General features: G+C 71.5%; 48 protein-coding genes, 3 tRNA genes and 1 pseudogene (2 of these 52 only partly in view). 30 read left to right on the top strand and 22 right to left on the bottom strand.

The genetic code is table 11. The annotated features are described in order from the left end of the window. Window positions 1-333, top strand: partial view of a phosphoglycerate dehydrogenase gene (gene serA, locus I2W78_RS27350; RefSeq protein ID WP_196462904.1) — the 3' portion only. It extends 1,260 nt beyond the left edge of the window; 333 of the gene's 1,593 nt are visible here — the last part of the coding sequence; its start codon lies beyond the left edge, outside the window; its stop codon occupies window positions 331-333. A gap of 28 nt (window positions 334-361) precedes the next feature. Here serA and I2W78_RS27345 read toward each other — a convergent pair whose 3' ends face one another. From I2W78_RS27345 to I2W78_RS27335, 3 genes are read right to left on the bottom strand one after another with little or no spacing between them, the layout of a single operon-like run. Beyond that, window positions 362-658 carry a hypothetical protein gene (locus I2W78_RS27345; protein WP_196462903.1) on the bottom strand — a complete coding sequence of 99 codons (297 nt, stop codon included), beginning with the start codon at window positions 656-658 and terminating at the stop codon, window positions 362-364. Window positions 659-674: 16 nt separating this feature from the next. Beyond that, complete coding sequence (locus tag I2W78_RS27340; RefSeq protein ID WP_196462902.1) at window positions 675-2,222, bottom strand: AlkA N-terminal domain-containing protein; 1,548 nt, start codon at window positions 2,220-2,222, stop codon at window positions 675-677. After that, window positions 2,215-3,180 carry a LysR family transcriptional regulator gene (locus tag I2W78_RS27335; RefSeq protein WP_196462901.1) on the bottom strand — a complete coding sequence of 322 codons (966 nt, stop codon included), beginning with the start codon at window positions 3,178-3,180 and terminating at the stop codon, window positions 2,215-2,217. The genes I2W78_RS27340 and I2W78_RS27335 overlap by 8 nt, the downstream gene beginning before the upstream one ends. A gap of 106 nt (window positions 3,181-3,286) precedes the next feature. Here I2W78_RS27335 and I2W78_RS27330 point away from each other — a divergent pair, with 106 nt between their 5' ends. Further along, complete coding sequence (locus I2W78_RS27330; protein WP_196462900.1) at window positions 3,287-4,525, top strand: cytochrome P450; 1,239 nt, start codon at window positions 3,287-3,289, stop codon at window positions 4,523-4,525. 19 nt (window positions 4,526-4,544) lie between these two features. Here the strand turns inward: I2W78_RS27330 and I2W78_RS27325 are convergent, their stop codons facing one another. Together I2W78_RS27325 and I2W78_RS27320 are read right to left on the bottom strand one after the other, a co-directional pair. Then, window positions 4,545-5,339, bottom strand: coding sequence for a thioesterase family protein (locus tag I2W78_RS27325; RefSeq protein ID WP_196462899.1), 795 nt, complete (start codon window positions 5,337-5,339; stop codon window positions 4,545-4,547). 136 nt (window positions 5,340-5,475) lie between these two features. Continuing rightward, window positions 5,476-6,510: a helix-turn-helix domain-containing protein gene (locus I2W78_RS27320; RefSeq protein ID WP_196462898.1), complete on the bottom strand. Its 1,035-nt coding sequence runs from the start codon at window positions 6,508-6,510 to the stop codon at window positions 5,476-5,478. A gap of 310 nt (window positions 6,511-6,820) precedes the next feature. On the opposite strand from I2W78_RS27320, the gene I2W78_RS27315 reads away from it, so the two are divergent. From I2W78_RS27315 to I2W78_RS27295, 5 genes and pseudogenes are all read left to right on the top strand, one after another. Then, the gene (locus I2W78_RS27315) at window positions 6,821-8,050 is read left to right on the top strand and encodes an MFS transporter (protein ID WP_196462897.1); all 1,230 of its coding nucleotides are present in this window, start codon (window positions 6,821-6,823) and stop codon (window positions 8,048-8,050) included. A gap of 143 nt (window positions 8,051-8,193) precedes the next feature. Beyond that, window positions 8,194-10,041: an asparagine synthase (glutamine-hydrolyzing) gene (asnB, locus tag I2W78_RS27310; protein WP_196462896.1), complete on the top strand. Its 1,848-nt coding sequence runs from the start codon at window positions 8,194-8,196 to the stop codon at window positions 10,039-10,041. A 150-nt stretch (window positions 10,042-10,191) separates the two neighbouring features. Next, complete coding sequence (locus tag I2W78_RS27305; protein ID WP_196462895.1) at window positions 10,192-10,371, top strand: hypothetical protein; 180 nt, start codon at window positions 10,192-10,194, stop codon at window positions 10,369-10,371. After that, window positions 10,358-11,770 (top strand): amidase, encoded by a 1,413-nt coding sequence (locus I2W78_RS27300; RefSeq protein WP_196462894.1) that lies wholly within the window; start codon window positions 10,358-10,360, stop codon window positions 11,768-11,770. The genes I2W78_RS27305 and I2W78_RS27300 overlap by 14 nt, the downstream gene beginning before the upstream one ends. Before the next feature lie 170 nt (window positions 11,771-11,940). Further along, a pseudogene (locus I2W78_RS27295) lies at window positions 11,941-12,558 on the top strand (class I SAM-dependent methyltransferase). 179 nt (window positions 12,559-12,737) lie between these two features. On the opposite strand, the gene I2W78_RS27290 reads toward I2W78_RS27295, so the two are convergent. From I2W78_RS27290 to I2W78_RS27280, 3 genes are all read right to left on the bottom strand, one after another. Next, window positions 12,738-12,814: transfer RNA gene (locus I2W78_RS27290), tRNA-Ile, on the bottom strand. A 168-nt stretch (window positions 12,815-12,982) separates the two neighbouring features. Beyond that, window positions 12,983-13,055: transfer RNA gene (locus I2W78_RS27285), tRNA-Asn, on the bottom strand. A 5-nt stretch (window positions 13,056-13,060) separates the two neighbouring features. Continuing rightward, a tRNA-Asn gene (locus I2W78_RS27280) sits at window positions 13,061-13,133 on the bottom strand. 158 nt (window positions 13,134-13,291) lie between these two features. Here I2W78_RS27280 and I2W78_RS27275 point away from each other — a divergent pair. From I2W78_RS27275 to I2W78_RS27260, 4 genes are all read left to right on the top strand, one after another. Then, window positions 13,292-13,597: a YtxH domain-containing protein gene (locus I2W78_RS27275; protein WP_196462893.1), complete on the top strand. Its 306-nt coding sequence runs from the start codon at window positions 13,292-13,294 to the stop codon at window positions 13,595-13,597. A 120-nt stretch (window positions 13,598-13,717) separates the two neighbouring features. After that, window positions 13,718-15,172 carry a xylulokinase gene (locus I2W78_RS27270; RefSeq protein ID WP_196462892.1) on the top strand — a complete coding sequence of 485 codons (1,455 nt, stop codon included), beginning with the start codon at window positions 13,718-13,720 and terminating at the stop codon, window positions 15,170-15,172. Between the two features lie 106 nt (window positions 15,173-15,278). After that, a complete protein-coding gene (locus I2W78_RS27265; protein ID WP_196462891.1) occupies window positions 15,279-17,012 on the top strand; it encodes an ABC transporter ATP-binding protein in 1,734 nt (577 codons plus the stop codon). After that, window positions 17,012-18,940, top strand: a complete 1,929-nt coding sequence (locus I2W78_RS27260; protein ID WP_196462890.1) for an ABC transporter ATP-binding protein — start codon at window positions 17,012-17,014, stop codon at window positions 18,938-18,940. Before I2W78_RS27265 ends, I2W78_RS27260 begins: the two co-directional genes overlap by 1 nt. Window positions 18,941-18,998: 58 nt before the next feature. Here I2W78_RS27260 and I2W78_RS27255 read toward each other — a convergent pair whose 3' ends face one another. The 7 genes from I2W78_RS27255 to I2W78_RS27225 all read right to left on the bottom strand — a co-directional run bounded on the left by I2W78_RS27255 (window position 18,999) and on the right by I2W78_RS27225 (window position 30,977). Then, window positions 18,999-20,312, bottom strand: a complete 1,314-nt coding sequence (locus I2W78_RS27255; RefSeq protein ID WP_196462889.1) for an RNA polymerase sigma factor — start codon at window positions 20,310-20,312, stop codon at window positions 18,999-19,001. A 104-nt stretch (window positions 20,313-20,416) separates the two neighbouring features. After that, window positions 20,417-21,184, bottom strand: a complete 768-nt coding sequence (locus tag I2W78_RS27250; RefSeq protein ID WP_307783806.1) for a barstar family protein — start codon at window positions 21,182-21,184, stop codon at window positions 20,417-20,419. A gap of 134 nt (window positions 21,185-21,318) precedes the next feature. Continuing rightward, entirely contained in the window at window positions 21,319-25,176 is a 3,858-nt protein-coding gene (locus I2W78_RS27245) for a polymorphic toxin-type HINT domain-containing protein (RefSeq protein ID WP_196462888.1), read from the bottom strand. Between the two features lie 247 nt (window positions 25,177-25,423). Then, complete coding sequence (gene dnaG, locus I2W78_RS27240; RefSeq protein WP_196462887.1) at window positions 25,424-27,322, bottom strand: DNA primase; 1,899 nt, start codon at window positions 27,320-27,322, stop codon at window positions 25,424-25,426. Window positions 27,323-27,340: 18 nt separating this feature from the next. Next, window positions 27,341-28,606 (bottom strand): NAD(P)/FAD-dependent oxidoreductase, encoded by a 1,266-nt coding sequence (locus tag I2W78_RS27235; RefSeq protein ID WP_196462886.1) that lies wholly within the window; start codon window positions 28,604-28,606, stop codon window positions 27,341-27,343. A 158-nt stretch (window positions 28,607-28,764) separates the two neighbouring features. Beyond that, on the bottom strand, window positions 28,765-30,063 hold the full coding sequence (locus I2W78_RS27230; RefSeq protein ID WP_196462885.1) for a deoxyguanosinetriphosphate triphosphohydrolase: 1,299 nt from the start codon (window positions 30,061-30,063) through the stop codon (window positions 28,765-28,767). 131 nt (window positions 30,064-30,194) lie between these two features. Further along, window positions 30,195-30,977 carry a sirohydrochlorin chelatase gene (locus I2W78_RS27225; RefSeq protein WP_196462884.1) on the bottom strand — a complete coding sequence of 261 codons (783 nt, stop codon included), beginning with the start codon at window positions 30,975-30,977 and terminating at the stop codon, window positions 30,195-30,197. 223 nt (window positions 30,978-31,200) lie between these two features. Here I2W78_RS27225 and I2W78_RS27220 point away from each other — a divergent pair, with 223 nt between their 5' ends. From I2W78_RS27220 to I2W78_RS27210, 3 genes are all read left to right on the top strand, one after another. Then, complete coding sequence (locus tag I2W78_RS27220) at window positions 31,201-31,884, top strand: SanA/YdcF family protein (protein ID WP_196462883.1); 684 nt, start codon at window positions 31,201-31,203, stop codon at window positions 31,882-31,884. A gap of 220 nt (window positions 31,885-32,104) precedes the next feature. Further along, complete coding sequence (locus I2W78_RS27215; RefSeq protein ID WP_196462882.1) at window positions 32,105-32,410, top strand: hypothetical protein; 306 nt, start codon at window positions 32,105-32,107, stop codon at window positions 32,408-32,410. A 160-nt stretch (window positions 32,411-32,570) separates the two neighbouring features. After that, the gene (locus I2W78_RS27210; protein ID WP_196462881.1) at window positions 32,571-35,144 is read left to right on the top strand and encodes a molybdopterin oxidoreductase family protein; all 2,574 of its coding nucleotides are present in this window, start codon (window positions 32,571-32,573) and stop codon (window positions 35,142-35,144) included. A gap of 18 nt (window positions 35,145-35,162) precedes the next feature. On the opposite strand, the gene I2W78_RS27205 is transcribed toward I2W78_RS27210, so the two are convergent. After that, complete coding sequence (locus I2W78_RS27205; RefSeq protein ID WP_196464741.1) at window positions 35,163-35,576, bottom strand: gamma-glutamylcyclotransferase family protein; 414 nt, start codon at window positions 35,574-35,576, stop codon at window positions 35,163-35,165. A gap of 124 nt (window positions 35,577-35,700) precedes the next feature. Between I2W78_RS27205 and I2W78_RS27200 the strand changes: the two genes are divergently transcribed. Next, window positions 35,701-37,341, top strand: coding sequence for a M4 family metallopeptidase (locus tag I2W78_RS27200; protein ID WP_196462880.1), 1,641 nt, complete (start codon window positions 35,701-35,703; stop codon window positions 37,339-37,341). A 119-nt stretch (window positions 37,342-37,460) separates the two neighbouring features. Here I2W78_RS27200 and I2W78_RS27195 read toward each other — a convergent pair whose 3' ends face one another. Beyond that, entirely contained in the window at window positions 37,461-38,060 is a 600-nt protein-coding gene (locus I2W78_RS27195) for an NADPH-dependent FMN reductase (RefSeq protein WP_196462879.1), read from the bottom strand. A 326-nt stretch (window positions 38,061-38,386) separates the two neighbouring features. On the opposite strand from I2W78_RS27195, the gene I2W78_RS27190 reads away from it, so the two are divergent. Both I2W78_RS27190 and I2W78_RS27185 read left to right on the top strand, forming a co-directional pair. Beyond that, window positions 38,387-38,905, top strand: a complete 519-nt coding sequence (locus I2W78_RS27190; RefSeq protein WP_196462878.1) for a hypothetical protein — start codon at window positions 38,387-38,389, stop codon at window positions 38,903-38,905. 115 nt (window positions 38,906-39,020) lie between these two features. Then, complete coding sequence (locus I2W78_RS27185; RefSeq protein ID WP_196462877.1) at window positions 39,021-39,650, top strand: class F sortase; 630 nt, start codon at window positions 39,021-39,023, stop codon at window positions 39,648-39,650. Between the two features lies 1 nt (window position 39,651). Here the strand turns inward: I2W78_RS27185 and I2W78_RS27180 are convergent, their stop codons facing one another. Beyond that, complete coding sequence (locus I2W78_RS27180; RefSeq protein WP_196462876.1) at window positions 39,652-40,053, bottom strand: winged helix-turn-helix transcriptional regulator; 402 nt, start codon at window positions 40,051-40,053, stop codon at window positions 39,652-39,654. A gap of 107 nt (window positions 40,054-40,160) precedes the next feature. Here I2W78_RS27180 and I2W78_RS27175 point away from each other — a divergent pair, with 107 nt between their 5' ends. Further along, complete coding sequence (locus I2W78_RS27175; RefSeq protein WP_196462875.1) at window positions 40,161-41,051, top strand: NAD(P)-dependent oxidoreductase; 891 nt, start codon at window positions 40,161-40,163, stop codon at window positions 41,049-41,051. 34 nt (window positions 41,052-41,085) lie between these two features. Here I2W78_RS27175 and I2W78_RS27170 read toward each other — a convergent pair whose 3' ends face one another. After that, window positions 41,086-41,868, bottom strand: a complete 783-nt coding sequence (locus I2W78_RS27170; RefSeq protein ID WP_196462874.1) for a sulfite exporter TauE/SafE family protein — start codon at window positions 41,866-41,868, stop codon at window positions 41,086-41,088. A 212-nt stretch (window positions 41,869-42,080) separates the two neighbouring features. Here I2W78_RS27170 and I2W78_RS27165 point away from each other — a divergent pair, with 212 nt between their 5' ends. From I2W78_RS27165 to nirD, 3 genes are read left to right on the top strand one after another with little or no spacing between them, the layout of a single operon-like run. Beyond that, window positions 42,081-43,301: an NAD(P)/FAD-dependent oxidoreductase gene (locus I2W78_RS27165; protein ID WP_196462873.1), complete on the top strand. Its 1,221-nt coding sequence runs from the start codon at window positions 42,081-42,083 to the stop codon at window positions 43,299-43,301. Next, window positions 43,302-45,899: a nitrite reductase large subunit NirB gene (gene nirB / locus I2W78_RS27160; RefSeq protein WP_196462872.1), complete on the top strand. Its 2,598-nt coding sequence runs from the start codon at window positions 43,302-43,304 to the stop codon at window positions 45,897-45,899. Continuing rightward, window positions 45,896-46,246 carry a nitrite reductase small subunit NirD gene (gene nirD, locus I2W78_RS27155; protein WP_196462871.1) on the top strand — a complete coding sequence of 117 codons (351 nt, stop codon included), beginning with the start codon at window positions 45,896-45,898 and terminating at the stop codon, window positions 46,244-46,246. Before nirB ends, nirD begins: the two co-directional genes overlap by 4 nt. A 53-nt stretch (window positions 46,247-46,299) precedes the next feature. On the opposite strand, the gene I2W78_RS27150 is transcribed toward nirD, so the two are convergent. Continuing rightward, window positions 46,300-47,979: a SulP family inorganic anion transporter gene (locus I2W78_RS27150; RefSeq protein WP_196462870.1), complete on the bottom strand. Its 1,680-nt coding sequence runs from the start codon at window positions 47,977-47,979 to the stop codon at window positions 46,300-46,302. After that, window positions 47,976-48,599, bottom strand: coding sequence for a carbonic anhydrase (locus I2W78_RS27145; RefSeq protein WP_196462869.1), 624 nt, complete (start codon window positions 48,597-48,599; stop codon window positions 47,976-47,978). Before I2W78_RS27145 ends, I2W78_RS27150 begins: the two co-directional genes overlap by 4 nt. Before the next feature lie 196 nt (window positions 48,600-48,795). On the opposite strand from I2W78_RS27145, the gene I2W78_RS27140 reads away from it, so the two are divergent. The 5 genes from I2W78_RS27140 (at window position 48,796) to I2W78_RS27120 (ending at window position 53,827) form a co-directional block, all read left to right on the top strand. Beyond that, window positions 48,796-49,479 carry a response regulator transcription factor gene (locus I2W78_RS27140; protein ID WP_196462868.1) on the top strand — a complete coding sequence of 228 codons (684 nt, stop codon included), beginning with the start codon at window positions 48,796-48,798 and terminating at the stop codon, window positions 49,477-49,479. Next, a complete protein-coding gene (locus I2W78_RS27135) occupies window positions 49,476-50,987 on the top strand; it encodes a sensor histidine kinase (RefSeq protein WP_196462867.1) in 1,512 nt (503 codons plus the stop codon). The genes I2W78_RS27140 and I2W78_RS27135 overlap by 4 nt, the downstream gene beginning before the upstream one ends. A gap of 88 nt (window positions 50,988-51,075) precedes the next feature. After that, complete coding sequence (locus I2W78_RS27130; protein ID WP_196462866.1) at window positions 51,076-52,236, top strand: alkaline phosphatase PhoX; 1,161 nt, start codon at window positions 51,076-51,078, stop codon at window positions 52,234-52,236. Between the two features lie 195 nt (window positions 52,237-52,431). Further along, on the top strand, window positions 52,432-53,376 hold the full coding sequence (locus I2W78_RS27125; protein WP_196462865.1) for an SMP-30/gluconolactonase/LRE family protein: 945 nt from the start codon (window positions 52,432-52,434) through the stop codon (window positions 53,374-53,376). Between the two features lie 34 nt (window positions 53,377-53,410). Next, window positions 53,411-53,827: a TIGR03668 family PPOX class F420-dependent oxidoreductase gene (locus I2W78_RS27120; RefSeq protein ID WP_196462864.1), complete on the top strand. Its 417-nt coding sequence runs from the start codon at window positions 53,411-53,413 to the stop codon at window positions 53,825-53,827. Between the two features lie 5 nt (window positions 53,828-53,832). On the opposite strand, the gene I2W78_RS27115 is transcribed toward I2W78_RS27120, so the two are convergent. Then, on the bottom strand, window positions 53,833-54,756 hold the full coding sequence (locus tag I2W78_RS27115; RefSeq protein WP_196462863.1) for a hypothetical protein: 924 nt from the start codon (window positions 54,754-54,756) through the stop codon (window positions 53,833-53,835). Between the two features lie 102 nt (window positions 54,757-54,858). Between I2W78_RS27115 and I2W78_RS27110 the strand changes: the two genes are divergently transcribed. The 4 genes from I2W78_RS27110 to I2W78_RS27095 form a co-directional block, all read left to right on the top strand. Further along, window positions 54,859-55,080: a DUF1737 domain-containing protein gene (locus I2W78_RS27110; protein WP_196462862.1), complete on the top strand. Its 222-nt coding sequence runs from the start codon at window positions 54,859-54,861 to the stop codon at window positions 55,078-55,080. A gap of 33 nt (window positions 55,081-55,113) precedes the next feature. Beyond that, a complete protein-coding gene (locus tag I2W78_RS27105) occupies window positions 55,114-55,779 on the top strand; it encodes a hypothetical protein (RefSeq protein WP_196462861.1) in 666 nt (221 codons plus the stop codon). Window positions 55,780-55,843: 64 nt separating this feature from the next. Further along, window positions 55,844-56,386 (top strand): VOC family protein, encoded by a 543-nt coding sequence (locus tag I2W78_RS27100; protein ID WP_196462860.1) that lies wholly within the window; start codon window positions 55,844-55,846, stop codon window positions 56,384-56,386. Continuing rightward, window positions 56,379-56,947: the 5' portion of a MerR family transcriptional regulator gene (locus tag I2W78_RS27095; protein WP_196464740.1), read on the top strand. It continues 235 nt past the right edge of the window; only the first 569 of its 804 coding nucleotides appear in the window; the start codon lies at window positions 56,379-56,381; its stop codon lies off the right edge, out of view. Before I2W78_RS27100 ends, I2W78_RS27095 begins: the two co-directional genes overlap by 8 nt.

The raw sequence follows: 56,947 nt of genomic DNA, 5'->3' as shown, positions 1-56,947 counted from the left end.
GACGGCACGGCCGTCGGTGTCTCCGGCACCACGGCCGGTTCCGGGCACGTGCAGAAGCTCGCCGGGGTCGGGGAGTACGAGATCGACCTGGACATCACCGACCACATGCTGTTCCTCCAGTACAAGGACATGCCCGGCATGGTCGGCACCATCGGCCGGATCCTGGGGGAGGCGGGCGTCAACATCGCCGCCATGCAGGTCGCCCGCGACACCGAGGGCGGCGAGGCCGCGGTCGCCCTGACAGTGGACAACGTCGTCCCCGCCGCCGTGGTCGGGTCCATCAGCGAGGCCATCGGGGCCAGTTCGGCCCACTTCGTGGACCTCACGGTCTGAGTCGACCTCACGGTCTGAGCGGTGCGGCTCAGACCACCCCGGTGCACCCCGCGTTGAGCCGGACGGCGTACCAGTGCCGGGTCAGGGCGCGCAGCGTCGCGGCGGACTCCCGCAGCGGGCCGTGATGGATGCTGTGCGGTGCGGCCGCGGCGAGCAGTTCGCAGACCTCGGCGAGATCGGCGAAGGCCTCCTCGAAGGGCGCCGCGACGGCCGGTGCGGCGGTGTCGAGATGCTCCGGGTCGTCCTTGGCGCGCAGTTCCTCCAGGATCTGGCGGGCCTCCTCGGCGATGTGCCGGGCGCGGTCGAGGAGTGTGTCGTCGCTCATGAAGTGCCTCCAGGGCTCACGGGTGGACTCGGGTGAGCGCGGGCTCGGTGGAACGGGCGCCCGGACGAGGCACTGTCGCTTCCCGGCCCGCTACGACGTCGCCGGTCGGCATCCTGCTGATCGGCGCGTCGCCGGCGGCCCACAGATGCTGCACGGCGTAACCGCGCCACGGCTGCCACGCGGCGGCGTGCCCGGTCAGCGCCGCCGGCGAGGCCGGCAGCCCCAGTTCGGCGGCGGCGGCACCGACGCGGGGATCGGCGACGGGGAAGGCGTCCGGGTCTCCCAGCGCGCGCAGGGCGATCGTCTCCACCGTGCGCGGGTCCACACCAGGCAGGGTCCGCAGCCCGGCGCGGGCCTGCTGCCAGTCGGTGCCGGTGCCCAGGTCTATGTCCCTGTGGGCCAGCGCGGTGGCCATGGTGAGGACCCGGTCCCGGTGCTCGAGCGGCAGGGCCAGGCCGGTCGCGCCGATCCCGGCGAGCAGGACGGGGGTGGGGAACAGGTGCGTGAGGCCGCCCCCGGGGTCGGTGACCGCTTCGCCGTGCGCGGCTACCAGGCGCGCGGTGTGCCGGCGGGCCGCGGCGAGGGAGAGGCGCTGGCCGAGGACCGCCCGGATCGCGAACTCCTTGCCGTCGACGGTCTGCGGGATGCGGCGTCCGGGGTTCTTGCGGACCAGGGGAGCCAGGGCCGGGTCCTGGCCCAGCAGGTCGTCGGTCGCCGCCGGGTCGGCGTCCAGGTCCAGCAGCCGACGGCACCGGTTGATCGCGGTGGTCAGGTCGCGCAGGTCGGACAGGGTCAGGGTGCACTGGACGTACGCGGCCCCGGTGGGCCGCAGTTCGGCGATGCCGTGTCCGTGCGGCAGCCGCAAGGTGCGCCGGTAGGCCCCCGAGCGCCATTCCTCCACGCCCGGCACCGAGGCGGCGACCAGGTGGCCGAAGAGATTGTCCGGGCACAGGGGCGCGCGGAAGGGCAGCCGCAGCGTCACCGCGCCGGCGGGATCCGTCGGGCGGCCGCGGTGGCGCAGTTCGGTGGGGGACAGGCCGAACACCGCGCGGACGGTGTCGTTGAACGTGCGGATGGACGAGAATCCGGCCGCGAACGCCACGTCCGCCATGGGTAACGTGCTGGTCTCGATGAGCAGCCGGGCGGCCTGCGCCCGTTGGGCACGGGCCAGTGCGCCGGGCCCGGCGCCGACCTCGGCCTGCAGCTGCCGTTCGATCTGGCGCGTGGAGTAGCCGAGTCGTGCCGCGAGTCCGGGCACTCCTTCCCGGTCGACGACCCCGTCCTTGATCAGCCGCATCGCCCGGGCCGCGAGGTCCGCCCGCTCGTTCCACTCCGGGGAGCCCGGTGTCGCGTCGGGGCGGCAGCGCTTGCAGGCCCGGAACCCGGCCTGCTGGGCCGCCGCCGCACTCGGATAGAAGGTCATGTTCTTCGGTTTGGGCGGCACCACCGGGCAGCTGGGACGGCAGTAGATCCCGGTGGTCAGCACTGCGGTGAAGAACCAGCCGTCGAACCGGGCGTCCTTGGACTGCACGGCCCGGACGCATCGCTCCACGTCTTCATGCATGGGCCCAGCCTGCCCGGGTGACCGGGGTAGGCGCTGGCAACTTCGCGACACGACCCTGTGCCGCACGGGTGCCGGTGACGGCCGTACGGCAGTACGCCGCGAACGCGGCGGCCCGCCGCGTGAGGTGGGATCCGTGCGTGTGCGCCAGCCCGACGGAGAGCGGTGCGACCCGGTCGGCGATGCGGCAGGCCCGCAGCCCGCGCCCCTCGTAGCTGACGTCCAGCGCGGGGCGCTGGATGAGCAGCGAGTATCCCGCGCCGCGCGCCACCAGGCTCCGGACGAGCTCGAAGCTCTCGGTGCGATGCCGGACGACGGGGGTGACCCCGGCGTCGGCCAGGACCTCGCTGAAGTACCGGCTGCTGGGCGGCACGTCCAGCATGACCATCTCCTGGTCGCCGAGGTCGGCCAGCCGGACGGCCTCCTTGCCGGCCAGCGGGTGCTCGGAGGCCAGCAGGACGTGCGGCTCGGTGGAGTAGAGGCGGTCGAAGTCGATACCGGGCTCGATGTCGACACCGTAGATCAGGGCCAGTTCGCAGTCGCCGTTGCGCAGCAGTCGCTGCAGGTCGGTCAGGGATCCCTCGACGAAGTCCAGGGTGATGTCGGGGTAGGCGCCGGGGAACTCCTCCAGCAGCCGTGGCAGCAGGAACGGGGCCAGGGTGGCGAAGCAGCCGATCACCAGTCGGCCGGCCGGGGCCTGGCCCACCTCCCGCAGGTCCGCCCTCAGCTCCTCGCTGCGGGCCAGCAGGGCCCGGGCCTCGGGCAGGAGCCGGCGCCCGGCGGCGGTCAGGGTCAGTCCCTTGGCCTTGGCGCGGATCACCAGCTGCACGCCGAGTTGGTGCTCCAGCTCCCCGATGCCCGCGGACACCGCGGACTGCGACACGTACAACCGCTGCGCCGCCCCGGTCATCGTCCCGACCTCGGCGGCCGTCACGAAATAGTCCAGCTGACGCAGGCTCATCCGCTCAGGCATGAGAAAAACCTGGATTCCTGTCCATATCTTTCACGTTTTCAAGGGAGTTGGTGCTGGGCGAGACTGAAGACCTTCGATCCCGGGAGGTTTCGCCATGTCGAACGCGAGGTCGTGCCCGATCAACCACGATTTCAATCCCCTCGGGGATGCGTACGTCGCCGACCCCTATCCGATTCATTCCGCCGTGCGGGAGGAGACGCCCGCCTTCTACGCGCCGGCGATCGACATGTGGGTGATAACCCGCTTCGACGACGTCCAGAGCGCCCTGATGGACCCGAAAGCGTTTTCCGCCGCGGTCGGGCAGCGTCCGGTATTCCCGCTCAGCGACGAGGCGCAGTCCATCATCAAAGCGGGATTCCATGCCTATCCGGTGATGTCCGACTGTGATCCGCCCCGGCACACCCGAATACGCCGGCACAACCAGAAGGGTTTCTCGGCCCGGCGGATCTCGGTTCTGGAGCCGAAGGTGTGGGCCAAGGCGACCGAACTGGTCGACGCGATCGCGCCCGGTGTGGTCGACCTGGTCTCGGCCCTGACCTATCCCCTGCCCGCCTACATGATCTTCACGTTCATCGGCTTCCCCGATGAGGACATGGACATGCTGAAGTCGTGGTGCGGCAACCGTATCGCCTTCAGCTGGGGCCGGCCGACCGCCGACGAACAGCGCGACATCGCCACCAACATGGTCAACTACTGGTCCTACGTGGAGGAGTTCGTCGCCAAGCGGGCGGCCGAGCCGGTCGACGACTTCACCAGCGACCTGATCCGGATCCACCAGCAGGACCCTCGGAGCCTGTCCATCCCGGACATCACGAACGTGGCGTACGGACTGAGTTTCGCCGGGCACGAGACCACCACCAGCTTCACCGGCAACGCCGTGCGCAGGCTGCTGGCCAACCGCTCGCAGTGGGACGACCTGTGCGCCGACCGCTCGCTCATCCCGCAGGCGGTGGAGGAGGTGCTGCGCTTCGACAGCAGCATTCCGGCCTGGCGGCGGATCACCACGAGGGCGGTGACCGTGGGCGGCGTGGAGATCCCGGCGGAGGCCAAGGTGCTCCTGCTGCTGGGGGCCGCGAACCGGGACCCGAAGCACTTCGAGGAACCGGAGACCTTCGACATCCACCGCGGTGACGTCCGCAAGCACCTGGCCTTCGGGCAGGGCATCCACTACTGCATCGGTGCCGCCCTCGCCCGTATGGAGGCGCGTATCGCCCTCGACCTGCTGGCCCAGCGGGCCCCGCGGATGCGGATGGTGGAGGAGCAGGACTTCGACTTCCCGGCCAACGTGTCCTTCCGCGGCCCCCGCAAGCTCCTGGTCCACTGGCCGGAGTGACGCGGGCGGGAACGTCCGGTCAGCGTTCACTGACCAGCAGCGACTGCACCACACGGCCGCAGTCGCCGGACAGGTCGTCCAACTGTCCCACGGCCAGCCCCGATCCGCCGGGGCTGGCCGTCGTCGCGGAACGCAGGCACAGCCACGAGCCGACGGGTGGGCGGTGCAGGGCGAGGGTCACGTCGGTGTTGATGACGAGCCGGCTGTGGTGGTCCAGTTCGAAGCCGACGGCCCAGTTGCTGTCCGCCACGGTCAACGCGCGGGTCAGGGGCGTGTCCTCCTGCCCGGCGACCAGCGGGATGCGCTGGCGGGCCCACGCGGTGCCGGGCCCCGTCGTGTCGAAACCCGCCCCGGGTTCGAAGCGCCACTCCATGGCCGCGATGTGGCCGTCCAGATGGGCCCCGGCCATGGTGTGGGGAGGCTGGGCGGCGGGCAGTCGCGGCGCCTTCGGTGCGGGGCGCAGGGTGGGCGTGTCGGGCGGGCTGACGGCCATCCGCCAGGCTCGCGCCAGCAGCACGGTCTCGCCGCCCGAGCCGAGCTCCCCTTCGAGCAGTTCCACCCGGCGGCTCGACCGCACGGTCCGTACGCTGACCTGCAGATCGGCGACGGGCACGGGGCGCGGCAGTTCCACCGTCACCCGGGCGAAGTGGAAGCCCTCGCGCGGCTCGTGCCGCTCCATGGCCCGGCCGAGCAGGGCGGACGGCGGGCCGCCGTGCTGCCACTTGGGGCTCCAGGGGCCGGCCGTGGCCGAGGTGCTCTGGAACCGGCCCTGTCCCAGATCGCGGTAGAAGGCTTCGGGCAAGGTGGCGTTCACAGGGGTGGTGCTCCCTTCGGAGGGGGTTCCTGGTCCTGGTCCTGGTCCTGGTCCGGACGTCGTACGTCACTCAGCCGCGCATGACTGAGCCGCACATCGCCCAGTCGTACGTCACTCAACCGTGCGTCGACCAGCCTCAGCACGCCGCGGAGTCCGCGCCCGTGACGGCGGGCCGGCGTCCCGGCGTGACGGGTGCGCCGACGAGCCCGATGCCCCGGCCGTCCTCGCTGCGCCCGCGATACCAGCGCCGGTAGGAGTCCGGCGGCACTCCCACGGTCCGGCCGAAGTGCCGGCGCAGCGTCGCCGCCGTGCCCATGCCGGTCTGGGCGGCGATCTGCTCGACGCTGAGGTGCGTGGTCTCCAGCAGGCGCTGGGCCAGCCGCACGCGCTGGGTCAGCAGCCATTGCAACGGTGCCATGCCGGTACTGGCGCGGAAGTGCCGGGTCAGGGTGCGGCGGCTGACGTTGGCCTGCTGCGCCATGTCCTCCACGGTCACCTGGCTGTCCAGCCGCTCGGTGACCCAGGACAGCAGCTCGACCAGCACCCGGTCCTCGCCGCCGGACTCCTGCGGGGCGGGCGCGTGGGCCGGCTCGCCCCCGCCGTGGGAGGGCATGACCAGGCGGTGTGCCAGGGCCTTGGCGACGGCGGGGCCGTGGTCGAGTTCCACCACGTGGAGGAACAGATCGAGACTGGCCGCCCCGCCGGCGGACGTGAGGATGTCCCCCTCGTCGACGTAGAGGGCGTCGACGTCGACCTTCACCTGGGGAAACTGGGCGGCGAGCGCGGCGGCGTGGGCCCAGTGGGTGGTGGCGCGCCGCCCGTCCAGCAGGCCGGCGGCCGCCACCACGAACGCTCCCGTGTACGCGGCGACGATACGGGCGCCCGCCTGGTGCGCATCGCGGATCGCGCTCACCAGCTCACCGGGCGGGGCCTGCCGTACGTCCGGCCAGCCCGGCACGACGACCGTGTGCGCCTCGGTCAACTGGTCCAGGGTGCAGAGCCGGTCGATGCGGCAGGCCTCGCAACTGCTCGTGTTCTCCGAGACGCAGGCAATGAAGTCGTACCAGGGGTCGGCCAAATAGGTCCGATTGACGCCGAAAATCTCACGTGCCGCCGAGACGTCAAGACTTGGGATTACTGAAGTGAAAGCCATGGCCACAGATATCGGCATGAGCCATACCGTCACCGCGCGGCCTCGGCCGGTCAACGGACTCTTGCCGAAGTCTCAGACGACTACTCCCACAGCATCGCCCAGGCCCCCGAACTTGCCCAAATTGCGAATGAGACCAACCCATCCGCCGGAGCGAAATGGCACGCCAATACTTGCGGCCTGACCAGCACAGACCCCCGACAAACGGAATTGGCAGTTCTGCGACATGACCCTTGTTTCGCAGGGGTGATGTCGCAGAACTGCCAGCCTCCGCTCCGCGTGGCCTGTTGAACTGATCGCACAACGACAGGCCCTGCACAGGACGGAATTCATGGCCTCGACAACTGCCGCCACCACGCACCCCGGCGGAACCGGCTCTCCGACCCGATCACCGCTCATCGGTTGGCTGGCCGTGATCTCGGTGATGCTGGGAATCTTCTCGATCGTCACGACCGAGATCCTGCCGATCGGTCTGCTCACCTCGATCGGATCCAGTTTCACCATCTCCGACGGGATGGCGGGGCTGATGATGACCATGCCCGGCTTCCTCGCGGCGGTCTCCGCGCCACTGGTCACCGTCGCGACCGCGCGCATCGACCGACGTCTGATGCTGTGCGTCTTCATGCTCCTGCTGGCCCTGGCGAACTTCCTGGCCGCCGTGGCACCCGACTACTGGCTCGTGCTGATCTCGCGGGTCATGGTGGGCATCACCATCGGCGGCTTCTGGTCGATCGGCGCCGGACTCGCCGAACGCCTGGTGCCGGCGGAATCGGTCGGCCGGGCCACCGCCGTCATCTTCTCCGCCGTCCCCCTGGGCTCCGTGCTCGGTGTCCCGGCCGGCACCTTCATCGGCGATGTGGCGGGCTGGCGCATGGCCTTCGTCGTCATGGGGGCGCTGACCGTCGCGGTGCTCGCCATGCTGATGCTGGTCGTACCGCCGCTCCCGCCGGTACAGGCCACGCGCATGAGTGTGCTGCGCGGCATGTTCCGCAGCGTGCACACCCGTTTCGCGTTGCTGCTGACCTTCCTGATCGTGCTGGCCCACTTCGGGACCTACACGTACGTCACCCCCTTCCTGGAGCAGGTCACCCACGCGAGCTCGGCGATGGTCACCGTCTTCCTGCTGGTCTACGGCGCCGCCGGCATCGTCGGCAACTTCCTGGGCGGCGCGGTGGTGGGCCGTCACCCCCGGGCCACGTTCGGTCTCGCCGCGGGCCTGATCGCGGCGGCCACGCTGCTGCTGCCGGTACTGGGCCGCTGGGAGATCGGCGCCGTGGCCCTGCTGGTCGTCTGGGGCGTCGCCTACGGAGCCGTCCCCGTCTCGTCCCAGACCTGGTTCACCAAGGCGACCCCGCACGCCCCCGAGGCGGCCTCCGTGCTGTTCACCGCCTCCTTCCAGGCGACCATCTCGCTCGGCGCGCTGGTCGGCGGGCTCATCGTGGACCGCACCTCCCCGTCCATGGTCATGACGCTCGGCGGACTCACCGCCGCCCTGATGGTCCTGGCCGCGTGGGCCCACTTCGCGCGGCGCCTCACCTGGCCGGACCAGACCCCGGCCTGACCACCACGTCCCCGACCCCTGCTGTCGACACCCCCCTGCGCCGGACGACCGCGCGGTCTCGCCGCGCGCACAGCCCGGCGCGCCCCTTGCTCGGCCGGCCCTTCCGGTTCCGAGTCGTCACCCCCTAGGAGAGGACAACGCACATGTGCGGAATCGCCGGCTGGGTGGATTTCGATCGCGATCTCACACAAGAGCGCCCCACGTTGGAGGCGATGACCCGGACGATGGCCTGCCGCGGCCCGGACGCGGCGGGCGTCTGGCTGGACAGCCACGCGGCCATCGGCCATCGCAGGCTCTCCGTCATCGACCTGGAGGGCGGCCGCCAGCCGATGATCGCCGAGGAGGACGGCCGCACCCTGGCCGTGCTGACCTTCAGCGGCGAGATCTACAACTACCGGGAGCTGCGTTCCGAACTCGTCTCCCGCGGGCACCGCTTCCGCACCGAGAGCGACACCGAGGTCGTCCTGCGCGCCTACCTGGAGTGGGGCGCGGACATGGTCGACCGGCTGAACGGCATGTTCGCGTTCGGCATCTGGGACGCCCTGCGCGAGGAACTCGTCCTGGTCCGCGACCGCATGGGCGTCAAGCCCCTCTACTATTACCCCACCCCGCACGGTGTCCTGTTCGGCTCGGAGCCCAAGGCGATCCTGGCCAACAGGGAGATCCCGCGCCGTGTGAACGCCGACGGCCTTCGCGAGCTGCTCGACATGGTCAAGACCCCCGAACACGCCATCTTCACCGGCATGTTCGAGATCCGCCCCGGCCATCTCGTCCGGGTGGGCCGGCAGGGGCTGAGCAAGCACCAGTACTGGGCGCTGCGGGCCGAGGAGCACACCGACTCCCTGGAGCAGACGATCGGCACCGTCCGCGAGCTCCTGGAGGACATCGTCTCCCGGCAGCTCATCTCCGACGTGCCGCTGTGCAGCCTGCTGTCCGGCGGGCTGGACTCCTCGGCCGTCACCTCGCTCGCCGCCCGGGCCCTGAAGAAGGCGGGCGCGGGCCCCGTACGCTCCTTCTCCGTCGACTTCGTCGGGGCCGCCGAGAACTTCGTTCCCGACCCGCTGCGCAGCACCCCTGACGCACCCTTCGTACGGGATCTCGCCGAACTCGTCCAGGCGGACCACAAGGAGATCCTCCTCGACAGCGACGACCTGAGCGACCCGGCGGTACGCGCCGCCGTCCTGGCCGCCACCGACCTCCCCCCGGTCTGGTACGGCGACCTGTGGCCCTCTCTCTACCTGCTGTTCCGCGCCGTACGTGAGCGCTCCACGGTCGCCCTCTCCGGGGAGTCGGCGGACGAACTCTTCGGCGGCTACAGCTGGTTCCACGACCCCGAGGTGCTCACCGCCGAGACCTTCCCCTGGCTCACCAGCACGCCGGGCCCCTTCTACGACGGCACCCCCCTGTTCGCCAAGGGGCTGCTCGGACGTCTCGACATACCCGGCCGCCGACGCGAGGCCTACCACGAGGCGATCGCCGAGGTGCCCGTCCTGCCCGGGGAGAGCGGTCTGGAGAAGCGGATGAGGGAGCTCAGCTATCTCAACCTCACGCGCTTCGTCAACACGCTCCTGGACCGCAAGGACCGGATGAGCATGGCGGTCGGTCTGGAGGTCCGGGTGCCCTTCTGCGACCACCGGCTCGTCGAGTACGTCTTCAACGCCCCGTGGTCCATGAAGAAGTTCGACGGCCGCGAGAAGAGTCTGCTGCGCGCCGCCACGCGGGACGTCCTGCCGCAGTCCATCGTGGAGCGGGTGAAGGCCCCGTATCCGAGCACCCAGGACTCCGGATACGAGAAGAAGCTGCGCGACCGGCTCGCCGAGGTCGTCTCCGGCGACGCCCCCATCCTGCCGCTGCTCGACCTTGAGGCGGTCCAGGACCGCCTCAACCGGCCCGTCAGCGCGGAGAGTACGCAGATCACCCGGATCGACCTGGAGGTCCCGCTCTCCCTGAACGCCTGGCTCGAGTCCTACGACGTCACCCTGGACCTCTGACCGGCACAGACACACGCGCACCACGCCCTTGAGACCGCCCGGCGACCTTGCGACGACATCCCCCGAGTCAGCAGGGTCGCCGGGCTCACCGCCGCCCCGCCGCCCACCCACCGGTCCCACGGAACGCCCGGCCCCAAGAGGAGACGGCCCGTGTCCCAACCGCCGACGAACCCCCGGCTCCGCCAGGCGGCCGAACTGGCCGACCACATCCAGGAATCCATCGCCACCCTGCGCGAACTCGACCTCACCGGCATAGCGCCCGCGGCGGTCTTCCGGGCCGCCGACCCGGTCGCGGCCGCACCCCGGGGATCCGCCGATGCGACCCCATGAGCTCACCCTGTCCGCCGCGGCCGATGCCGTCGCGGCGAAGGAGCTCTCACCGGTCGAGCTCACCGAGTCGGCCCTGCGCCGGGCCGAGGAGACCGAGGGGCAGCTCAACGCCTTCGCGACCGTCGTGGCCGAACGGGCCAGGACGGCGGCCAAGCAGGCCGAGCAGGACATCCAGGCGGGCCGGTACCGCGGCCCCCTCCACGGGATCCCCTTCGCGCTGAAGGACATCATCGACACGGCCGGTGTCCCCACCATGGCGGGCTCACGCGTCTGGGCCGATCGCGTTCCCGACGCCGACAGCACCGTGTCGGCCCGCCTGGAAGCGGCCGGCGCCGTGCTCGTCGGCAAGACCCACACCCATGAGTTCGCCTACGGCCTCATCACGCCCCAGACCACCAACCCCTGGCACCCCCACCGCATCGCCGGCGGCTCCAGCGGCGGCTCGGCGGTGGCCGTAGCCGCCGGGTCGGCCACGTTCTCCGTCGGCACCGACACCGCCGGCTCCGTCAGAGTCCCCTCGGCACTCAACGGCGTCGTGGGCCTCAAACCCACCTACGGCCTCATATCCCGCCATGGCGTGGCGCCGCTGTCCTGGTCCCTGGACCATGTCGGCCCGCTCACCCGCAGCGTCCAGGACGCCGCCCTGGTGCTGGCCGCCCTCACCGGTCCGGACCCGCGGGATCCGGCCTGCCTGATCTCACCCCACCCGCACGCCGGATGCGGGCCGTCCACGGACCTGCGCGGTCTGCGCGTCGGCGTCCCGCGCTCCTATTTCTTCGATCACGTAACCCCCGAAGTCGCGGACCGGGTCCACACCGCCGTCGACCACCTCGCCCGGCTCGGCGCGACCACCCTCGACGTGGAGATCCCCCTGACCGCCTACCTGCTCCCCACCCTGTGGGGCCTGATGGCACCCGAAGCCGCGTCCGTCCACGAGGCCCACCTTCAGCACCACGCGGACCTCTTCGGCGACGACGTACGAACCCTGCTCGAAGCCGGGCGTCTCCTCCCCGCCGTCGACCATCTGCGCGCACAGCGCTCGCGCACCCTCATCCGGCGGGCCTGGCGGGAGCTCTTCGAAACGGTCGACGTGATCGCCACCCCGACCGTCGCCTGCACCGCCGCCGAACGCGGCCAGTGCGAGGTGCGCTGGCCGGACGGCACCACGGAGACCGTCACCGAGACCTACGTCCGCCTCACGTCACCGGCCAACATCACCGGACTACCTGCGCTGACGATCCCCGTCGGCTTCGACGACAACGGCCTGCCCATCGCCCTGCAACTGATCGCCGACCACCTCGCCGAACCCGACCTCCTGCGCGCCGGCCTGGCCTACGAAAGCACGAGGCTGCCAGAAGAGACGTTTCCACAGGTCAGAACGTTTCCTGCGCAGCGGTGACTTCCTCAAGAGCCCGGGCTGGGCGATCGACGAGGAGCTGTGGGCCATCGACGGCGCGGACTGCTCCCCGTGCGACAACAAAGTCCCCGACAGCCACTGACCTCGCTACAGTCGCCCCTGCCCTCACAGCTCCCCGAGGGCAGGGGCTCCCTCGTGCCTACAACCAGAGGATGTGGGATACCTACGCCGAGTCCGCCTTCAAGAGCGATGCGGAGCCGTCGTTCTGCTGAACCCAGTACACCGGACACGGCCCCGGCCCCGAACTCCTGGGCGACCCGCGCACTGTGCTGGAGATCGGCTGCGGCACCGGCCGTGCCCTCGCCTACCTGGCCCAGCGGGGCGTCAACGCGCGCGGCCTGGACCTGTCTCCGGTCATGGTCAAGAAGACCACGGAGAAGTGGGGTGGCACCGGCGCCGGCTTAGAGTGCGGGGAAGTCCTGGAATGGCTGACGGCCTGCGAGGACACTTACGACGCGGTGTACTCCATCTTCGGCGCAGCCTGGTTCACCGACCCGAACCGGCTCTTCCCCCTCGTCCGCGCCCGGCTCAATCCCGGCGGCGTCTTGGTGTTCTCGCACCCGCCGGCCATCCCCGGCGCCTACGGGCCGCAGGGCATGTACAAGGGCGGCTTCGCGGGCAAGGCCATGTTCACCTACCGGTACTGCTACCGGCCTGCCGTCTGGGAGCGGCTGCTGACCCGAGCGGGTTTCGCCACCGCCAAGGCGGAGGGGCTTGACGCGCCGAAGCCGGGCCACATCGGCACACTGATCGTCTCCGCCCGCGCCTGAGAGACCGCGGCCCCGGCCGGCGCCCCCGACGCCGGCCGGGGCCCGCTTCATGTCTTGATCGTATGCACTTCGGTTGAGCTTCGGCTGAGCTAAGGATCTCCGGAGACGACAAAACCCCCTCCGCTCGGAGGGGGCGGAGACGCCACCGCAGGTGAAAACGTTCCTGCACCGAAGCTGCTTGGTGGGGCGGGTGGGACTCGAACCCACGGCCGACGGATTATGAGTCCGCTGCTCTAACCGGCTGAGCTACCGCCCCATAGCGGCGTGTCGCGCACATTTGTGCGCGCCGTCTGCCGCAGCATAGCCGCTCATACGATCTCCTGCTCCGGCTGGTCGGCCACGCACGACCTTGAGGACTCCCCCGCGCCCCCGGCGGTTCCACCGGACATGAAAAAGGACCCCTGCGGGGTCCTCGTTCAGGCTGCTCCCCCGACTGGACTCGAACCAGTAACCTGCCGGTTAACAGCCGGCTGCTCTGCCAATTGAGCTACGGAGGACCGAGCTCCCCCGACTGGACTCGAACCAGTAACCTGCCGGTTAACAGCCGGCTGCTCTGCCAATTGAGCTACGGAGGAATGCCTCGTTGCATCGAACGCACCTACCTGGGTATTCGCCAGAGGGCGCGCGCTCGCTGCGACACATACATTAGCGCAAGCAGGGGGGTGCTCCGCCAATCGGTACTCCCCGGCCCCAGGCCGCGCCAGAGGACCTACGCAAGGGAAGGGTGGCCGCCATGCGTTACCGGCTCACGTTCATCGTCGGACTCGCCGTGGGTTACGTGCTGGGCACACGAGCCGGACGCGAGCGTTACGAGCAGCTGAGGAAGGCCGCGCGTCAGGTCGCGCAGAACCCCGCCGTCCGCAACACCGCCGAGACGGCCGCCCTGCAGGGCCGCCAGTTCGCCGGCAAGGCGTACCACACGGTGAGTACGAAGGTCGGCGACCACATGCCCGACTCGGTCGCCCACCGCGTCCGCTCCCTGCGCGACCGCAACATCAACGGCACCCCCGAGGACGACTGGGGCACCAGCAACACGTAGCGATATGCGGCTCCGCCGCGTGGCCGCGACCAGCCCCCACGACCCGCACCCGAAAACCCACACGCACCCCCACTGCGCCCACGGCCCAAGCAAGCGCAGCGCTACGGCAGAATTTGAGGCATGGGGATAGTCGCCGGGCTGGACAGTTCGCCCGATTTCACTCGTATCGTCGTCTGCGACGCGGACACGGGAGCCGTACTCAGGCAGGGCTATGCCCCGCACCCGGTGGAGACTCCCGAGGGCGGCGGTCGTCCCAGCGACCTCGATCCGCAGGCCTGGCTGCTGTCCCTGGGCGAGGCGGCCGGCGGTGGGCTGCTGGAAGGTGTGCAGGCCATCGGGGTGTCCGCGCAAGCGAACGCCGTCGTGCCGCTGGACGCGCAGGGCGGCACCGTGCGGCCCGCGCTGGTCGGCGCGGACAAGCGGGCGCAGGTCGCGGCGGCGGATCTGATCGACGCGCTGGGCGGGCGTGAGGCTTGGGCGCAGGCCGTGGGCTGTGTGCCGCAGGCCGCCCAGCCGGTGACCAAGTTGCGCTGGCTGGCCAAGAACGAGCCCGAGAACGCGGCGCGGATCGCCGTGCTGATGCAGGCACACGACTGGCTGGTGTGGCAGTTGCTGGGCCGGCCGGTGCGGCGCACCACCGATCGGGGCGGGGCCTCGGGGACCGGGTACTGGTCCGCCGCCACCGGCGCCTACCGGCCCGACCTGGTCGAGCTGGCGCTCGGTCACCAGGTCATGCTGCCCGAGGTGATCGGGCCGTCCGACGCGGCCGGTACGACGCCGGAGGGGCTGTTGATCTCCGCCGGGACCGGCGAGACCATGGCCGCCGCGTTCGGGCTGGGCCTGGGCTTCGGGGACGCGGTCGTCTCCCTGGGCGCTTCCGGGTCAGTGATGGCCGTGCACCCCGAGGCGCTGCAGGACGGCACCGGGATGATCACCTCCCTCGCCGACGCCACCGGCATGCACCTGCCGGTCGTCACCACCCTGAACGCGGTGCGCACCCTGCGCGGCACCGCCGAGCTGCTCGGGCTGCCCGACCTGGAGAGCCTGTCCGACCTGGCGATGAAGTCGACGCCGGGCTCGCACGGCCTCGTGCTGCTGCCGTATCTGGAGGGTGAGCGGACGCCCGCGCTGCCGCACACCGCGGGGACGTTGACGGGGCTGCGGCGGGAGTCGATGAAGGCGGAGCATCTGGCGCGGGCGGCTTTCGAGGGCATGCTCTGCGGGCTCGCGGACGCGCTCGACGTGCTGCGCGGGCGGGGGGTCGAGGTGCGGCGGGTCTTCCTGCTGGGTGCGGCGGCCGAGCTGCCGGCCGTGCAGGCGTCGGCGCCCTCACTGTTCGGGGCGCAGGTCGTCGTACCGCAGCCCGCGGACTACGCGGCGATCGGGGCGGCCCGGCAGGCGGCCTGGGCGCTCGGGGTGTCCCAGGGGAGCCTCGATCCGCGTACTCCGCCGGTCTGGCAGGGGGCGGTCGCGCAGGTGCTCGAACCCGGTGAGGAGCTGGCGGTGGGGCAGGCGGTGCGGCAGCAGTTCGTGTCGGTGCGGGAGCAGACCCATCCGGGGGCGTTTCGGTCGTAGCGCCCGATCCGTTGGGTTAATCGGTTGAGGTAACGCGGGTGGAGTGTTCGACGATAGGGGCCAGGGGCAACCATTCGGCCCCTACCGCCGACTCCGAGAGACAAGCGTGCTCATACGACTTCTGCGGACCTATCTCAGGCCCTACAAAAGACCCATCGCCTTCCTGGTGCTGCTGCAGTTCCTGCAGACCTGCGCCACCCTCTACCTGCCCACGCTGAACGCCGACATCATCGACAACGGTGTCATCAACGGTGACACCGATTACATCCTGTCCTTCGGTGCCCTGATGATCGGCATCTCGCTGGCGCAGGTGGTGTGCAACATCGGCGCCGTCTACTACGGCGCCCGCACCGCCGGGGCGCTCGGCCGGGACGTGCGGGCCGCCGTCTTCGACCGGGTGCAGTCGTTCTCCGCACGCGAGGTCGGCCACTTCGGCGCGCCGTCGCTGATCACGCGGACCACGAACGACGTCCAGCAGATCCAGATGCTGGCCCTGATGACGTTCACGCTGATGGCGTCGGCGCCGATCATGTGCGTCGGCGGGATCGTGCTGGCGCTCGGCCTGGACGTGCCGCTGTCCGGGGTGCTGGTCGCCGTGGTGCCCGTGCTGGGCCTGAGTGTGACCTTGATCGTACGGCGGCTGCGGCCGCTGTTCCGGTCCATGCAGGAGCGCCTGGACACGGTGAACCGGGTGCTGCGCGAGCAGATCACCGGCAACCGGGTGATCCGGGCCTTCGTGCGGGACGAGTACGAGCAGCACCGCTTCCGGCAGGCGAACACCGACCTGACCGAGGTGTCGTTGGGCACCGGCAAGCTGCTCGCGCTGATGTTCCCCATCGTGATGACGGTGGTGAACCTGTCGTCGATCGCGGTGGTGTGGTTCGGCGCGCACCGGATCGACAGCGGTGGGATGCAGATCGGCGATCTGACGGCGTATCTCGCCTATCTGATGCAGATCGTGATGGCCGTGATGATGGCCACCTTCATGTTCATGATGGTGCCGCGCGCGGAGGTGTGCGCCGAGCGGATCCAGGAGGTGCTTGAGACGTCGTCGAGCGTGGTCCCGCCGGTCGACCCCGTCCGGGAGCTGCGCCGGCACGGGCATCTGGAGATCCGTGCGGCCGGGTTCCGCTACCCGGGTGCCGAGGAGCCGGTGCTGAAGGGGATCGATCTTCTCGCGCGGCCGGGTGAGACGACCGCCGTGATCGGCTCGACCGGCAGCGGCAAGTCCACGCTGCTGGGGCTGGTGCCACGGCTGTTCGACGCGACGGACGGGGAGGTGCTGGTCGACGGGGTGGACGTCGGGACGATCGATCCGCAGGTGCTGGCCAGGACCGTCGGACTGGTGCCGCAGAAGCCGTACCTCTTCGCGGGCACGGTCGCCACCAACCTGCGGTACGGCAACCCGGACGCGAGCGACGAGGAGCTGTGGCACGCGCTGGAGGTGGCGCAGGCCAAGCCCTTCGTGGAGCGGCTGGAGGGCGGGCTGGACGCGCCGATCGCGCAGGGAGGCACCAATGTCTCCGGCGGTCAGCGGCAGCGGCTCGCGATCGCGCGGACGCTGGTGCAGCGGCCCGAGATCTACCTCTTCGACGACTCCTTCTCCGCCCTCGACTACGCCACGGACGCCGCCCTGCGCGCCGCGCTCGCCCGCGAGACCGCCGAGGCGACCGTCGTGATCGTCGCCCAGCGGGTGGCGACCATCCGGGACGCCGACCGGATCGTCGTCCTCGACGAGGGCCGGGTGGTCGGCACCGGCCGGCACCAGGAGCTGATGGCGGACAACGAGACCTACCGGGAGATCGTGCTCTCCCAGCTGACGGAAGCGGAGGCTGCCTGATGGCCGGTCCCATGGGGCGGATGATGGCCGGGACCGGCCCCGAACACCGCTCGCTGGACTTCAAGGTGTCGGGCCGTCGGCTCGTCGCGCAGTTCCGGCCGGAGCAGCTGACCATCTACGCGCTGCTGTTGTGCGTGCTCGTCAGCGTGGGCCTGTCGGTGATCGGGCCGAAGATCCTCGGCGAGGCGACCGACCTGGTGTTCGCCGGCATCATCGGGCGGGAGATGCCGACCGGGCAGAGCAAGGAGCAGGTCCTCGACGCCATGCGCGAGCGCGGCGACGGTGACATCGCCGACATGCTCCGCAGTACGGACTTCACGCCCGGCCACGGCATCGACTTCGGCGCGGTGGGGAACGTACTGCTGCTCGCGCTCGTCGTGTTCGTCGTCGCCGGGCTGCTGATGGCGGTGGCGACGCGGCTGGTGAACCGGGCCGTCAACCGGACCATGTACCGGATGCGCGAGGACGTGCAGACGAAGCTGTCGCGGCTGCCGCTGTCGTACTTCGACAAGCGGCAGCGCGGTGAGGTGCTGAGCCGGGCGACGAACGACATCGACAACATCGGCCAGACGCTCCAGCAGTCCATGGGCCAGCTGATCAACTCACTGCTGACCATCATCGGTGTGCTGGCGATGATGTTCTGGGTGTCCTGGATCCTGGCGCTGGTGGCGCTGGTGACGGTGCCGCTGTCGCTGTACGTGGCGACGTTCGTGGGGAAGCGGTCGCAGCCGCACTTCGTGCAGCAGTGGCGGACGACCGGCAAGCTCAACGCGCACATCGAGGAGATGTACACCGGGCACACGCTGGTGAAGGTGTTCGGGCGGCAGGAGGAGTCGGCGCGGCAGTTCGCCGAGCAGAACGAGGCGCTGTACGAGGCGGGGTTCAGGGCGCAGTTCAACAGCGGGATCATGCAGCCGCTGATGATGTTCGTGTCGAACCTGAACTACGTGCTCGTCGCGGTGGTCGGTGGGCTGCGGGTGGCGTCCGGGTCGCTGTCGATCGGTGACGTACAGGCCTTCATCCAGTACTCGCGGCAGTTCTCGATGCCGCTGACGCAGATCGCCTCGATGGCCAACCTGGTGCAGTCCGGGGTCGCCTCCGCCGAGCGGATCTTCGAACTCCTCGACGCGGAGGAGCAGTCGGCGGATCCGGTGCCGGGGCTGCGGCCCGAGGAGCTGCGCGGGCGGGTGGCGCTGGAGGGGGTGTCCTTCCGGTACGACCCGGAGAAGCCGCTGATCGAGGACCTGTCGCTGACGGTGCAGCCGGGGCAGACGGTCGCCATCGTCGGGCCGACCGGCGCCGGGAAGACCACGCTGGTCAATCTGCTGATGCGGTTCTACGACGTGTCCGGCGGGCGGATCACGCTCGACGGGGTGGACATCGCGAAGATGTCCCGCGACGAACTGCGCTCCGGGATCGGGATGGTGCTGCAGGACACCTGGCTGTTCGGCGGGACGATCGCCGAGAACATCGCGTACGGGGCCGCGCGGGAGGTCACCCGCGGGGAGATCGAGGAGGCGGCGCGGGCGGCGCACGCGGACCGGTTCATCCGTACGCTGCCCGACGGCTACGACACCGTGATCGACGACGAGGGGGCCGGCGTCAGCGCCGGTGAGAAGCAGCTCATCACCATCGCGCGGGCGTTCCTGTCCGACCCGGTGATCCTGGTGCTGGACGAGGCGACGTCGTCGGTGGACACCCGCACCGAGGTGCTGATCCAGAAGGCGATGGCCAAACTCCAGCACGGCCGGACGTCGTTCGTCATCGCTCACCGGCTGTCGACCATCCGGGACGCGGACACGATTCTGGTGATGGAGAACGGGGCGATCGTGGAACAGGGCGCGCACAGCGAGCTGTTGGCGGCCGACGGGGCGTATGCACGGCTGTACAAGGCGCAGTTCGCGCAGGCGGTGGCCGAGGTGGACTGAGGGGTGTCCCGGCGTCGGGGTGCCGCTGCGGCGCGCGACCGCAGCGGCACCCGGCGCCTCAGTCCAAGTAACCCCTGAGCTGGTCCGCGAACGCGTGGTCACGCAGCTTGTTGAGGGTCTTGCTCTCGATCTGCCGTATCCGCTCCCGCGTCACCCCGAAGATGCGGCCGATCTCCTCCAGGGTGCGGGGACGGCCGTCGACCAGCCCGTACCGCAGCTGTACGACCTTCCGCTCGCGCTCCCCCAGCGTCGACAGCACGGCCTCCAGATGCTCCCTGAGCAGCAGGAACGCGGCCGACTCGACGGGCGAGGCGGCGTCGCCGTCCTCTATCAGGTCGCCCAGCGCGACGTCGTCCTCCTCGCCGACCGGGGCGTGCAGGGAGACCGGCTCCTGGGCGAGCCGCAGCACCTCGCCGATGCGCTCGGGCGGGAGTTCGAGGTGAGCGGCGACCTCCTCGGCGGTCGGCTCGTAGCCGCGTTCCTGGAGCATCCGGCGCTGGACGCGGACGACCCGGTTGATGAGCTCGACGACGTGGACCGGGACGCGGATGGTGCGGGCCTGGTCGGCGAGGGCGCGGGACATGGCCTGGCGGATCCACCAGGTGGCGTAGGTGGAGAACTTGTAGCCGCGGGCGTAGTCGAACTTCTCGACCGCGCGGATGAGGCCGAGGTTGCCCTCCTGGACCAGGTCGAGCATGGTCAGGCCGCGCCCGACGTACCGCTTGGCGACGGAGACGACGAGGCGGAGGTTGGCCTCGATCAGCCGGCGTTTGGCCACCCGGCCCATGACGACCAACCGGTCGAGGTCCAGGGCGAGTTGGCTGTCCAGGTCGGGGGTGTTGCTCAGCTTCTCCTCGGCGAACAGGCCGGCCTCGACGCGGCGGGCCAGTTCCACCTCCTCGGCGGCGCTGAGCAGCGGGATGCGGCCGATCTCACGCAGGTACTGGCGGAACAGGTCCGACGAGGGGCCGCCGGTGTCGACGCGGCCGGGGACGGGCGGTTCGACGGGCTCGGGAGCCTCGACGGCGTCCGCCGGCGGTTCGGCCGTGGGTTCGGCCGGGGGTTCGGCCGGGGGCTCCGTCTCAGGGTGGAGCGCGACCCGGCTCTGCGGCGGCACGGCCACCAGTACGCCGGTCTCCGCGTCCGGCGCGGTGCTGTCGGGGCCGACGGCGGTGGTGACGTCGGTCTGGATGAGGGTCTGGGTCTGCACGGGGGCGACCTCCAGGGTGATCGCTGCTGAGGCGTACGGCAGCGCTGCTCGGGGGGCGGAGTCGGCGGCCTCGCCGCTGTCCGTCCCGTACGCGATGAGGGGAACCGCGGGGGTGGGAGACCCGTGGGGGACGGATCGGCCGCGCTCCGAGGACTCAGGCACCGGAACCCAGTGTGGGGTAAGACACATCTCCGCCACGAGGGGCGTGCGGTGACTTTTTGCGATCGGCCCGTGACGGGACGGTTACTCGGCTCGTTCCGCCGGAGTCAGTCAGCGACGACCGCGACGCCGCCCGCGTCGAGCACGTCGAGCACCTGGGCGAAGAAGTCCGCCCCCAGCGCGTCCCGGGACGCCGAGTGGTCGCGCCACACCAGGGTGAACGGCGCGGTCCCTTCCGCCCGCGCGGTGCGGAGGCAGTCGAAAAGGGCGTCCAGGTTGGAGCCGAAATACCCCTGGGGCCCGTTGACCGCCTCTCCCAGAGCACAGTAGAAGGCGGCCCTGCCGGTGATGCCGACGCCGTCCACAACCACCGTTTCAGCGGCTTCGTAGCGGGTCGCCCGCTTGCCGGTCGTGAACCACGAGGTCTGCACGACGTGCAGCCAGCTCTCGTGCCACTCGGCGGGGAGGCGGGCCCATTCACCGCGCTCCGCCGGGCTGTCGTCCGCCCATTCCCGCCAGATCTCGCCGGCCCGGGGGTACTCCTCGGTGAACCCGAAGAAGTCGTACGGCACATCCGGGTGCCGCCCGCCGGTCACGTCCGGCGGCTCACCGTAGGCGGCCTTGACCCTGCCGAGGTAGTACTTCCCGATCCTTTCCCCCCGGTGATCGACCACCTGCAGTTCGGCTTCCTCCGCTTTCCCGCGGTCCGGACTGACGTGGTGCACCCCGGCGAAGGTGACCAGGTGCGGAGGCTCGTCGTCGGGCGCGACGAAGAAGTCAAGAATTCTCTCGGCCGTCAGCAGTACGGTCCCAGACCCTGTGTCGACCAGACGGAACGGAATCCCCGCGGAGTCGCCGAAACTCGTCCCGTTCACGCCTTTTCCGATCTTTTCGAGAGCCCGGCCAGGTGCGGATGCCCCCGAGCGGGGCGAGCCGAACGCGGTACCCGTGTCGCTGAACCACCGACGATACTCCGGTGCGTTCGACTCGCCGCCGCCGGGCCTCGTTCCTACTTCTTCCAACCCCAGTCAGGGAAGTGCGGGGCCGTGAAGCGCTGGATCTTCTGGTAATGGGTCGCTGTCCAGCCGATCATCTCGACCCCGTTCGGCAGGGTCTTGACCAGAATCCGCTGATCGTTGCCCGCGCCGGGCACCGCGTACTCCTTGGCCCCTGCCCACTTCGGCCACTCCCGCCCCGAGTAGACGTCGTGCGACACGAGCCGGCCCTGCTTGTAGAGGTCGTAGGCCGCGGCGATCTCGTTGGTCATGCCCTTGGGCAGCTTGTCCGACAGCCGGCCGTTGGGGCACCTGTCGTTGTGCGCCAGGACCGGTGTGCCGCCCGCCATCACGTAGTACGTGTGCAGCTCGGCGACCGTCAGGTTGTGCACCCGCTGGTCCGGCACCGCCCGGGAGCTCACCGCGGTGACCGCCACCTCGGTGCCCTCGGCCGTCCTCAGTCGGGTCCCAGGGGCGAGATCTCCCGCCTCGCGCCACGTCCGGTCGGCGCCCGCCGCCCAGAACTTGTGCTTGTCCGTGGCGGTGACCGCCGCCGTCGCCCCGGGCCCGGTCGCGGGGACCGACACCGTCACGAGGTTCTTGGCCCCGCGACTGGTGATCGTGTTCTCGACCGGCTCGGCCTGTGTGCGCCCGGTCTCGGGGTCGGTGGCGACCACCAGGTCGCCGACGCGGACGTCCTCGATGGCCTTGGTGGCGCCCCCGGCGAGCAGCACCCGGGTGCCCGGGACGAAACTGCTCTTCCCGCAGGGCAACCGCTTGAGGAACTTGAGCTTCAGGGCGCTGAGGGCGAGGTCGTCCAGGCAGGTGACGGACTTGCCGGACAGGCACTTCTCGATCTCCTCGGCGCCCACGAACCAGGCGATGAGGCGGTCGAGGTAGGTGCTCTGGATGCAGCCCATGCCGCCGGCGCCGTCACCGCCGCAGACGAGCAGCACGTCACCGGACTTCCAGTCCTCGTTGCCCATGACGTACGTGCTGCGGTATTCGACCAGCCGCTTCTCCAGCGACCTGCGCAGCTCGTCGTCCGACAGCGGCTTGCTGGTCTCCTGAGCCTCCTGCTGGATCTGCGCCTTCAGCTCCGCCACGAGCTTGTCGGCCGCGATCCGCATGGCGTCCGTGGCGGCAGCGGCGGCCGCGGTGGCGTCCTTGCCGGCGGCTTCCGCCGAGACGCCGGCCTGGTAGGCGGAGACACCCGCCTGGTAGGCGTAGTTCCCGGCGACGGCGGCGGAGTGCTCGGCCCGTTCGGCGGAGCGTGCGGCGGACTGAGCGGCGCTCTGGGCCGAGGCCGCCGCGTTGCGGGCGGTGCGGGCCGACGCGGCGGCTTCCTCCGCGGACCGGGCCGCCTGGTCGGCGGAGGAGTCGGCTTGCTGGGCGTAGTCGTTCGCCCGTTCAGCGGCCTCTTGGGCCCTGTCCCGCCAGTCGAGGGCCTTGGCGGCGTCCTTGCGGGCCTCGGCAGCCAGCTTCTGCGCCAGTGCCGCGTCCTTCTGGGCCAGCGACGCCGACTTGTAGGCCGCCTGCAGGAGTGTGTTGACCTCGGCGATGTGAGCGGCCGCGTTGGCGTCCCGCTGCCGCGCCTTGTACAGGCCGAGCTCCAGGAAGGTGCGCAGTCCGTCCGGCGGGCCGGACAGTGCCGCCTGCGCGGCCGCCTTGACTTCGGGGCCGCCGTTGGCCAAGGCCTGGGTGACGGCGACGCGCTCGTCGTCCTCACGCGCCTGGTACTGCCCGGTCTCCAGGAACTCGGCGACGTCCTCGGCGGTTCCGTCGAGAGCCTCGCTCGCGGCGGCCTTCACCCCCGGACCGCCCGCGGCCGCGATCCTGGCCACGGCGACCCGGTCGTCGTCCTCCTTGCCCGGGTAGGCGCGGGTCCGCAGGAACTCCCGCACCTGCTCGACGGGCTGGTCCAGCGCCTGAAGCGCGGCCTGCCGCTGCGCGGGGATCTCGGTGGTGGCGGCGATGTGGGCGACACTGACCCGGTCGTCCTGCTCCATGGCCACCGCGAGCCGCGTGCGTACGAACTCGGCGACCTCGGCGTCGTCGCCGGACAGAGCCGTCTCCGCGGCGTCGCTCACCCAGGTGCCGCCGCCCAGCAGATTCAGGGCCGCCTGCCGGCCCTTGGCCGCGGTGACCGCCGGGTCCGAAGCGGCCGCCGCCTCCGCGAGCAGCGTCCTGGTCCGGGCGTCCAGCTCGTGCAGCCGGCCGATCTCGTACTTCTCCTCGGCCCGCTTCTTCTCGTAGACGGCGTTGGCCTCTTCGGCCGCGAGGACGGCCTCCTCCTGCTGCTGGGCCAGCCGCTCCGCGTCGGCCTTGCGGGCCAGCTCGATCACGCCCGACGCCCGCTCGGCCGCCGACAGGGCGTCGTTCGCCGACTCGGTCGCCGCGTTGGCCGCGTCGGTGGCCGCCTTGGCGGCGTCGACGGCCTTGCCCGCCTCGTCGGCGGCCTTGTCGGCCGCCGTGGCGGCCGCCTCGGCGTGCGCCGCCGCCTCGTTGGCCGCGTCCCGGGACTGCCGGGCCGCGGTCGCGGCCTGGTTGGCGTTGGCCTGGGCGCTGCCGGCCGCCCGGGTCGCCTGGTCCGCCAGCCGCTTGGCCCGTGCCGCCGCCTCGGCGGCCTTCGTGCTCTGCGCGCCGGCCTCCCCGGCCCACCGGTCGGCGTCCGCTGCGGCGGCTGCCGCCGCGGCGGCGTTCAGGCCCGCGCTGGCCGCGGCTCCCGCCGCCTTCGCCGCGTTGTCGGCCGCGATACCCGCCTGGTCGGCCGCGTCCGCGGCCTTCTTGGCGCCCTTGGCCGCGTCGCGTGCCTTCTGCGCCGCCTGCCTGGCCTGCGATGCCTGAGCCGCGTCACCCGCGGCGGCCGCTGCCGCGGACCGGGCCACGGAGGCGGCCCCGCCGGCCTGGCTCGCGGCGTAGGCCGCCTGAGCCGCGGCCGTCGCCGCCACCCGCGCCGTCTCGTTCGCCGCGGCGGCCGCCGCCACGGCCGTACGGGCGGCCTGGGCCGCACGGTCGGCGGCCGCCGCCGCACGGGAGGCCGCGGCCGCGGCCCTGCCCGCCGACTCCTTCGCCGCCTGCGCTTCCTGCGCCGCGACCAGCGCCGCCTCCTTGGCGGCCTTCGTCGCCGCCTCGGCCTTGGCCGCCTCTTCCTTCGCCTTCTCCGTCAGCTGGGAGGCCCGCTTCTGCGCCGTGTCGGCCAGCACCGCGAGCTGAGAGACCGTCAGCGTCTCCTGGTCCCGCGCGGCGGCGACCGCCCAGCCGTGGTCCAGGAACTCCTCGACGTCCTCGTTCGTGCCGTCCAGCGCCTGTCCGGCCAGCAGCTTGACGTTCTTGCCGCCGGTGCCGAGCAGGCGGGCGACCTGCACCCGGTTGTCGTCCGCGCGAGCCGCGTACTGGCCGTCGCGGAGGAACGCCTCCCAGTCGTCGGCTGTGCCGTTCAGCGCCGTGTTGCCCGCCGCTTTCACGCCCGGACCGCCGGTGGCCATCACCGTGGCCACCTCGACCCGCAGATCCTCCTCGTAGGCGGGTACGAAGCCGTCGTTCAGGAACGCCTTCAGCTCCGTGGCACCCCCGCTCATCGCGGTGTTGGCGGCCGCCCGCACGCCGGGTCCGCCCAACGCCATGACCTGGGCGACCTGCACCCGCAGGTCGTCCTCCCAGACGTTCGGCAAATCCGTGGTCATGAAGGTCTGGATGTCCTCGTCGGACCCCAGCAGAGCGGCCGCGGCGGCCTCCTTCACACCGGGGCCGCCGTACTTCCACGCCTCCACGACGTCCGCCCTGTCGAACGGCGGTTCGTCCTCGGCGGCCGCCGCCGCGGGACGCGGGTCGGCGCCCATGACCATCAACAGTGCTATAAGGGTGGCCATGAAGCCGCGCCACAGGGGCGCGGCTCTCCATCTGGCACTCACCGTCTGTCTCCTCATGTACCGAGTGAACGGATTGACGATGCCTGCCCGACTTTCACAGTCAACTCGCAGGCCGCGTCATGAAATCCCACTCTCCAGATCTTGTCCACTGACGAGAACGCCAGTGAATGGCAGATCCACGCACTTCGGAGAAGAAACATCGTGCAGGGGAAGGCAGGGCGTAATCCGCGTGAATGCGGCGCGCCTGTCACAAGGCTGCCGCGCCGTGCTCCCGCAACGCCTGGCCGTACTGCTGGAGGACCCAGAGTTCGTTCTGTACGGCGGCCAGTTGGGCCGGATCCCCGTTCGTGCCCAGGCGGGTCAGGGTGCTCTGGATGTCCTGGATGCGGCGGTCGACGGCGCGGCGGCGGACCCAGACCAGTTGCTCTCCCGCGTACGCCTCGTCGACCGTGCGGCGCATGATCGCCTCGACGGCGAGTTCGGTGACCATCGCGCGGACCGTGTCGTCCGGAGCCGCCTCGCGGACGCGGATCAGGTACTGCTGCGGGTCCTGTACGCCGTACTCGGTGCCGCCCGCGTCCAGGACGGCCTGGCGTACGGCGGCGTAGGGCGGGGCCGTGAACTCGTCGATGCCGTACGCGTCGAAGGCCGGGGAGACCAACTCGGGGCGCTGGAGGGCGAGTTTGAGCAGTTCCCGTTCGGTGGCGTAGACGGGGTTGCGCAGGTTCAGCGCCGGGCCGGAGTGGACGGGCGCGGCCGGAGCGTCGTACGTCTGCTGCGGGCGGGTCGGCGCCGGGCCCTTGCCGCCCCGCTCGCGCGCCCAACGGGCCAGCTGTGCCACCCGCTTGACCACGAACTGCGTGTCCAGGATGCCGAGCATGCCGGCGAGCTGGACGGCGACCTCGTGCTGGGCGCCGCTGTTCTTGATGCGGGCGACCACCGGGGCCGCCTCGTCCAGCGCGGCCGCGCGGCCGGCCGGGGTGTCCAGGTCGTAGCGGCTCACGATCTGGCGCAACGCGAACTCGAAGAGCGGCGTGCGGGGTTCGACGAGGTCGGCGACCGCCTCGTCGCCCTTCGCCAGGCGCAGGTCGCAGGGGTCCATGCCGTCCGGCGCGATCGCGATGTACGTCTCGGCGGCGAACTTCTGGTCGTCCTCGAAGGCCCGCAGTGCCGCCTTCTGGCCGGCCGCGTCGCCGTCGAAGGTGAAGATCACGCGGGCCGAGCCGTTGTCCATGAGGAGTCGGCGCAGGATCTTGATGTGGTCGCCGCCGAAGGCCGTGCCGCAGGTCGCGATGGCCGTGGTCACTCCCGCGAGGTGGCAGGCCATGACGTCCGTGTAGCCCTCGACGACGACCGCGCGGCTCGCCTTGGCGATGTCCTTCTTGGCGAGGTCGATGCCGTACAGGACCTGCGACTTCTTGTAGATGGCCGTCTCGGGGGTGTTGAGGTACTTCGGTCCGTTGTCCGCGTCGTACAGCTTGCGGGCGCCGAAGCCGACCACCTCGCCGCCGATGTCGCGGATCGGCCACATCAGCCGGCCCCGGAAGCGGTCGATGGGGCCGCGGCGGCCCTCCTGGGAGAGGCCGGAGAGCAGGAGTTCCTTGTCGGTGAAGCCCTTGCCGCGGAGGTAGCGCGTGAGGTGGTCCCAGCCTTGCGGGCTGTAGCCGACGCCGAAGTGGACGGCGGCCGACTGGTCGAAGCCGCGTTCGGCCAGGAAGACCCGGCCGGTCTCGGCCTCGGGGCTGGTGGCGAGCTGCTCGGCGTACCACTCGGCGGCGATCTTGTGGGCCTCGACCAGGCGGATGCGTTCGCCGCGCTGGTGGGCGGGGTTGTAGCCGCCCTCCTCGTAGCGCAGGGTGATACCGGCCTGGGCGGCGAGCCGCTCGACCGCCTCCGAGAAGGAGAGGTGGTCGACCTTCATCACGAACGTGATGGTGTCGCCGCCCTCCTGGCAGCCGAAGCAGTGGAAGAGTCCCTTGCTCGGGCTGACCTGGAAGGACGGCGACTTCTCGTCGTGGAACGGGCACAGCCCCTTGAGGTTGCCGCCGCCCGCGTTCCGCAGCTGGAGGTACTCGGACACCACGGCGTCGATCGGGACCGCGTCCCGTACCGCCTTCACGTCCTCGTCGTTGATCCGTCCTGCCACGCGTGAATTCTACGGGGACTACGGGATGAGGTTTTCGAGCGGTACGTGCGGGTCCGCAAGCGCCTCCGTGTCCACCTGCGTCCGCGAGCGGACCAGGTTCTGGATCGGCTCTGTGACATCCCACACGTTCACGTTCATCCCGGCCAGCACCCGGCCCTCCGTCAGCCAGAACGCGATGAACTCCCGCTTCCCGGCGTCCCCGCGCAGCACCACCTGGTCGTACGACCCCGGCGGCGCCCAGCCGGAGTACTCCATCCCCAGGTCGTACTGGTCGGAGAAGAAGTAGGGCACGCGGTCGTACGTCATCTCCGAGCCCAGCATCGCCTTCGCCGCCGCCGGGCCGCCGTTCAGCGCGTTCGCCCAGTGTTCGACGCGGATCCGGGTGTCGAAGAGGGCGTGCGGGAAGGCGGCCACGTCACCGGTGGCGTAGATGTCGGGGTCGGAGGTGCGCAGATGCTCGTCGACCATGATCCCGCCGCCGTGCGCCCGGTCCGCGATTTCCAGGCCCGCCGCCTCCGCGAGCGCCATCCGGGGGGCGGCGCCGATCGCGGCGAGGACGTCGTGGGCGGGGTGCTCCTCGCCGTCGTCCGTACGGGCGGCCAGCACCACGCCGTCCTGGCCGACGATCTCCGTCAGCCGGACCCCGAAGCGGAAGCGGACACCGTGCTCGCGGTGCAGATCGGCGAAGAAGGCGCCCAGCTCGGGGCCGAGCACCCCGTGCAGCGGGGTCGGCTCCGGCTCGACGACGGTGACCTCCGCGCCGTACTCCCGCGCCGCCGCCGCGACCTCCAGGCCGATCCAGCCCGCGCCGGCGATCACCATGTGGCCGTTGTCCCGGCCCAGCGAGTGCAGCACGCCGCGCAGCCGATCGGAGTGCGCGAGACGGCGCAGGTGGTGGACGCCGGCCAGGTCGGTGCCGGGGATGTCCAGACGGCGGGGCTCGGCACCGGTGGCCAGCAGCAGTTTGTCGTACCGGACGACGGTGCCGTCCTCGCCGAAGCGGACCGTCTTCGCCGTACGGTCGATCGCGTCGACGGTCTGGCCGAGGTGCAGCTCGATGTCGTTCCGCGCGTACCAGGCGGGTTCGTGCACGAAGAGGCTGTCGCGCTCCTCCTTGCCGAGCAGGTACCCCTTCGACAGGGCCGGGCGCTCGTAGGGGTGGTCGCGTTCGTCGCAGATCAGTATCACCCGGCCGCTGAAGCCCTCCGCCCGCAGCGTCTCGGCCGCCTTGGCGCCGGCGAGCCCTCCTCCGACGATCACGAACGTCTGATCCGCGTCGACCACTTGATGCCTCCTCGTTAACGTGCCGCCCCGTGCGAGTTCAACGTCCCGCCATATGCGAGCGTCCCGCACGGAGCGTGATGCGGGAAGAGGGAGTGCCCCGATCAGGCCACGCAGGGTCACCTTCGGACCCTTATGGGGTCACCCGCGTCGCGCCAGTCTCACAGGTGACCTGTCAGCCTCACGTGAAGCGACCGTGCCGAGGCGTCCGTCAGGGACGCGATCTGGTCGACGATCACCCGTTTGCGGGCCCGGTCGTCGGGGGCCCTGTCGAACAGCGCGCGGAACTGCGGGTCCAGTCCGTCCGGGGCGCGGGCGGTGAGCGCCTCGGCCAGTTCGGCGACGACGACCCGCTGGTCGGCGCGGAGCCGGGCCTGTTCGGCGCGCTGCATGACGTACCGGTCGGCGACCGCCTTCAGCACCGCGCACTCCATGCGGGTCTCGCGCGGTACGACGAGTTCCGCGCCGTATCTGGTGAGCCGGCCGCCGCCGTACGCCTCCCTGGTGGCGCCCTCGGCGGCCAGGCAGAAGCGGCCGATGAGCTGGCTGGTGGCGTCCTTGAGGCGGGCCTGGGCGACGGCCGTGCCGTCGTAGCCGTGCGGCCACCACTCCTCGTCGAGGAGCCGGTCGAGGGCGGCGGCGAGTTCGCCGGGGTCGGTGTCGGCGGGGACGTACCGGCCGATGGCGACCTCGAACACCGCCTGTCGTTCCGGCTCCGCGTGCAGGCAGTTGGGGTCGATGTGGCCGGCGTGCAGGCCGTCCTCGACGTCGTGCACCGAGTACGCCACGTCGTCGGACCAGTCCATGACCTGGGCCTCGAAGCAGGTGCGGGTGCCGGGGGCGTCCTTGCGGGCCCAGTCGAACACCGGGCGGTCGTCCTCGTAGACGCCGAACTTCACGGAGTCCGGGGCGGTGGGGTGGGCGCCGCGTGGCCAGGGGTACTTGGTGGCGGCGTCGAGGGCGGCGCGGGTGAGGTTGAGACCGACGGAGCCCTCGGGGGTGAAGCGTTTGGGCTCGATGCGGGTGAGGAGGCGCAGGGACTGGGCGTTGCCCTCGAAACCGCCGCAGTCCTCGGCGAATTCGTTGAGGGCCTGTTCGCCGTTGTGACCGAAGGGTGGGTGGCCGAGGTCGTGCGAGAGGCAGGCGGCTTCGACCAGGTCGGGGTCGCAGCCGAGGGCCGCGCCGAGTTCGCGGCCGACCTGGGCGCATTCGAGGGAGTGGGTGAGGCGGGTGCGGGGGCTGGGGTCCCAGGCCGCGCCGGTTCCTCCGGGGGTGACGACCTGGGTTTTGCCGGAGAGTCTTCTCAGGGCGGCGGAGTGGAGGATGCGGGCTCGGTCGCGTTGGAAGGCTGTGCGGCCGGGGCGTTTGTCGGGCTCGGGGGCCCAGCGTTCGACTGACGTCGGGTCGTAGCCGGGGGGTGGGATGTGGTTCTCGTGCGGCTGCTGTGCGGTGCCTTCCATGGCTCGACAGTACGTGGAGGGGGTGACATTCGCGTATGCGTCTGGTCGGCCATGTTGTGGGGCGGGTGCGGGTTGTCTGGGGCTGGTCGCGCCCACGCGGCGGAGCCGCACATCGATACAGCCCCGCGCCCCTAGGAAGCTACAGCCAGCGCCGGTTTCAAGGGTGCCCGCGTCTCCGTCTCGTCGTAGCGGTGCAGGAGCAGTCGCGCCATCAAGGGGTGCGCGCCCAGTGGGGCCGCCGCTATGCCCGGGGTCGCCTCGGCGCACTCCCTCGCGAAGCGGCCCGGGGCGGTGAAGTACGAGGCCAGGGCGATGTTCCGGACGCCCTGGGACCTGAGTGTGCGGATCGCCTCCGGGACCGTGGGGGACGCGGCCGACGCGTAGGCCGGGAGGACCGGGACGCGCAGGCGGGTGGCGAGCAGGGTTGCCGTGCGGCCGGTGTCCGTTGCCGCGTCGGGGTCTCGGGAGCCGGCCGCGGCGAGGATCACGGCGGTCGAGCGGCGTGCGGACTCCGTCGTGGGGGTGCGCCAGCCCGCCTCGGCCAGGCGGGTGTACAGGGTCTCCACGAGGAGGGGGTGCGGGCCGAGCGGGGCGGCGACGCGCGTGCGGGCCCGGGCGGTGGCGGCCATCTCGGGGATGTCCTGCTTGATGTGGTAGCCGCGGCTGAGCAGGAGCGGTACGAGGATCGCCTCGTCGTCGCCGAGGGCGGCGAGGGTGTCGGGCAGCAGGGGCTCGTTCAGCTCGATGTGGCCGAGGTGTACGCGCAGGCCGGGGCGCAGCTCGCGGATCCGGTCGAGGAGGGTGTGGACCGTGGCGAGGGTGCGGGGGTCGCGGCTGCCATGGGCCACCAGGACCAGCGCCGGGGAGCCGGGGCGGTGGTCGGACTCGTCGTGAAGCGGGAGCAACGCCGTCATGAACCCATCGTTGCGCCGCGACGTTGCCGACCGGTTGCGCGGGCGTCACGGGTGTTTTCGTCGGGTTCACCGTGCGGGGCCCGGGGTGTGTGAGGTGGGGTGACCTGGGGTTTCGGTGGCCGACGTGATGGTGGTCACGGAACTCGGGGGCCGTGCGGAGCGTCTCTTTGTGGTGAAACCGATGTGTCGCCGACGTGTCGGAGTCGATCGGGAGGGCGACGTCATGAAGATCCGCCGGCCGCGGCTGCCGCGCACCCGGACCGGGCAGCGGCGGCTGGTGCAGGCGCTGCTCGCGGGGTGCGTGCTCGCGCTGTTGCCGTCGACGTGGATGCACGTCAGCACGGACGACCGGCTGCGCACGGCCGCCGACGCGCCCCGTACCGACGTCGCGGTGGTCTTCGGTGCGGGTCTGTGGAACGGCGAGCCGTCGCCGTATCTCGCCCACCGTCTCGACGCGGCGGCCGAGCTGTATCGCGCGGGGCGGGTGAGGGTGGTGCTCGTCACCGGTGACAACAGCCGCGAGGACTACGACGAGCCGGACGCCATGCGGGCCTATCTCACCCGGAACGGCGTCCCGGACGCCCGGATCGTCAGCGACTACGCGGGCTTCGACACCTGGGACTCCTGTGTGCGGGCCCGGAAGGTCTTCGGGGTCGACGAGGCCGTGCTGATCAGCCAGGGCTTCCACATCCGGCGCGCGGTCGCGTTGTGCGAGGCGGCGGGGGTGACGTCGTACGGGGTCGGCGTGGACGAGCGGCACGACGGGACCTGGTACTACGGGGGTGTCCGGGAGATCCTCGCGGCGGGAAAGGGCGCGCTGGACGTCGTCTTCAAGCCCGATCCGCGGTTCCTCGGGCCCCGGGAGCCGGGCGTGGAGCGGGCCCTGGCGGCGGGCGGGGAGCAGTGACGAGGTCGGCTGAATCTTGACCGGAAACGGTCGTTGAGCTGCGGCTTTTGGGCCGATGTGAGGTCAGGTCGGTTTGCCGGGAGTTGCTCACTCGGGGGCGTGACAAGCGACTTGAGTACGTTCCGTAGCCGGTCGATTACGGATAGTGTCGTCGCTCGTAAGGCCAACTCCCCGCGTGGCAGGGGCAGTTGCTGCCCCTGCCCGGCAGAGAGGACAACCGATGACCCGGCTTCGTACCGCTCTCGTGACCGCTGTGACCACGGCGCTGTTCCTGGCGCCGGCCGCCGTCACGGCCGCCTCGGCGGCTCCCTTCGACGAGGACGACCCCACGCCGCTCGTGGGCTGCGCCACCCTGACCGGCTCCGGCGCCGGCTGGGCCGCGATCTACAACGAGTGCGGTCACGGCATCTACGCCTCGGTCGAAGTGGACGGCTTCGACCCGTCCTGTGTCTACATCGACCCGTACACGACCGAGTACATCGGGCTGGAAGAGGGCGACGTCCCCTACTACGCCTACGAGTGCTGATCCGGCGGTGACCGGGGCCGGGCGGGGGCTTCGCCGCCTCCGGCCGGCCATCGGGGCCGGGTGTCTCACGGCGGTCCGGCCCCGGCGGGGAGATCACCGTCGCGTCCGTGTAACAAAGAGCCGTCCCGGCACGTAACACGGCCGACGCACGCTGAAATGCATGGAAACCTCCGCGACGCCCACGCACTGCCCGTACTGCGCCCTGCAGTGCGGGATGAATCTCACGCCCGCCCCGGACGGGACGGTCGAGGTGACCGAGCGCGTGGACTTTCCCGTGAACCGGGGCGCGCTGTGCGGCAAGGGCCGGACGGCGCCGGCGGTGCTGTCGTCGCGGGTGCGGCTGTCCTCGCCGCTGGTGCGGGAGGGCGGCGAGCTGGTACCCGCGAGCTGGGACGAGGCCCTGGACCGGATCGCCGAGGGGTTGTCCTCGATCCGGTCGGCGCACGGGCCCGACGCGCTGGGCGTGTTCGGCGGGGGCGGGCTGACCAACGAGAAGGCGTACACGCTCGGCAAGTTCGCGCGGATCGCGCTGGGCACCTCCCAGATCGACTACAACGGGCGGTTCTGCATGTCGTCGGCCGCGGCGGCCGGGACCAAGGCCTTCGGGCTGGACCGGGGGCTGCCCTTCCCGCTGGAGGACATCCCGAAGACGGGGTGCGTGATCCTGGTCGGCTCGAACCTCGCGGAGACCATGCCGCCCGCGCTGCGGTATCTGACCGAGCTGAAGGACAACGGCGGCACGCTGATCGTCGTCGACCCGCGCCGCACGAAGACCGCCGAGCAGGCCGACCTGCACCTCGCGCCCCGGCCGGGGACCGATCTCGCGCTCGCGCTGGGGCTGCTGCATCTGGTCGTCGCCGAGGGGCGGACCGACGCGGAGTACATCCTGGAGCGGACGACCGGCTGGGAGGACGCGCGCGCCGCGGCGATGGCGCACTGGCCGGAGTACGTGGAGCGGATCACCGGGGTGTCCGTGCCTCAACTTCGGGAGGCTGTGCGGCTGTTCTGCGAGCCGGAGGCCGCGATGGTGCTCACCGCGCGCGGGCCGGAGCAGCAGTCCAAGGGCACGGACACGGTGGGCGCGTGGATCAACCTGTGCCTGGCGACGGGACGGGCGGGGCGCCCGCTGTCCGGGTACGGCTGTCTGACCGGGCAGGGCAACGGGCAGGGTGGGCGCGAACACGGGCAGAAGGCCGACCAGTTGCCCGGCTACCGCAAGCTGACCGACCCGGCGGCGCGGCGGCATGTGGCCGACGTGTGGGGCGTCGACCCGGACAGCCTGCCGGGGCCCGGACGCAGCGCGTACGAGCTGCTGGACGCGCTCGGCACCGACATCCGGGCGCTGCTGCTGATGGGTTCCAACCCGGTGGTGTCGGCGCCGCGCGCCGCGCATGTGGAGGAGCGGATCAAGTCCCTCGACTTCCTCGCCGTGTGCGATGTGGTGCTGTCGGAGACGGCGGCCCTCGCGGACGTCGTGCTGCCGGTGACGCAGTGGGCTGAGGAGACCGGCACCACGACCAACCTGGAGGGCCGGGTGCTGCTGCGGCGGCAGGCGATCACCCCTCCGGAGGGCGTCCGCAGCGACCTGGAGGTCATGCACGAACTGGCCGCCCGGCTCGGCGTGGAGAAGGGCTTCCCGACCGACCCCGAGGAGGTCTTCGAGGAACTGCGCCGAGCGAGCGCGGGCGGGCCCGCGGACTATTCCGGGATCACGTATCGCCGACTGGCGGAGGAAAACGGCGTGTTCTGGCCGTGCCCGACACCGGAGGAGGGGGCGACGGGGGGCCCTGGGGGCGCGGTCTCTCAGGGCGCCGCCGACCACGGGGGCGCGGGCCCGCGGGGCGCCGACGGCCACGAGGGCGAGGGCATGCAAGGCGCCGAGGGCGCCATGGGCGCGCGCTTCGAGGGCGCGGCCGGCCCCATGCACGCGGGCCCGCGGGGCGCCGACAGCCACAAGGGTGCGGGCCCGCAAGATGCCGAGGGCGCCATGGGCGCGCGCTTCGAGGGCGCGGCCGGGCCCATGCACGCGGGCCCGCGGGGCGCCGACAACCACGAGGGCGAGGGCATGCAAGATGCCGAGGGCGCCATGGGCGCGCGCTTCGAGGGCGCGGCCGGGGCCATGGACGCGGGCTCGCGGGGCGCCGACGGCCGCAAGGGTGCGGGGTTCGAAGTCGTCGGCGGGTCCGAGGATTTCGCGCTCGCCGTGTACCACCCGGACGGCCCCGCGCAGGGCGACGAAACCCCGGGCGTCCACCCCGGTACGCCCCGTCTGTTCCTCGACCGTTTCGCCACCGATGACGGGCGTGCCCGCTTCGTGGCCGTTTCGCATCGGGCCGTCGCCGAGGAACCCGACGCCGAGTACCCAGTGCTGCTGACGACCGGTCGGGTGGTGGCCCAGTACCAGTCCGGCGCCCAGACGCGCCGCGTCGACGAGCTGAACGCCGCCGCGCCGGGCCCCTTCGTGGAGCTGCATCCGAGGCTGGCGGAGCGGCTGGGCGCGGCCGAGGGCGACCCGGTGGCGGTCGTGTCCCGGCGGGGCCGTGCGGTGGCACCGGCGCGGATCACCACGTCCATCCGCCCGGACACCGTCTTCATGCCGTTCCACTGGCCGGGCGAGGGCCGCGCCAACACCCTCACCAACCCGGCGCTGGACCCGACCTCCCGCATGCCGGAGTTCAAGGCGTGTGCGGTGCGGGTGGAAGCGGTGAAGGCCGTGGAGGCGGTGGAGGCGTAGGCGCCGCCGGGCTCACATTCAGCCCCGCGCCAGCCAGTCCCCGCCCTCGATCAGCTTGCCCCGCATCCGCAGCCGGGCGGCGACGGCGGGCGCGGCCACGTACACCCAGGCCCGCAGCGCCGCCCCGTCGGTGTCCCGGACGACCTCGCGGCTGACGCGCTCGTAGAGGTTGCGGGCGTTTCCCGGGGCGTACTCCTCCAACCGGTCGAGAACGGTGAGGAGTTCGTCGTAGGCGTCCGGGACGGGCGTGATCAGGTCGCCGGTCACCATTCCGCCGGGCTCCTCCACCGCGTACGGATAGCCGGGGCCGTCGTACAGCACCGCGCCCGTGAGGCGGGCCGGTTCCTCGGTGTGCGTGCGGCCGCGCAGGAAGGAGTCGTGGTTGGGCTCGCCGGGACGGAGGGTGCCGTAGACGAAGAACGGGAGGGTCACAGAAACGATTCTCACCCCTCACACACCCTCTTCAGATGCTCTATGGACATGACATGTCATGATCGCGTAAACCTCGGTGAACGTCTGCGCCGCCCCCCACTCCGGCGCCTTCCCGAGGAGACCGATGAGTCGAATACGGCACGCGCGAGCTTCCCGCCTCGCCGTCACCGCCGCAACCGCCGCCCTGCTGGCCGCCGCCCTCTCCCCCACCACCGCCGGCGCGGCCGACCGGCCCACCCGGGCCCAGGCGATCGAGAACGCGACCGCGGCGCTCGCGCAACAGGCCGACGCCCTCGGTCTCACCGCCGCCCAGGGCACCAAGGTGCGGGACGTGATCGTCGACGCGGACGGCACCCAGCACGTCCGCTACGACCGCACCTACCGCCAACTCCCGGTCCTCGGCGGCGACTTCGTCGTCCACCTGGCGCCGGACGGCACCTACCGGGGCGCCGACCGGGCGACCCGCGGCGCCCTCTCCCTGCCCACCGTCACCCCCCTGCTGTCCGGCCCGAAGGCCGCCGACCGCGCCGCCAACTCCCTGCGCGCCACGCGCCTCGGCGAGGCCCTGAAGCGGCTGACCGCCAGGCCCGAGCTGGTCGTCGACGCGCTGCACGGCACACCGAAGCTGGCCTGGCGGACCGACGCGGTCGCGCTGGACGCACAGGGCAACCCGGTGGGCCGCACGGTGCTGACGGACGCCCGGACCGGCGCCCAGATCGACGCCTGGGACACGCTGGAGTCGGCGTCCGGGGACGGGCGGTCGCTGTACGGCGGGACGGTTCCGCTGGAGACGACGGCGACAGGATCGTCGTACCAGCTGACGGACCCGACGCGCGGCGGCACGTACACCGGTGACGCCACGAACCGGTCCGACCTGTGTTTCCTCGGCACGCTGTGTGTCGTGCGCGCCCCCGCGACCGTCTTCACGGACGCGGACAACCACTGGGGCGACGGCACGATGACGGACCGGGCGTCGGCGGCGGTGGACGCGCAGTACGGGTCGGACGTCACCTGGGACTACTTCCGTGACGTCCACGGGCGCAACGGCATCGCGGGCGACGGCAAGGGCTCGTACAGCCGCGTGCACTACGGCACCCGGTACAACAACGCCTTCTGGGACGACACCTGCTTCTGCATGACGTACGGCGACGGTGACGGCACCAACATGGGGCCGCTGGTCTCCCTCGACATCACCGGCCACGAGATGGCCCACGGGGTGACCTCGAAGACGGCCGCGCTGACGTACTCGGGCGAGTCCGGCGGGCTGAACGAGGCCACGTCCGACATCTTCGGCACGCTGGTGGAGTTCCACGCGGGCAACGCCTCCGACAAGGGCGACTGGCTGATCGGCGAGAAGATCGTGCGGGCGGGCTTCGGGCGGAGCGCGCTGCGGTACATGGACCGCCCGTCGCGCGACGGCCTCTCGGTGGACTGCTGGAGCGCCACCGCGGGCAGCCTGGACGTCCACTACTCCTCCGGCATCGGCAACCACTTCGCCTACCTGCTGGCGGAGGGCAGCGGCGGGAAGAGCATCAACGGCGTGGCCCACGACTCCGCCACCTGCGACGGCTCGACGGTGACGGGGATCGGCCGGGCCAAGCTGGGCGCCATCTGGTACCGGGCGCTGACGGTCTACATGACGTCGTCCACCGACTACGCGGGGGCGCGCGCGGCGACGCTGGACGCGGCGCGGGACCTGTACGGGGCGGGTAGCGCGGAGTACGCGGCCGTGGGTTCGGCCTGGAGCGCGGTGAACGTGGGCTGAGCCGGGTCCCGCAGGGCCGGCCGGTCGTCTCCGCGGCGCCTTCGACGGCGTCCGCGAGACGGCCGGCCTTGCCTTTGCGGGCGTCGCGTCCAGCAGGGACTCAAGTCCCGAGGCTCCGCTCACTCCCCGTACGGGCGCCGTTCCCTCGCCTCCCGCAGGGCCCGGCCCCACCATGTCAGCTGGTCCAGCATCGTCTTCGCGGCGGCGTTCGGGCCGGTGGCGTCCTTGAGGCGGCCGTCGGCGTCGAAGGCGCTGCCCGCGTTGTGGAAGGACACCGTGTCGCGGACGGTGGTGGCGTGGAGCTCGGCGAAGACCTGACGGAGGTGTTCGACCGCGCGCAGACCGCCCGCGAGTCCGCCGTACGAGACGAGGGCGACGGGCTTGGCCCGCCACTCGGTGAAGTGCCAGTCGATGAGGTTCTTCAGCCCGGCCGGGAACGAGTGGTTGTACTCCGGGGTGACGACGACGAACGCGTCCGCCGCCGCGAGCTTCGGGGTGATGGACGACAGGGCGGCGGTGGCCTCGGGCGTGGGCGCCAGGTCCGTCGGCAGGTCGGTCCCGGCCACGTCGACCACGTCGAGGGCCAGGTCGGGGCGGTCCCGGACGCGGTCGAGCAGCCAGTCGGCGACGACGGGGCCGAAGCGGCCGTGCCGGTTGCTGCCGATGACGGCGGTGACGTTCAGGGGGTGGGCGGACATGTCGGTGGTGGAATTCGTCATGCCGACCAGGCTGGTACCTCGACCAAGGTTGAGGTCAAGTCGCCGAGGCCGGTGTCTCCCGGATGCGGTCACCCGTTCACACCTTCGCCGCGCGCCCTTCGGATTCTTTTGCCCCGGGCGCACCTCATACGGTCGTGACCTGCGGGAACGGGGGTGAGAGCGAGGGGTCGGGGTGCCCCGGGGCACCCGTTCACCGTAAATCTGACGGCCCTTCAGGGAGCGGGCTCGTCGTCGTGCCCTTTACCTCGGAAGTGCGGGCGCGACCGACGGCGACACATGGGGGTGTCGCGGGCCGAGGCCCGCGACAGACCTCGTGAGGAGCATCGATGCGACGTACCGCCCGTCTGCTGATCGGTCCCGCGCTCACCGTCGCCACCGCGGGGTCGCTCACCGCGCCCGCCTACGGCGCGGACGGCGGGCACCTGGAGGTGTTCCCGTCCACCGCGGTGCCGGGCGGCGACGTCACCGTGAACACCGCCGCCTGCGGGGACGGCGGTACGGCGGAGGGTGACGCCACCGCGGTGGGGGCCGGGCACTTCACGCTCGCGCCCAGCACGCACGAGGGCGAGGCGATCGGTCAGTTCCGGGTGCCGCCGAGCGCGCAGCCGGGGACGTACGAGATCGTCGCGAAGTGCACCGGCGGCCGGGAGGTCCGGGGCGATCTGGTGGTCGTCCTGGAGTCGGCACGGGGCTATGTGCACCCCAGAGGAAGTGTGAATACGGGGGTCGGCGGCGCCCTGGGCCCCGACCCCGTGCAGACCGCGGCCGGCGTGGCGGCTCTCGCCGTCGCCGCCGCGGGCGGTACCTGGCTCCTGCATCGCCGGGCGAGAGGCGACGGGATCTGACGGACACCCTCCGCTGTCCGTCCGCCGGTACCGCAAGTCCCCGCCCCCTCCGGGTCCGACGCCCCTCGCGGCCCGGAGGGGGAACGGGTCGAGCGGTCTTGGCAGGGAGGCTGACATGGGCAGGAACGGCAACACGGGCGACGCCGCGATAGCCTGCGTCACCGTCGTCGCCCTGTGCGCCGGCGTGTGGCTGCTGACCAGCGGGCCCGACGCACCCGCCCCGCCCCAGCCGTCGGCCGCCGAGGCGCACATCGGAGCGGCCGTCGGCCAGTCCGCGGTGCCCGGACTGCCGCCGTCCCCGCCGGACCGCATCCGCATCCCCTCGATCCGCGTGGACGCGCCCCTGACGGGCCTCGGCCTCACCCGCAGCGGCAGCCTCGACGTGCCGCCCGCCACGCACAAGAACCTCGCCGGCTGGTACGAGGCCGGCACCACCCCCGGCGAGACCGGCACCGCCATCGTCGCCGGGCACGTCGACAACGCCGACGGCCCCGCCGTCTTCTACCACCTCGGCGCCCTCAAACGGGGCAGCACCATCGAGGTGGACCGGCGGGACGGCAGCGTGGCCCGCTTCCAGGTGGACGCGATCGAGGTGTACGACGCCAAGAACTTCCCCGACAAGAAGGTGTACGGCGCGGCGGCCCGGCCCGAGCTGCGGGTGATCACCTGCGGCGGCGGTTATTCGCGCAGCACCGGCTATCAGGGGAACGTCGTCGTGTTCGCGCATCTGACGGGAAGCGAATGACTCACGCCCTGGGGGCCGCCGGCAAGGGCGGCTCCGCCGGCACGGACGCCGCTCGCACGGGTTCCGCTCGCACGGGTTCCGCGAGAACGTTCGCCTTCCCCCAGGCCCCCAGTGGCGCAAGCGCCTCGTTCAGGGTCTCCCCGCGCGGTGTCAGTGAGTACTCCACTCTCGGCGGCACCTCCTCGTACACCTCCCGGTGCACGATCCCGTCCGCCTCCAGCTCCCGCAGCTGCGCCGCGAGCACCTTCTCCGTCACCCCGGGCAGCTCCCGGCGCAGCTCGCCGAAACGGTGCGGCCGCACATGCAGCGCCCAGAGGATGAGCACCTTCCATTTCCCGCCGATCACGTCCATCGCCGCGTCGACCCCGCAGACGTACGACCCCGGCCGTCGTCCCACCGCCATGACCAGCCACCCCGCCTTCCCACTGCCTGCACGCTTCCCCCGGAGTAACCACCCACTCGCAAGTACGTACTTGAGCAGGCCATTCACCCTCTACGAGGCTAAACGCCATGACTGACAACGCCTCTTCCCCGACCCCGCTCACCCTCCTCGGCACCGGCGCCATGGGCACCGCCCTCGCCCGCGCCTGGCTCGCCGCCGGCCACCCCGTCACCGTCTGGAACCGCACGCCCGCCCGCGCCGAGCCCCTCGCCGCCGAGGGCGCCACGGTCGCCGGGAGCGCGGCCGAGGCGGTGGCCGCCAACCGGCTGGTGATCGCCTGCCTGCTGGACGACGCGTCGGTCGGCGAGTCCCTGTCCGACGCCGACCTGGCCGGTCGTGACCTGGTCAACCTCACCACGGGCACGCCGGGCCAGGGCCGCGCCCGCGCCGCCTGGGCGCAGGCGCGGGGCGCCCGTTTCCTGGACGCGGGCATCATGGCCGTACCGCCGATGATCGGCGCCCCGGCGTCCGGGGCGTACGTGCTGTACAGCGGCTCGTCCGAGATGTTCGAGGAGCACCGGGCGACCCTCGCCGTCCCGGCCGGTACCCGCTACGTCGGCGCGGACCCCGGCTTCGCCGCGCTGCACGACGTGGCCCTGCTCAGCGGGATGTACGGCATGTTCGCGGGCATCACGCACGCCTTCGCGCTGATCCGCGGGGAGGACATCGCGCCGAAGGAGTTCGCGCCGCTGCTCGTGTCCTGGCTGACCGCGATGGCGCCGGCCGCGCTGGAGACCGCCGACAAGCTGGAGTCCGGCGACTACACCAAGGACGTCGTGTCCAACCTCGCCATGCAGGTGGCCGGCACCGGCACCCTGCTGCGCACGGCCGAGGAACAGGGCGTCAGCACGGAGCTGCTGACACCGTTCATGACCCTGATGGAGCGCCGCCTCGCGGCGGGGCACGGCGAGGAGGACCCGACGGGGGTGATCGAGTCGCTCGCGATCGGAAACGACTGACGGGCAGGGTCGACTGACGGGCCGGGCCCCCGAGCTAGGCCACCCACTGTTCGTACGCCAGGTTCGCCACCAGCGCGAACACCACCGTCAGCAGCACGATCCGGACGAAACCGCTGCCCTTCTTCAGCGCGGTGTGCGCGCCCAGCGTGCCGCCCGCGAGGTTGAACACCGCCATCAGCGCCGCCAGTTGCCACAGCACGGTGCCCTGCCAGGCGAAGGTGACGAGGGCGCCGGCGTTGGTGCAGCAGTTGACGATCTTGGCGGTGGCGGAGGCGGTGACCAGGTCGAGATGGAGCACGGCGGTCAGGGCGAGCACCAGGAACGTACCGGTGCCGGGGCCGATCAGGCCGTCGTAGAACCCGATGCCCAGCCCGGCGAGGCCGATCGCGGCGAGGACGCGGCGGCGGGTGACCGGGCCCGGTGCCGGGGCGGTACCGAAGGCGGGCTTGAGGATCACGAAGGCGGCCACGGCGAGCAGCACCACCATGATCAACGGTTTCAGTACGTCCGTACTCATGCCGGCCGCGAAGAAGGCACCGCCGGAGGAGCCGGCGAGTGCGGCGAGGCCGATGCGGATCGCGGTGCGGACGTCGACGGGGGCCTTGCGGGCGTACGTCACGGCGGCGCCGGTCGTGCCGACGATGGCGACCGCCTTGTTGGTGCCGAGCGCGTACGCGGCCGGGGTGCCGGCGGGGAGCCCGAGCAGCAGGACGGGGAGCAGCAGCAGGCCCCCGCCCCCGACCACGGCATCGATCCAGCCGGCCGCGAGCGCGGCGAGGCAGAGGGCGGCCACCATGGCGAGGGGTATGTCGGGCATGATCGGGACCCTATCCCGGGGGCTCGGGAGCCCGAGGGCCCGTCCGCGGTGTGGTCCTCACGGCGAAGACCCGTTCGCAGGCTCCTCACAGCACCACCCGGCCGCACGCCCGCAACCCTCACACTCACCCCCCACCCCCGCTGAGGGCAGCGTTCCTCGCGGGAAACAGATGCGATGCGGTCGGGTAACACCCACCCCGCACGCTGCGATGCATGACCTCGAATAAGCGTGTGGTGGTGATCGGCGCCGGCCTCGCGGGCGTGCGGCTCGCCCGGCGGCTCGGTGAGCTCGGCACGCCCGCGCTGCTCGTCGGCGAGGAGGAGCACCGCCCGTACAACCGGGTCCTGCTCGCCGAGGTGCTGGCCGGCCGGTACCACCCGGACGTGATCGCCCTGCCGGGCCTTGCGGCCCCCGCGGAGCTGATCCGCACCCAGGTGACCGGGATCGACCGCGACGGGCGGACCGTGAGCTGCGCGGACGGCTCGGAGATCGCATACGACACGCTGGTCCTGGCCACCGGCTCCAACCCGGTACTGCCGCCCCTGCGCGGCCTGTTCACCCCCGACCACCTGCTGCCCGAGGGCGTCCACGCCTTCCGCACCATGGACGACTGCCTGGGCCTGTCCAAGGCGGTCCGGCCGGGAGTGCGCGCGGTCGTCATCGGCGGCGGGCTCCTCGGGGTCTCCGCCGCCCGCGCGCTCGCCGTGCGCGGCGTGCAGGTCGTGCTCGCCCAGCAGTCCGAGCGGCTCATGGAGCGCCAGCTCGACCCGGCCGCGTCCCAGCTGGTCAGGCGCCACCTCACCGACCTCGGCGTCGAGGTGCACACCGAGTGCCGGGTGCGGGACGTACGGGTCGTCGGCGGCGCGGTCCGCTCGGTCGAGATGGCCGACGGGTACGCCCTCGACGCCGACCTCGTGGTGCTGGCCTGCGGTGTCCGCCCCCGCGCGGGGCTCGCGCAGGCGGCCGGGCTCGCGGTCCACAAGGGCGTCCTCGTCGACGACGAGCTGCGCACCTCCGACCCGCACATCTACGCGATCGGCGACTGCGCCCAGCACGACGGCAACCTGTACGGACTCGCGACCCCCGCGCTCGACCAGGCCGACACCCTCGCCGAGCTGCTGGCCGGCAGCACCACCGCCCGCTACACCGGCACCCGCGCCCTCACCCGCCTCACCCTGGCCGGTCAGGCCCCCTTCGACCTCGCCGCGTTCGGCGAGACGGAACCCCGCCCCGGTGACGACGTCGTGCAGCTCACCGACGCCACCCGGGGCACCTACCGCAAGGTCGTCGTCCGCGACGACCGCCTGGTCGGCGGGGTCCTCGTCGGCGAACTCGGCACCGTCGGCGCGCTCGCCCGCGCCTGGGAGGGAGCAGAGCCGCTCCCCGACGACGGCCCCCTGCTCCACCTGCTCACCAACGATGGAGGCTCCTGAATGACCGCCACCCCCACGATCGTGCTCGTCGGCCACGGCATGGTCGGCCAGCGCTTCCTCGAAGCGCTCGCCGAGCGCGGCCTGACCGCCACGCACCGCGTGGTCGTGCTGTGCGAGGAGCCGCGTCCGGCGTACGACCGCGTGGCGCTCACCTCGTACTTCTCGGGCAAGACGCCCGAGGACCTGTCGATGACCGACATGGAGTTCATCAAGGACCACGGCATCGAGCTGCACGTCGGCGACCCGGCGGTCGCCGTCGACCGCGAGGCGAAGAAGGTCACCGCGAGGTCGGGTCAGGTCTTCGAGTACGACACCCTCGTCCTCGCCACCGGCTCGTATCCGTTCGTGCCGCCGGTCCCGAACAAGGACGCCACCGGCTGCTTCGTCTACCGCACGATCGAGGACCTGCTCGCGATCGAGGAGTACGCGAGGACGAAGGCCACGACCGGTGCCGTGGTCGGCGGCGGTCTGCTGGGCCTGGAGGCGGCCGGCGCCCTGAAGGGGCTGGGCGTCGAGGCGCACATCGTGGAGTTCGCGCCGCGGCTGATGCCGGTGCAGGTCGACGAGGGCGGTGGCGCGGCGCTGCTGCGCACCATCGAGGACATGGGGCTGACGGTCCACACGGGGGTGGGCACCCAGGAGATCGTGACGGACTCCGAGGGCGCCGTCACCGGTATGAAGCTGTCCGACGGTTCCGAACTCGCCACGGACATGGTGGTGTTCAGCGCCGGCGTCCGCCCCCGCGACCAGCTGGCCCGCGACTCGGGCCTGACGGTCGGCGAGCGCGGCGGCATCACCGTCGACGAGCAGTGCCGTACGGTCTCCGACCCGCACGTGTTCGCGATCGGCGAGTGCGCTCAGGCGGTGGACGGCCGGGTGTACGGCCTGGTCGCCCCCGGCTACGAGCAGGCCCAGACCGCGGCGGCGACGATCGCGGCCGACGAGGCCTCCTTCGTCGGCGCCGACCTGTCCACCAAGCTGAAGCTGCTCGGCGTGGACGTGGCGTCCTTCGGTGACGCGCACGGCACGGCCGAGGACTGTCTGGACGTCGTCTACTCCGACTCCCGCGCGGGCCTGTACAAGAAGCTGGTCATCGGCCGCGACGGCACGCTGCTCGGCGGCATCCTGGTCGGCGACGCGGAGGCGTACGGCACGCTCAAGGCCTTCACCGGCTCGGTCCCGCCGGTCTCGCCCGAGTCGCTGGTGCTGCCGGCCGGCGCCGGAGCGCCCGCCCAGCTCGGCCCGGCCGCGCTGCCGGACGACGCGATCATCTGCTCCTGCAACAACGTCCGCAAGGGCACCATCCGCGGGGCGGTCACCGAGCACAAGTGCACCACCGTGCCCGAGGTGAAGAAGTGCACCAAGGCCGGTACGACGTGCGGCAGTTGCGTCAAGGTCCTCGGCCAGCTGGTCTCCGCCGAGCTGGAGGCGTCCGGCGTCGAGGTCGACAAGGGCCTGTGCGGCTGCTTCGGGCAGACCCGCGAGGAGCTGTACGAGATCGTCCTGGCCCTGCGCATCACCTCGTACCAGGACCTGCTGGACCGCTACGGCCGTGAGGGCGCCCGGGGTGGCGACGGCTGCGAGATCTGCAAGCCCACGGTCGCCTCGATCATCGCCTCCCTCGCCCCGACGATCGGCGCGAACGGCTACGTCCTGGACGGCGAGCAGGCGTCCCTTCAGGACACCAACGACCACTTCCTGGCCAACCTGCAGAAGAACGGCTCGTACTCCGTCGTCCCGCGCGTCCCCGGCGGTGAGATCGCCCCGGAGAAGCTGATCGTGATCGGCGAGATCGCCCGCGACTTCGGCCTCTACACGAAGATCACCGGCGGCCAGCGGATCGACATGTTCGGCGCCCGCGTCGAGCAACTGCCGCTGATCTGGACCCGCCTGGTGGACGCCGGTTTCGAGTCCGGGCACGCGTACGGCAAGTCGCTGCGCACGGTGAAGTCCTGTGTGGGCCAGACCTGGTGCCGCTACGGCGTCCAGGACTCCGTCCGCATGGCGATCGACCTGGAGCTGCGCTACCGGGGCCTGCGCTCCCCGCACAAGCTGAAGTCGGCGGTCTCCGGCTGCGCCCGTGAGTGCGCGGAGGCCCAGTCGAAGGACTTCGGCGTGATCGCCACGTCGAACGGCTGGAACCTGTACGTCGCCGGCAACGGCGGGGCGACCCCGCGCCACGCGGACCTGCTGGCCCAGGACCTCAGCGATGCCGAGCTCATCCGCCTGATCGACCGCTTCCTGATGTTCTACATCCGCACGGCCGACCGCCTGGAGCGCACGTCGACCTGGCTGGAGCGGATCCCGGGCGGCCTGGACCACGTACGGGACGTGGTGGTCCACGACTCCCTCGGCATCTGCGAGGAGTTGGAGAGCCTGATGGCCGCCCATGTCTCGAACTACCGGGACGAGTGGGCGGAGACCATCAACGACCCCGAGAAGCTGGCCCGGTTCGTCTCCTTCGTCAACGCGCCCGACACCCCCGACCCGGTGGTCGGCTTCGTCCCCGAGCGCGAACAGATGAAGCCGGACCTGCCGCTGCTGTCGATCGGCCTGCGTCCCACCGAAGACGTTCTGGAAGGAAGCGCCCAGCGATGACCCTGGCACCCGAGACGACCGACCTGAAGGTCCAGATCCGGCTGGCGGACGACTGGTTCACGGTCTGCGACCTGACCCGGCTGCTGCCGGGCCGCGGCGTGGCGGCCCTGCTGCCGGACGGCCGCCAGGTGGCCGTGTTCCGTGACCGCAACGGCGAGTTGTACGCCGTGGACAACCGCGATCCGTTCAGCGGCGCGGGGGTTCTCTCCCGCGGCCTGACCGGCACCCACCAGGGCAGCCCCTTCGTCGCCTCCCCGCTTCTGAAGCAGCGCTTCGACCTGGTCTCCGGGCAGTGCCTGGACGACGAGGCGGTGCGGGTGACGACGTACGAGGTACGGGCGGCCTGAAAGGTCTTCGCGAGGTCCGGTGCGCAGGGTGCACCGGACCTCGCGTACGTGCGTCAACCGGACGTCGGGCTGGACGAGTTCCCGGCGAGTGGTGGGCTCGTGTCCAGGTAGAACCATTCGGCGGTGGGGCCGGGGGCGGGGTGGGGGTCGTCGGTCAGGTCGGGCACCTTCGCGTCCGGCACCTTCGCATCCGGCACCTTCTCCTGGGGCGCCTTCGCCCTCGCTCCCGCCCCCGTCAGGTCCGGCATCAGCAGCTCCACCCGTAGGCCGGCCCCCCGCTGCTGTGCCACGAACTCGTCGATCTGGGTGCGGCAGGCGTGGTCGAGGTGGGTGACGCCGAGCAGGTCGAGCCGGATGCGGGGCCTGCCCGCGGCGGCGGCCTGCTCCAGGGCCTCGATCAGGCGCGGCAGCCGCAGGAACGTCGCGTTGCCGGCCACCACGACCTTCGCGGTGTCGTCCTCGACGTGCTGCCGTACGACCGCCTGGGACATCCGCAGCGCGGCGAGCACCACCCCGGCCGCGAGACCGACGAGCACGCCTTCCAGCAGCGCCGTGGCCGTGATCACCAGTGTCGTGAGGGTCATGACGGCGAACTCGCCCCGGTCCTGCCGCCACATCTTGGGGAACTCCCCCGGCGCGAGCAGCTTCCACCCGCTGTGCACGAGCACCCCGGCGAGCACCGAGATCGGGATCAGCGCGAGGACCTGGGGCAGCAGGAGCGCGAAGGCGAGCAGCCACAGGCCGTGCAGGGTGCGGGAGATGCGCGTCTTCGCCCCGGCCTGGACGTTCGCCGAGCTGCGGGCGACGACCGCCGTGACGGGGAGCGCCCCGAGGATGCCGGCCACCGTGTTGCCCGCGCCCTGGGCGATGAGCTCGGTGTTGTAGCGGGTGCGTGGACCGGTGTGCATACGGTCCACGGCCGCCGCGGTGAACAGGCTCTCCGCCGAGGCGATCACCGTGAACGTGAGGATCGCGCCGATGATCCCGGCGTCGGCGAGCCCCGCGAACTGCTCCGGCCCCGGTACGTCGACGGCGTCCGCGAGGTCGCCGACCTGGAGCGTCTTCACGTCCACGCCGGGCAGCGCGGCGACCGCGATGCCGATGCCGACGGCGACGAGCGCGGCCGGGATCTTCTTCACCGGCCCCGGCGCCTTCTTCCAGACGAAGCTCAGCACGATCGTGACGACACCGAGCCCGGCCGCGATCAACGCCTGCGGGTCGGCGACGACATCCGCCGCCCACGCCGGAACACCGGCGATGTTCTCGAACGGCTTGCCCGGCGCCTTGGCGTCGGCCATCGGATACAGCTGACTGAACATCAGCGGCAGCCCGATGCCGGCGAGCATTCCCTGTACGACGGCCAGCGAGATCGCCTGGAACATCCGGCCGAGCTTCACCAGCCCCAGCACGATCTGCAGAAGGCCCGAGAAGAGGACGATCACCCCGAGCATCGCGACGCCGTGTTCCAGCACGGTCTCCGCGACGAGCGCGGCGAGCCCGGCGGCCGGCCCGCTGACCTGCAGGGTGCTGCCCCGCGCGGCCCCGACGACCAGTCCGCCGACGACCCCGGAGATGATCCCCAGCTCGGCCGGCACCCCCGAGGCGACCGCGACGCCGATGCACAGGGGCAGGGCGACCAGGAAGACGACGAGGGAGGCGGTGATCTCGGTGCCGAGGTCCGTCTTCCCCGCGGTACGGGGGGCCGCCGCCCGCCGGGCGTGCGCCCCGCTCATGACCCGTGCACCCGGAACCGGCCGTCCTCGTCCAGTTCGTGGACCGTGCCGGTGTCGATCTCGTAGTACCAGCCGTGCAGCCGCAGCCGCCCCTCGTCGAGCAGCCGCCGGACGACCGGATAGCCGTGCAGGACGTCGAGTTGGTTGCGCACGTTGAGCTGCACGACCTCGCGCAACGCGAAGTCCCCGGTCGCCCCGGCGTCCCCGAGCGCCGGCTCCAGCCCCGGCCGGGCGTGGTCGAGCCAGGCGTCCACCTGCGGCAACCCGGACAGGTCGGCGCCGTGTGTGATCGCGCCCATGGCACCGCAGTGGGAATGGCCACACACCACGACGTCCTGAACGCCGAGCACCTGCAGCGCGTATTCGATGGTGGCGGCCTCTCCGGAGGCGGCCGAATGCTGCCCGTGCTCGCCGTGCGGCGGCACAATATTGCCCGCATTTCGCAGCTCGAATATCTCGCCGGGCCGTGCGCCGGTGATCAGCGCGGGAATCACCCGGGAGTCCGAGCAGGTAATGAACAAGGCCTCGGGAAATTGCCCGACGGCCAGTTTCCGGTATTCGTCGCCCTCGAAGTCGACCCGCCGCCTGAACGACCGGGCACGGTCCAGCAACGCCTTCATTCTGCCTCCTGCCATGGGTTCCGACCTGGAGCTGCGACCGTAGGGGAGCGATGTACAGAGGAAGGTTAGGAAAACACTAAGGCCCCGAATACAAGCGGTTTCTGAGGGCCATTTCACAAAGCCTCGAATCGCCGTCGCCGAGTGTGCATTCTCTTGTAGCGTGTCGCGAAACCTTCAATTCGAGAGACAGGACGCCATGGGCGTACGAGTGCTGCTCATCGAGGACGACGAGACGATTGCCGAACCGCTCGCCGACGGACTGCGGCACTTCGGTCTGACGGTCCACCGTGTCGCCACCGGCGCCGAGGGGCTGGCGGGGCCGTACGGCGACGTCGTGCTGCTGGACCTCGGCCTGCCCGACATCGACGGCATCGACGTCTGCCGGGGCATCCGCCAGGCCTGCGACGTGCCCGTCATCATCCTCAGCGCGCGCGGTGAGGAGGCCGACCGGGTGCTGGGCCTGGAGCTGGGCGCCGACGACTATCTGGCGAAACCGTTCAGCGTACGGGAGTTGGTGGCCCGCATCCGGGCGGTGCTCCGGCGTCACACCCCGCAGTCGGGCGACCAGGAACCGTCGTACGACGTCGGCCCGCTGGTCGTGGACCGGCGGACCCGGCAGGTGTGGGTCGGCGAGGAGCCGGTCACGCTGACGCCGAAGGAGTTCGAACTGCTGGCGCTGCTCTCCGAGGACGCCGGGGCGGTGTACTCGCGGCAGCAGATCCTCAACCGGGTCTGGGACGAGCACTACGACGGCCCGACCAAGACGCTGGACGTGCATGTGGCCACCCTGCGCCGCAAGCTCGGCCACCCGGCGTGGATCCAGACCCTGCGGGGCGTCGGCTTCCGTCTCGCCGTGAATCCCGCCGACGGTTCCTCATGACCCGCCGTCTGCTGCTGAGTTATCTGAGCCTCGCCGCCCTTGTCCTGGTCGGCCTGGAGATCCCGCTGGGGTTCGTCTACTCACGGGCGGAGCGGGAGCGCATCGTCAACTCCGCGAAGGACGAGGTGGACGCGGTGGCCGCGTTCGCCGAGCTGTCGCTGGCGGCCCGGCGCCGCGCCGAACTCGTCGAACGGACCGAGCGGTGCGCCGAGCGCATCGGCGGGCAGGTCGTCGTGCTGGACGCGGACGGCACCCTGCTGGCGGCCTCGCCCCGGCTGTCGTACCGGGAGGAACGCGCCCTGGCCGACAGCCCCGAGGTCGCCGCCGCCCTGCGCGGCCGGGACGGCACGGACGTCCACGCGACCACGATCGGCGGGGTGCACCACCTGTCCGTGGCGGCCCCCGTCGGACAGCCGGCGGCACAGGGCGCCGTACGCATCACGCTCCCGACGGACGCGGTGCACGCGCGCGTGCACCGGGTGTGGCTGCTGCTGGCCTTCGTGGGCCTGGCCGTCCTCACCTGGGTCGCGGCCGTGGCCTTCGCGTTCGCGCGCTGGGCCGGCCGTCCCATCCGGCGGTTGGAGGAGGCGGCGCACCGGCTGGCGGACGGCGGCGTCTCCGCCGGCGTGCCGGTCACCTCGGGACCGCCGGAGGTACGCAGCCTGGCCGCCGCCTTCAACCGCACCGCGGCCCGCCTCGAACATCTCCTGGCCTCCCAGCGCGCGTTCGCGGGCGAGGCGTCCCACCAGCTGAAGACCCCACTGGCCGCCCTCCGCCTGCGCCTGGAGAACCTCGAACCCGCCGTGGCCCGCCGCGCCCGGCCGGGCCTGGCCGCCGCCGTCACCGAGACCGACCGGCTGGCCCGCATGGTGGAGGGCCTGCTGGCGATGGCCCGCCTGGAGGAGGACGCGACCCTGCCCGGTCCGGTCGACGTGGGCGAGGTGTGCGCGGAACGGCACCGCACCTGGCAGCCGCTGTTCGCCCGCGAGGACGTCTCGCTGGTCCTCTTCGCCGGCAGTGTCGGCCCGGTCCTCGCGCTCCCCGGAGCCGTCGAACAGATCCTGGACAACCTCCTGTCCAACGCCCTGCGGGCCTCCCCCGCCGGCAGCACGGTCACGATGGAGCTACGGCTGGTGGTCCCGACCCGCCGCCCCCTGCGCGACAGCCGACCCAGCTGGGTCGACCTCCATGTCACCGACGAGGGCCCGGGTATGACGGCGGAGCAGCGCGCCCGCGCCTTCGACCGCTTCTGGCGCGCACCGGGTGCCCCCAAGGGCGGCACGGGCCTCGGCCTGTCCCTGGTCCAGCGCCTGGCCCACGCGAGCGGCGGCGAGGTCACCCTGCGCCCCGCGGCCACGGGCGGCCTGGACGCGGTGGTCCGCCTGCCGTCGGCGGAGTCGCCGGGTGAGGTGCGGGAGAGCGGCTCCGCCGGCTCGGGAAGGCGTGAGCGAGGGGTGCCGACGGGTGAGGGGAGCTCTGGACGCCGACGCGTCACGACCTGTCCATGACCCGTCAACCACGCTCCCCTAGGGTCCTGCCGCACGACCCCCGCCGCGGCCCGGCGGCGGGGCGGTCACGACCCCTCTTGGAGAGATCGTGGAACGTCGTACCCTCCTCCGCGCGGCCGTGCTCGGCGGCTCGTCGGCCGTCCTCGGCGGAACCCTGTGGCGCGGCGCCGCCTACGCGGCTCCCGCCCAGCCCGGCACCGGCCCCTACGGACCCCTCGGCTCCCCCGACGCCAACGGCATCAGACTCCCCAGCGGCTTCACCAGCCGGGTGATCGCCCGCTCCGGCCAGACGGTGCCCGGCACGTCGTACACCTGGCACAACGCCCCCGACGGCGGCGCCTGCTACGCCGACGGCAGCGGCTGGATCTACGTCTCCAACTCGGAGATCAACCCCGGCGGCGGGGTGAGCGCGGTCAAGTTCTCCTCGACCGGCGCGATCACCGCCGCCTACCGCATCCTCTCCAACACCCGCACCAACTGCGCGGGCGGCAAGACCCCGTGGAACACCTGGCTGTCCTGCGAGGAGGTGTCCCGCGGCTACGTCTACGAGACGGACCCGTGGGGCACGAAGGCGGCGATCCGCCGCGACGCGATGGGCCGCTTCAAGCACGAGGCTGCGGCCGCCGACCCGGTGCGCAAGGTGATCTACCTGACCGAGGACGAGACGAACGGCCGCTTCTACCGCTTCGTCCCGACGACGTGGGGCGACCTGTCCTCCGGCACGCTCCAGGTCATGATGGCCGGATCCGCCACGTCGGGCTCGTTCACCTGGGCGAACGTGCCCGACCCCGACGGCTCCCCGACGACCACCCGCACCCAGGTCTCGGGCTCGAAGTCCTTCAACGGCGGCGAGGGCTGCCACTACGCCGACGACAAGGTGTGGTTCACGACGAAGGGCGACAACCGCGTCTGGCAGGTCAACCTGACGTCGAACACCTACGAGCTGGCCTACGACGACTCCCTCGTCACCTCCGGCACGGCCCCCCTCACCGGCGTCGACAACATCACCGGCTCCGCCTCCGGTGACCTGTTCGTCGCGGAGGACGGCGGCAACATGGAGATCTGCGTGATCACACCGGACGACGTGATCGCCCCGTTCCTGCGCATCGACGGCCAGTCCGGCTCGGAGATCACCGGCCCGGCGTTCTCCCCCGACGGCCGGCGCCTGTACTTCTCCAGCCAGCGGGGCACGAGCGGCAGCTCGTCCGGCGGCATCACGTACGAGGTGACGGGCCCGTTCCGGTCGTAGCGCCCCCGGTGAGGCTGGTTTGAGATGTCGGTGGGACGCGAGGACGCTTGAAGGCGGACGCCTGAAGGCAGCGGCCCAGCCAGTCGCTGTCGAGTTCCTGTCGAGTTCGCCGAGTCGGTCGAGCCCGCCGGGAACGTGGAGTTTCATCGAGTCCCACCGACCCTTCATGCCCCACCTTCCACGGAGGCACGAACCATGACTCGGAACCACCCCCAGCCGTCCCGGCGCGCCGTGCTCGGCGGTGCGGCCGCCGCAGCGCTCACGGTGGCCGCCGGAACCGGCACGGCGCGGGCCGGCACGAAGACCACCTGGCCGACGGAGTTCCCGCTCCCCGACGGCTTCCTCCCCGAGGGCATCACCATCGGCAGCAAGCCGTACGCCTACATGGGCTCCCGCGCCAACGGCGCCATCCTCCGCACGGACCTGCGCACGGGCGAGTACGAGACCGTCCACCCCGGAACGACCGGCACGGTGTCGATCGGCCTGAAGCTGGACCGCGACGGCCTGCTGTACGTGGCCGGGGGCGGCGGCGGCACGGCTCGCGTGCACGACTCCCGCACGGGACGCCTGATACGTACGTACCAACTATCCGCCACTTCGGGCCAGTTCATCAACGACGTGATCCTGACGGGCGACCGCGCATGGTTCACGGACTCCCGCGCGGCGGTCCTCTACGGCGTCCCGCGCGACCGCGACGGCAAGGTCCGCGCCCTGCCCCTCACGGGCGACTGGACGCAGACGCCCGACGTCATCAACGCCAACGGCATCGTGGCGACCCCCGACGGCCGTGGCCTGATCGTCGTGAAGAGCACGCCGGGCGAGCTGTACCACGTATCCCTCAAGTCCGGCTCGGCCACGAAGATCACCCTCGCCGGCGCGGACTCGGTCGGGAACGGCGACGGCCTGGTCCGCATCGGCCACACCCTGTACGTCGTCCAGAACCGCCTCAACCTGATCAGCGTCTGGACCCTCTCCCGTGACCTGCGCACGGCCACCCTGACCCGCACGATCACCGACCCCCGCTTCGACGTCCCCACCACCGCGGCCCGCTACGGCGACCGCCTGTACCTGGTCAACGCCCGCTTCACCAGCCCGCAGACGCCGGAGACGACCTTCAACGGGGTGGCGGTTCCGCTCTGACACACGTCGGTCAGCCGTTGGCTACGGTGGCCTTATGAAGCTGTCGCCCCTCGACGCCAGGCAACGTTTCATCACCTCGCCCGTCGCCCGGCTGGCGACAGCCGACGCGGGCGGGGTGCCGCACGCCGTACCGGTGACCTTCGCCGTCCTCGACGACGTGCTGTACTTCGCCGTGGACCACAAGCCCAAGAGCACCTGGAACCTGCGGCGCTTGCGGAACCTCCGGGAGAACCCCTCGGTCGCGGTGCTGGTCGACCACTACGACGACGACTGGTCGGCGCTGTGGTGGGCCCGTGCCGACGGTCGGGGGGAGGTCCTGGAGGACGGGGCGGAACGCCGGCACGCCGTCGAGCTGCTGTGCGGCAGGTACGACCAGTACAGGGGCGCCCCTCCCCAGGGTCCCGCGGTCGCCGTCCGGGTCGACCGGTGGAGCGGCTGGGCGTCCGCATAGCGTGCTCATCGCCGCATCGGCAGCTCCCGCAGCCCGTCGAGCTCCCTGTCGGTCGCCGGTCTGAGCGTCGCCAGGATGCGCCGGGCTGCCGTCAGGTCGTTGTCGCTGCCCTGCAAGGTCACGGTGTAGCTCAACCCACCCCGGCGCAACCGCAGTTCCTGATGCTGATGGCCACCCTCGTACGTCAGCAGCTGTCGCCCTGCGCCGTCGTCCGTGCAGTGGATCGGTTCGCCGAAGGGGACGGGGCAGCCGCGGGCGTCGACGCGCCGGGTGTCCTGTCCCGCGCGGGCCACGGCGAGGTGGAGTCGGTCCGAGTGGGGCCGCTCGTAGTCGGCGCCGAAGCCGTCCTCGCTCGCGCCCAGAACCCGCAGTGTGTAACCCGGCGGCGGATCACCGACGCGGAGCAGGCCGCGATCCACGCCGTTGACGTTGATCCATTCGTCAAGGGTGGGCGGCTGCGAGGCGGCCCAGGCGCCATACGCTCCCCCGACGGCGAGGACGACCGCCGCGCCGAGAGCGCCCAGCCTGACCCGGATACCGGGGAGAAAGAGCGCGGCGGCGAGGGCGTAACAGGCGCCGCCGGCCGGATGGAGCAGCAGACCGCTCTCCAGGCGATTGATCTGGAAGTTCACCACGACCACCCCGAACGCGCCGACCGTACCGAGCGCGTACACACTCACCGCCCACGTCCACAGGCCGCGCCTTCGACGCGTGAGCGGCACGACCGCGCGAGCGCCGGCCCCAACACCCGCGAACGCGGCCACCCCCAGAGCCGCCACACCGGCACCGACGGCGGCGACCGGAGCCACCCCACCGACGAAGAGAGCAACAAGCACCGCCTCCAACTGCACGCCGGTCAGCAAGCATCCAAACAGCCAGACGACTGCCAGCTGGACGACCGCGAGCCCCGCTTCCTTCGTCTGCGTCACTCCCACGATCACGCGGGCGAACGGCCCGCGGTTCCTTGACCGAGGCAGAGGCGTGCCGGGACCTCGTAGTCAGCGCGAAACCGGCCTGAGATTCTTTCTTTCATGAGCACACCACCGGACGGATTGCCCGTCTACCGAGTCCTGACCGGCCCCGACGACGCCGCGTTCTGCCGGCGTGTCAGCGAGGCGATCGGCCTTGGCTACGAACTGCACGCCGGTCCTTCTGTCACCTTCAACGGCGAGAACGTCATCGTTGCCCAGGCGCTGATCTGGCCGGTACGACCGCCTGGCGGCGCAACCGTCGGCACCGCCAGTGCGTCGTGATCACCGATCAGTGATCCCATGAGGGGGGCATCCGTGCGCGCAGACAGACGCTGGGCCAGATTCGCCGTCGCCACCGCGGGGGCGGTGATTCTCTGCACCACCGCCTGCGAGGGGCCGTCAGCCCTGGCGGACGGCGACAAGGACACGTCCTCGCCCGGAACGTCGGAGCAGGCAGCGCCGAACCCCGGCTTCGCGGCCTTCCGAGCCAAGCCCTGCCCGAAGCCCGGCGAAGCCGACAAGACCAACGGCCACCTGATCACCACGGTCGCCGGCCCGAGCGAAGGCGCCGCAGTCCGCCCCGGCGGCGAACCGCAGACCGTCCTCGTCAAGCTCTGCAACACCACGGACCAGGCACTCCGCGACATCGCCCTCTCCGCCCAGGTCGAGCTGAACTACGCACGCGAGCAGCCGCCCAAGCTGACGGTGGAGCGGCGGGAGGCTCCCGACGGCGACTGGCAGCCCGTCGAACTGGTGGTCGCCAACGACTTCCAGCCGCTGACCGGCGCCTCCGGCGCGCAGGACCTGCCCGCCAACGGCACCCGCATCGTGGAGTACCGGATCAGCGCCGCCGACGACGCGCCCGCGGGCCAGGGATGGCTCAGCGTCCATGCCGTCCGGGCCAACGGGGACCCCTTCGAGGTGGGGGACACACGGGGCGGCGGCAGCGGCGGATTCCCGCTCAGCACCGTCCGTGAGTGAACCACGCTGCACGTGACAGACCCGGCTTGACCCTCACGTCGCGTGAGGCCGGAGGGTGGGGTGCATGAGCGACTACTACAACGCGTTCGAGATGAGCCCCGTGCCGCCCCCCGGCCCGGACGCGGTTCCGCCGGAGCCGTTCCGTGGCATCTACGGAATGCCCGCGTTCGTGACGATCCCCACGAACGATCTGGCGGCGTCGGTGGACTTCTGGACTCGCGGGCTCGGGTTCATCGAGCTGTTCAGCATCCCCGGCACGCTGGTACATCTGCGCCGGTGGGCGTTCCAGGACGTACTCCTCGTCTCGGCGGCGAGCGTTCCGGAGCAGCCACCGGCGATGAGCTTCAGTTTCGCGTGCGTGCTCAGCCAGGTCGATGACCTTGCCGAGGCCTGTCGTGCGCTGCGCCCGGACTCGGTCGACGGTCCACGGGACACCCCCTGGACCACCCGCGATGTGGAGGTGATCACCCCCGAGAACGCGCGGATCGTCCTCACCGCGGCGAAGCCCTTCGATCCGGCCAGTCAGGAGGCGCGGAACCTTGCGGCCGTCGGGATCACCCCACCGGGCATCCGTCGCGGCGACGGCGACAATGAGGAGCATGCTTGATGCCACTGACGCCGATGGCCTGACCGTCGGTCAGGTCTCGACGCGCTTGGGCGTGACAGTCCGCGCGCTGCACCACTGGGACGAGATCGGGCTGGCGCGACCGTCGCTGCGCACGGCTGCCGGATACCGGCTCTACACGGCCGGTGACCTGGAACGCCTGCACCGCATCGTCGTCTACCGCGAGCTCGGTCTCGGCCTGGACAGGATTCGGGTCGTCCTGGACGACTCGACCGCGGACGTGCCCGGCGCATTGCGCGCGCAGCGCAAACAGGTTGCTGAACGGATCGACCGCCTCCAGCAGCTCGGCGCCGGACTGGATCGGATGATCGACGCCCACGAGCACGGCCTGCTGCTGACCGTCGAGCAGCAGGCCTCGATCTTCGGCCCCCAGTGGAACCCGGACTGGCCCGCCCAGGCCCGTCAGCGCCACGGAGAGACGACGCAATGGCTGCAGTACGCCGAACGCTCGGCCTCTCGCGGTCCGGAGGAATGGCAGGCCGTCGCCGACGCCATGACCGGCCTCGAACGCGACCTCGGGGAGGCGATGGACGCCGGGGTCAC

It is taken from the genome of Streptomyces spinoverrucosus (assembly GCF_015712165.1).
Classification (GTDB): domain Bacteria; phylum Actinomycetota; class Actinomycetes; order Streptomycetales; family Streptomycetaceae; genus Streptomyces; species Streptomyces spinoverrucosus_A.
Note: the sequence above shows the minus strand (reverse complement) of the source record. Positions and strands in the feature narration are given on the sequence as shown.

Excerpts from the sequence above, each read along its gene's own strand:
- I2W78_RS27345 (WP_196462903.1), bottom strand. The coding sequence starts at position 658 with ATGAGCGACGACACACTCCTCGACCGCGCCCGGCACATCGCCGAGGAG.
- I2W78_RS27340 (WP_196462902.1), bottom strand. The coding sequence starts at position 2,222 with ATGCATGAAGACGTGGAGCGATGCGTCCGGGCCGTGCAGTCCAAGGAC.
- I2W78_RS27335 (WP_196462901.1), bottom strand. The coding sequence starts at position 3,180 with ATGAGCCTGCGTCAGCTGGACTATTTCGTGACGGCCGCCGAGGTCGGG.
- I2W78_RS27330 (WP_196462900.1), top strand. The coding sequence starts at position 3,287 with ATGTCGAACGCGAGGTCGTGCCCGATCAACCACGATTTCAATCCCCTC.
- I2W78_RS27320 (WP_196462898.1), bottom strand. The coding sequence starts at position 6,510 with ATGCCGATATCTGTGGCCATGGCTTTCACTTCAGTAATCCCAAGTCTT.
- I2W78_RS27315 (WP_196462897.1), top strand. The coding sequence starts at position 6,821 with ATGGCCTCGACAACTGCCGCCACCACGCACCCCGGCGGAACCGGCTCT.
- asnB (WP_196462896.1), top strand. The coding sequence starts at position 8,194 with ATGTGCGGAATCGCCGGCTGGGTGGATTTCGATCGCGATCTCACACAA.
- I2W78_RS27300 (WP_196462894.1), top strand. The coding sequence starts at position 10,358 with ATGCGACCCCATGAGCTCACCCTGTCCGCCGCGGCCGATGCCGTCGCG.
- I2W78_RS27275 (WP_196462893.1), top strand. The coding sequence starts at position 13,292 with ATGCGTTACCGGCTCACGTTCATCGTCGGACTCGCCGTGGGTTACGTG.
- I2W78_RS27270 (WP_196462892.1), top strand. The coding sequence starts at position 13,718 with ATGGGGATAGTCGCCGGGCTGGACAGTTCGCCCGATTTCACTCGTATC.
- I2W78_RS27260 (WP_196462890.1), top strand. The coding sequence starts at position 17,012 with ATGGCCGGTCCCATGGGGCGGATGATGGCCGGGACCGGCCCCGAACAC.
- I2W78_RS27245 (WP_196462888.1), bottom strand. The coding sequence starts at position 25,176 with ATGGCCACCCTTATAGCACTGTTGATGGTCATGGGCGCCGACCCGCGT.
- I2W78_RS27230 (WP_196462885.1), bottom strand. The coding sequence starts at position 30,063 with ATGGAAGGCACCGCACAGCAGCCGCACGAGAACCACATCCCACCCCCC.
- I2W78_RS27225 (WP_196462884.1), bottom strand. The coding sequence starts at position 30,977 with ATGACGGCGTTGCTCCCGCTTCACGACGAGTCCGACCACCGCCCCGGC.
- I2W78_RS27220 (WP_196462883.1), top strand. The coding sequence starts at position 31,201 with ATGAAGATCCGCCGGCCGCGGCTGCCGCGCACCCGGACCGGGCAGCGG.
- I2W78_RS27215 (WP_196462882.1), top strand. The coding sequence starts at position 32,105 with ATGACCCGGCTTCGTACCGCTCTCGTGACCGCTGTGACCACGGCGCTG.
- I2W78_RS27210 (WP_196462881.1), top strand. The coding sequence starts at position 32,571 with ATGGAAACCTCCGCGACGCCCACGCACTGCCCGTACTGCGCCCTGCAG.
- I2W78_RS27200 (WP_196462880.1), top strand. The coding sequence starts at position 35,701 with ATGAGTCGAATACGGCACGCGCGAGCTTCCCGCCTCGCCGTCACCGCC.
- I2W78_RS27195 (WP_196462879.1), bottom strand. The coding sequence starts at position 38,060 with ATGACGAATTCCACCACCGACATGTCCGCCCACCCCCTGAACGTCACC.
- I2W78_RS27190 (WP_196462878.1), top strand. The coding sequence starts at position 38,387 with ATGCGACGTACCGCCCGTCTGCTGATCGGTCCCGCGCTCACCGTCGCC.
- I2W78_RS27185 (WP_196462877.1), top strand. The coding sequence starts at position 39,021 with ATGGGCAGGAACGGCAACACGGGCGACGCCGCGATAGCCTGCGTCACC.
- I2W78_RS27180 (WP_196462876.1), bottom strand. The coding sequence starts at position 40,053 with ATGGCGGTGGGACGACGGCCGGGGTCGTACGTCTGCGGGGTCGACGCG.
- I2W78_RS27175 (WP_196462875.1), top strand. The coding sequence starts at position 40,161 with ATGACTGACAACGCCTCTTCCCCGACCCCGCTCACCCTCCTCGGCACC.
- I2W78_RS27170 (WP_196462874.1), bottom strand. The coding sequence starts at position 41,868 with ATGCCCGACATACCCCTCGCCATGGTGGCCGCCCTCTGCCTCGCCGCG.
- I2W78_RS27165 (WP_196462873.1), top strand. The coding sequence starts at position 42,081 with ATGACCTCGAATAAGCGTGTGGTGGTGATCGGCGCCGGCCTCGCGGGC.
- nirB (WP_196462872.1), top strand. The coding sequence starts at position 43,302 with ATGACCGCCACCCCCACGATCGTGCTCGTCGGCCACGGCATGGTCGGC.
- nirD (WP_196462871.1), top strand. The coding sequence starts at position 45,896 with ATGACCCTGGCACCCGAGACGACCGACCTGAAGGTCCAGATCCGGCTG.
- I2W78_RS27150 (WP_196462870.1), bottom strand. The coding sequence starts at position 47,979 with ATGAGCGGGGCGCACGCCCGGCGGGCGGCGGCCCCCCGTACCGCGGGG.
- I2W78_RS27145 (WP_196462869.1), bottom strand. The coding sequence starts at position 48,599 with ATGAAGGCGTTGCTGGACCGTGCCCGGTCGTTCAGGCGGCGGGTCGAC.
- I2W78_RS27140 (WP_196462868.1), top strand. The coding sequence starts at position 48,796 with ATGGGCGTACGAGTGCTGCTCATCGAGGACGACGAGACGATTGCCGAA.
- I2W78_RS27135 (WP_196462867.1), top strand. The coding sequence starts at position 49,476 with ATGACCCGCCGTCTGCTGCTGAGTTATCTGAGCCTCGCCGCCCTTGTC.
- I2W78_RS27125 (WP_196462865.1), top strand. The coding sequence starts at position 52,432 with ATGACTCGGAACCACCCCCAGCCGTCCCGGCGCGCCGTGCTCGGCGGT.
- I2W78_RS27120 (WP_196462864.1), top strand. The coding sequence starts at position 53,411 with ATGAAGCTGTCGCCCCTCGACGCCAGGCAACGTTTCATCACCTCGCCC.
- I2W78_RS27110 (WP_196462862.1), top strand. The coding sequence starts at position 54,859 with ATGAGCACACCACCGGACGGATTGCCCGTCTACCGAGTCCTGACCGGC.
- I2W78_RS27100 (WP_196462860.1), top strand. The coding sequence starts at position 55,844 with ATGAGCGACTACTACAACGCGTTCGAGATGAGCCCCGTGCCGCCCCCC.